The organism is Mesorhizobium sp. M0217 (genome assembly GCF_040321955.1).
GTDB lineage: Bacteria > Pseudomonadota > Alphaproteobacteria > Rhizobiales > Rhizobiaceae > Mesorhizobium.
Genome location: NZ_JAMYSN010000026.1, coordinates 1 through 57,671, shown reverse-complemented (window position 1 = coordinate 57,671; position 57,671 = coordinate 1). Strand labels below are relative to the sequence as shown.

The 57,671-nt window shown below is 58.6% G+C and carries 47 protein-coding genes and 6 pseudogenes (1 of these 53 running past the window's edge); 38 read left to right on the top strand and 15 right to left on the bottom strand.

The features are described from left to right. Positions 1–558 (bottom strand): annotated as a pseudogene (locus NKJ18_RS27555) (IS110 family RNA-guided transposase); it reaches 473 nt to the left of the window's first position. 540 nt (positions 559–1,098) lie between these two features. On the opposite strand from NKJ18_RS27555, the gene NKJ18_RS27550 reads away from it, so the two are divergent. Then, positions 1,099–1,764: a protein kinase domain-containing protein gene (locus NKJ18_RS27550; RefSeq protein ID WP_023827175.1), complete on the top strand. Its 666-nt coding sequence runs from the start codon at positions 1,099–1,101 to the stop codon at positions 1,762–1,764. 136 nt (positions 1,765–1,900) lie between these two features. Here NKJ18_RS27550 and NKJ18_RS27545 read toward each other — a convergent pair. Further along, positions 1,901–2,101: pseudogene (locus tag NKJ18_RS27545) on the bottom strand (transposase); the annotation flags it as partial. A gap of 78 nt (positions 2,102–2,179) precedes the next feature. Between NKJ18_RS27545 and NKJ18_RS27540 the strand changes: the two are divergent. Then, complete coding sequence (locus NKJ18_RS27540) at positions 2,180–2,665, top strand: HNH endonuclease (protein WP_023827177.1); 486 nt, start codon at positions 2,180–2,182, stop codon at positions 2,663–2,665. Positions 2,666–2,677: 12 nt separating this feature from the next. On the opposite strand, the gene NKJ18_RS27535 is transcribed toward NKJ18_RS27540, so the two are convergent. After that, positions 2,678–3,730, bottom strand: a complete 1,053-nt coding sequence (locus NKJ18_RS27535; protein WP_352670031.1) for a putative phage abortive infection protein — start codon at positions 3,728–3,730, stop codon at positions 2,678–2,680. 274 nt (positions 3,731–4,004) lie between these two features. Between NKJ18_RS27535 and NKJ18_RS27530 the strand changes: the two genes are divergently transcribed. The 3 genes from NKJ18_RS27530 (at position 4,005) to NKJ18_RS27520 (ending at position 8,548) form a co-directional block, all read left to right on the top strand. Next, complete coding sequence (locus tag NKJ18_RS27530) at positions 4,005–5,255, top strand: DUF3644 domain-containing protein (RefSeq protein WP_245272527.1); 1,251 nt, start codon at positions 4,005–4,007, stop codon at positions 5,253–5,255. A 915-nt stretch (positions 5,256–6,170) separates the two neighbouring features. After that, entirely contained in the window at positions 6,171–6,620 is a 450-nt protein-coding gene (locus NKJ18_RS27525) for an AbiJ-NTD4 domain-containing protein (protein WP_352760718.1), read from the top strand. 668 nt (positions 6,621–7,288) lie between these two features. Then, on the top strand, positions 7,289–8,548 hold the full coding sequence (locus NKJ18_RS27520; RefSeq protein ID WP_352760717.1) for a competence protein CoiA family protein: 1,260 nt from the start codon (positions 7,289–7,291) through the stop codon (positions 8,546–8,548). A 453-nt stretch (positions 8,549–9,001) separates the two neighbouring features. Here the strand turns inward: NKJ18_RS27520 and NKJ18_RS27515 are convergent, their stop codons facing one another. Both NKJ18_RS27515 and NKJ18_RS27510 read right to left on the bottom strand, forming a co-directional pair. Then, the gene (locus NKJ18_RS27515) at positions 9,002–9,712 is read right to left on the bottom strand and encodes a hypothetical protein (RefSeq protein ID WP_023827185.1); all 711 of its coding nucleotides are present in this window, start codon (positions 9,710–9,712) and stop codon (positions 9,002–9,004) included. Positions 9,713–9,724: 12 nt separating this feature from the next. Next, positions 9,725–10,198 carry a hypothetical protein gene (locus tag NKJ18_RS27510; protein WP_023724567.1) on the bottom strand — a complete coding sequence of 158 codons (474 nt, stop codon included), beginning with the start codon at positions 10,196–10,198 and terminating at the stop codon, positions 9,725–9,727. A 330-nt stretch (positions 10,199–10,528) separates the two neighbouring features. On the opposite strand from NKJ18_RS27510, the gene NKJ18_RS27505 reads away from it, so the two are divergent. From NKJ18_RS27505 to hyoA, 5 genes are all read left to right on the top strand, one after another. Beyond that, positions 10,529–11,710, top strand: a complete 1,182-nt coding sequence (locus NKJ18_RS27505; RefSeq protein ID WP_023827186.1) for a CBASS cGAMP synthase — start codon at positions 10,529–10,531, stop codon at positions 11,708–11,710. Further along, positions 11,710–13,368, top strand: coding sequence for a ThiF family adenylyltransferase (locus NKJ18_RS27500; protein ID WP_023827187.1), 1,659 nt, complete (start codon positions 11,710–11,712; stop codon positions 13,366–13,368). Before NKJ18_RS27505 ends, NKJ18_RS27500 begins: the two co-directional genes overlap by 1 nt. Then, positions 13,365–13,829 (top strand): Mov34/MPN/PAD-1 family protein, encoded by a 465-nt coding sequence (locus NKJ18_RS27495; RefSeq protein ID WP_050593865.1) that lies wholly within the window; start codon positions 13,365–13,367, stop codon positions 13,827–13,829. Before NKJ18_RS27500 ends, NKJ18_RS27495 begins: the two co-directional genes overlap by 4 nt. A 371-nt stretch (positions 13,830–14,200) precedes the next feature. Continuing rightward, a complete protein-coding gene (locus NKJ18_RS27490) occupies positions 14,201–15,373 on the top strand; it encodes a Fic family protein (RefSeq protein ID WP_032910265.1) in 1,173 nt (390 codons plus the stop codon). Further along, positions 15,370–19,113, top strand: coding sequence for an NACHT domain-containing antiphage protein HyoA (gene hyoA, locus NKJ18_RS27485; protein ID WP_023827189.1), 3,744 nt, complete (start codon positions 15,370–15,372; stop codon positions 19,111–19,113). The genes NKJ18_RS27490 and hyoA overlap by 4 nt, the downstream gene beginning before the upstream one ends. Before the next feature lie 311 nt (positions 19,114–19,424). On the opposite strand, the pseudogene NKJ18_RS33065 reads toward hyoA, so the two are convergent. From NKJ18_RS33065 to hemP, 6 genes and pseudogenes are all read right to left on the bottom strand, one after another. Continuing rightward, positions 19,425–19,612 (bottom strand): annotated as a pseudogene (locus tag NKJ18_RS33065) (ABC transporter permease); the annotation flags it as partial. 264 nt (positions 19,613–19,876) lie between these two features. Next, a complete protein-coding gene (locus NKJ18_RS27475; protein WP_032910252.1) occupies positions 19,877–20,491 on the bottom strand; it encodes a nitrogen fixation protein NifQ in 615 nt (204 codons plus the stop codon). A gap of 329 nt (positions 20,492–20,820) precedes the next feature. Continuing rightward, positions 20,821–21,012, bottom strand: coding sequence for a ferredoxin (locus tag NKJ18_RS27470; RefSeq protein ID WP_081725572.1), 192 nt, complete (start codon positions 21,010–21,012; stop codon positions 20,821–20,823). 39 nt (positions 21,013–21,051) lie between these two features. Then, entirely contained in the window at positions 21,052–22,269 is a 1,218-nt protein-coding gene (locus NKJ18_RS27465; RefSeq protein WP_031197232.1) for a cytochrome P450, read from the bottom strand. An 844-nt stretch (positions 22,270–23,113) separates the two neighbouring features. After that, positions 23,114–24,205: a hemin-degrading factor gene (locus tag NKJ18_RS27460; RefSeq protein WP_023672205.1), complete on the bottom strand. Its 1,092-nt coding sequence runs from the start codon at positions 24,203–24,205 to the stop codon at positions 23,114–23,116. Between the two features lie 30 nt (positions 24,206–24,235). Next, positions 24,236–24,340: a hemin uptake protein HemP gene (gene hemP / locus NKJ18_RS27455; protein ID WP_023672206.1), complete on the bottom strand. Its 105-nt coding sequence runs from the start codon at positions 24,338–24,340 to the stop codon at positions 24,236–24,238. Between the two features lie 536 nt (positions 24,341–24,876). Here hemP and NKJ18_RS27450 point away from each other — a divergent pair. The 17 genes and pseudogenes from NKJ18_RS27450 to NKJ18_RS27370 all read left to right on the top strand — a co-directional run bounded on the left by NKJ18_RS27450 (position 24,877) and on the right by NKJ18_RS27370 (position 40,266). Next, positions 24,877–25,197 carry a HesB/IscA family protein gene (locus NKJ18_RS27450; protein WP_023672207.1) on the top strand — a complete coding sequence of 107 codons (321 nt, stop codon included), beginning with the start codon at positions 24,877–24,879 and terminating at the stop codon, positions 25,195–25,197. A 55-nt stretch (positions 25,198–25,252) separates the two neighbouring features. Then, positions 25,253–25,603, top strand: coding sequence for a hypothetical protein (locus NKJ18_RS27445; RefSeq protein ID WP_155922507.1), 351 nt, complete (start codon positions 25,253–25,255; stop codon positions 25,601–25,603). 36 nt (positions 25,604–25,639) lie between these two features. After that, positions 25,640–26,806: a cysteine desulfurase NifS gene (gene nifS / locus NKJ18_RS27440; protein ID WP_023827194.1), complete on the top strand. Its 1,167-nt coding sequence runs from the start codon at positions 25,640–25,642 to the stop codon at positions 26,804–26,806. Positions 26,807–26,831: 25 nt separating this feature from the next. After that, positions 26,832–28,040: a homocitrate synthase gene (gene nifV / locus NKJ18_RS27435; RefSeq protein ID WP_023727119.1), complete on the top strand. Its 1,209-nt coding sequence runs from the start codon at positions 26,832–26,834 to the stop codon at positions 28,038–28,040. Next, positions 28,037–28,417, top strand: coding sequence for a nitrogenase stabilizing/protective protein NifW (gene nifW / locus NKJ18_RS27430; protein WP_023687348.1), 381 nt, complete (start codon positions 28,037–28,039; stop codon positions 28,415–28,417). The genes nifV and nifW overlap by 4 nt, the downstream gene beginning before the upstream one ends. Before the next feature lie 185 nt (positions 28,418–28,602). Next, positions 28,603–29,454, top strand: coding sequence for an electron transfer flavoprotein subunit beta/FixA family protein (locus tag NKJ18_RS27425; RefSeq protein ID WP_023672212.1), 852 nt, complete (start codon positions 28,603–28,605; stop codon positions 29,452–29,454). 18 nt (positions 29,455–29,472) lie between these two features. After that, positions 29,473–30,582 (top strand): electron transfer flavoprotein subunit alpha/FixB family protein, encoded by a 1,110-nt coding sequence (locus NKJ18_RS27420; RefSeq protein ID WP_023685019.1) that lies wholly within the window; start codon positions 29,473–29,475, stop codon positions 30,580–30,582. Between the two features lie 10 nt (positions 30,583–30,592). Continuing rightward, entirely contained in the window at positions 30,593–31,900 is a 1,308-nt protein-coding gene (locus tag NKJ18_RS27415) for an FAD-binding protein (RefSeq protein WP_023687350.1), read from the top strand. Positions 31,901–31,911: 11 nt separating this feature from the next. Continuing rightward, entirely contained in the window at positions 31,912–32,211 is a 300-nt protein-coding gene (locus NKJ18_RS27410) for a ferredoxin family protein (RefSeq protein WP_023687351.1), read from the top strand. A 565-nt stretch (positions 32,212–32,776) separates the two neighbouring features. Beyond that, positions 32,777–32,934: pseudogene (locus NKJ18_RS27405) on the top strand (helix-turn-helix domain-containing protein); the annotation flags it as partial. A 227-nt stretch (positions 32,935–33,161) separates the two neighbouring features. Then, positions 33,162–34,640, top strand: coding sequence for a nitrogenase cofactor biosynthesis protein NifB (nifB, locus tag NKJ18_RS27400; protein ID WP_352656557.1), 1,479 nt, complete (start codon positions 33,162–33,164; stop codon positions 34,638–34,640). 31 nt (positions 34,641–34,671) lie between these two features. After that, the gene (locus NKJ18_RS27395; RefSeq protein WP_023672218.1) at positions 34,672–34,866 is read left to right on the top strand and encodes a 4Fe-4S dicluster domain-containing protein; all 195 of its coding nucleotides are present in this window, start codon (positions 34,672–34,674) and stop codon (positions 34,864–34,866) included. 98 nt (positions 34,867–34,964) lie between these two features. After that, entirely contained in the window at positions 34,965–35,285 is a 321-nt protein-coding gene (locus NKJ18_RS27390) for a nitrogen fixation protein NifZ (RefSeq protein WP_023672219.1), read from the top strand. Then, the gene (gene nifT / locus NKJ18_RS27385; RefSeq protein ID WP_023672220.1) at positions 35,282–35,494 is read left to right on the top strand and encodes a putative nitrogen fixation protein NifT; all 213 of its coding nucleotides are present in this window, start codon (positions 35,282–35,284) and stop codon (positions 35,492–35,494) included. The genes NKJ18_RS27390 and nifT overlap by 4 nt, the downstream gene beginning before the upstream one ends. Before the next feature lie 32 nt (positions 35,495–35,526). Then, positions 35,527–36,420 (top strand): SIR2 family NAD-dependent protein deacylase, encoded by an 894-nt coding sequence (locus NKJ18_RS27380; RefSeq protein WP_031197236.1) that lies wholly within the window; start codon positions 35,527–35,529, stop codon positions 36,418–36,420. 85 nt (positions 36,421–36,505) lie between these two features. Continuing rightward, complete coding sequence (locus NKJ18_RS27375; RefSeq protein ID WP_023712675.1) at positions 36,506–38,374, top strand: ABC transporter ATP-binding protein; 1,869 nt, start codon at positions 36,506–36,508, stop codon at positions 38,372–38,374. Beyond that, entirely contained in the window at positions 38,374–40,266 is a 1,893-nt protein-coding gene (locus NKJ18_RS27370; protein WP_023727113.1) for an ABC transporter ATP-binding protein, read from the top strand. Before NKJ18_RS27375 ends, NKJ18_RS27370 begins: the two co-directional genes overlap by 1 nt. Positions 40,267–40,820: 554 nt before the next feature. On the opposite strand, the gene NKJ18_RS27365 is transcribed toward NKJ18_RS27370, so the two are convergent. The 3 genes from NKJ18_RS27365 to nifA all read right to left on the bottom strand — a co-directional run bounded on the left by NKJ18_RS27365 (position 40,821) and on the right by nifA (position 45,087). Then, on the bottom strand, positions 40,821–41,861 hold the full coding sequence (locus tag NKJ18_RS27365; protein WP_031194208.1) for an LLM class flavin-dependent oxidoreductase: 1,041 nt from the start codon (positions 41,859–41,861) through the stop codon (positions 40,821–40,823). An 88-nt stretch (positions 41,862–41,949) separates the two neighbouring features. Further along, complete coding sequence (gene hisC / locus NKJ18_RS27360) at positions 41,950–43,089, bottom strand: histidinol-phosphate transaminase (protein WP_031197237.1); 1,140 nt, start codon at positions 43,087–43,089, stop codon at positions 41,950–41,952. A 234-nt stretch (positions 43,090–43,323) separates the two neighbouring features. Beyond that, on the bottom strand, positions 43,324–45,087 hold the full coding sequence (gene nifA / locus NKJ18_RS27355) for a nif-specific transcriptional activator NifA (RefSeq protein ID WP_352760714.1): 1,764 nt from the start codon (positions 45,085–45,087) through the stop codon (positions 43,324–43,326). Between the two features lie 1,157 nt (positions 45,088–46,244). Between nifA and NKJ18_RS27350 the strand changes: the two genes are divergently transcribed. The 3 genes and pseudogenes from NKJ18_RS27350 to NKJ18_RS33060 form a co-directional block, all read left to right on the top strand. Then, on the top strand, positions 46,245–47,573 hold the full coding sequence (locus tag NKJ18_RS27350; protein ID WP_023706359.1) for a dicarboxylate/amino acid:cation symporter: 1,329 nt from the start codon (positions 46,245–46,247) through the stop codon (positions 47,571–47,573). Between the two features lie 304 nt (positions 47,574–47,877). Continuing rightward, positions 47,878–48,909 carry a LacI family DNA-binding transcriptional regulator gene (locus tag NKJ18_RS27345; RefSeq protein ID WP_023672231.1) on the top strand — a complete coding sequence of 344 codons (1,032 nt, stop codon included), beginning with the start codon at positions 47,878–47,880 and terminating at the stop codon, positions 48,907–48,909. Between the two features lie 291 nt (positions 48,910–49,200). Beyond that, positions 49,201–49,428, top strand: a pseudogene (locus NKJ18_RS33060) (IS1634 family transposase); the annotation flags it as partial. A gap of 80 nt (positions 49,429–49,508) precedes the next feature. On the opposite strand, the gene NKJ18_RS27340 reads toward NKJ18_RS33060, so the two are convergent. Beyond that, positions 49,509–50,534, bottom strand: a complete 1,026-nt coding sequence (locus NKJ18_RS27340; protein WP_023712679.1) for a LysR family transcriptional regulator — start codon at positions 50,532–50,534, stop codon at positions 49,509–49,511. A gap of 237 nt (positions 50,535–50,771) precedes the next feature. Between NKJ18_RS27340 and NKJ18_RS27335 the strand changes: the two genes are divergently transcribed. The 8 genes and pseudogenes from NKJ18_RS27335 to NKJ18_RS27300 all read left to right on the top strand — a co-directional run bounded on the left by NKJ18_RS27335 (position 50,772) and on the right by NKJ18_RS27300 (position 57,104). Then, positions 50,772–51,365, top strand: a complete 594-nt coding sequence (locus tag NKJ18_RS27335) for a NodA family N-acyltransferase (protein ID WP_023694280.1) — start codon at positions 50,772–50,774, stop codon at positions 51,363–51,365. Beyond that, positions 51,362–52,021 (top strand): chitooligosaccharide deacetylase NodB, encoded by a 660-nt coding sequence (nodB, locus tag NKJ18_RS27330; RefSeq protein ID WP_023724589.1) that lies wholly within the window; start codon positions 51,362–51,364, stop codon positions 52,019–52,021. Before NKJ18_RS27335 ends, nodB begins: the two co-directional genes overlap by 4 nt. Before the next feature lie 13 nt (positions 52,022–52,034). After that, on the top strand, positions 52,035–53,393 hold the full coding sequence (nodC, locus tag NKJ18_RS27325) for a chitooligosaccharide synthase NodC (RefSeq protein WP_023750024.1): 1,359 nt from the start codon (positions 52,035–52,037) through the stop codon (positions 53,391–53,393). A 34-nt stretch (positions 53,394–53,427) separates the two neighbouring features. Further along, positions 53,428–54,036: a nodulation methyltransferase NodS gene (gene nodS / locus NKJ18_RS27320; RefSeq protein WP_502906181.1), complete on the top strand. Its 609-nt coding sequence runs from the start codon at positions 53,428–53,430 to the stop codon at positions 54,034–54,036. 37 nt (positions 54,037–54,073) lie between these two features. Continuing rightward, a pseudogene (locus NKJ18_RS27315) lies at positions 54,074–54,307 on the top strand (carbamoyltransferase N-terminal domain-containing protein); the annotation flags it as partial. Positions 54,308–54,361: 54 nt separating this feature from the next. After that, positions 54,362–55,273, top strand: a complete 912-nt coding sequence (gene nodI / locus NKJ18_RS27310) for a nodulation factor ABC transporter ATP-binding protein NodI (RefSeq protein ID WP_023685034.1) — start codon at positions 54,362–54,364, stop codon at positions 55,271–55,273. Between the two features lie 3 nt (positions 55,274–55,276). Beyond that, a complete protein-coding gene (locus NKJ18_RS27305; protein WP_352760711.1) occupies positions 55,277–56,065 on the top strand; it encodes an ABC transporter permease in 789 nt (262 codons plus the stop codon). Positions 56,066–56,129: 64 nt separating this feature from the next. After that, positions 56,130–57,104 carry a LysR family transcriptional regulator gene (locus tag NKJ18_RS27300; protein WP_023685036.1) on the top strand — a complete coding sequence of 325 codons (975 nt, stop codon included), beginning with the start codon at positions 56,130–56,132 and terminating at the stop codon, positions 57,102–57,104. Positions 57,105–57,671: the final 567 nt, after the last annotated feature.

Here is a 57,671-nt window from a genome sequence, read left to right as displayed (position 1 = left end):
ATACCTGAAGCATTGGCGCGACGATGCGCGCCAGCTTTTCTTCGCCCTGCAGAAGGTCGCGAACGTTGCGCTCGAACACGCTGCCGGCGCCCTTGGGCACGACGAGGCAGAACGTCTTCATCAACCCACGGATCTGGTTGGATATCTGCAAACGCATGTTAAGAAGCTGGCGCAGCGCGGCGATCAGCGTGCGGATCAGCAACTGTCGAAACCTTTGACGCGAACCTCTCGGTAGAAGCCGACCTCGGCCAGATGTGCCAGGCCATCGGCATCGTTCGCATCGGTCTTGTTCGCGGCCATGTCGAGCGCGGCTTTGGCATGCCGCGCGTTGATGCAGATCACCGGCAGGCCCTCTGCCGTCAACGCATGGTAGAACCACACCGACAGCGGCCCCGTTTCGAACACGACCCGTCGGACATGCGGTGCGCGCTTGCGGATCACCGCCGCAAGCAGTTGCGGATCGGACACGCACTTGCCCCGCCAAATCCTCTTACCGTTCTGCCGGATCGATATTGCCGTCTTTTTCATGGATACGTCGATACCGATATAGTGTTCCATGGCTGTCCTCCGTTCGGTGGCTGGGCCCGGTGTCCATCGACAGCCCGTTCTTCATTCTATCGGAGGACAGCCAGCCGGCTAGATGTTCGAACATCGCCGCCACATCTCAGGTGGCCACCCCTTTCGCGATTACGTCATGTTCGTGCATGAGGCGCATTGCAGCCCGGCGGCTGTGGGCCGATTCCGGACTGTCCGGTTCCGAGTGGCCCCCACCGGATCGTTGCCATTCATCAGTTGACTTCATCGGGCCGTTCGGACCCATCCTCCATTCGGCTGAAACTTGGGCATTCTGCACCAGTCGACTAGTTTCCTACATCGTTTTCAATTTCCATGATCATCACGGTTGCCCGGCTCCACCGCCAGAGCCTCCGATGAATGAGAGGCCTGACTGGAGACACGCCAACCCTCGCAGATTCCTTGGTGATAGACCCTGAGAAACTAATATTAGCGACAGATTACAGTGAGTTCAGGGTTGCTTGGGCCCTTATTTATGCTCATGGATGAAATGTTTTTTGGGGTATCGTGCGGTGGGGGAATTAAATGGATAGCGCTCAAGCCAAAATCTTCGCTGAGAGCTTGCTGGGAAGCAATGTAGGAGGATGGACAATAGACGCCACCTTCGGCAACGGAAAATCCGCAGTTGTTTTTTCTGCAGAGAAGGATGGGGTCAAAGGGGCGATAAAGATCTTTCATCCCGAACTCATCGAGCGATACGGGCGAGATGTCCAACTCGCAAGGATTGATCGTGAAAAGAGCCTCATTGGTCAAAGCCACCCGCACCTGGTCACTATACTGGACGGTGGCGCCTGCTCAGTTACCGGGCACCTTTTTGTGGTGATGGAGCGACTCCCTTATGAAAATCTCCATGCCTCACTTTCAGCAATCGCACCGGAAAAATACGGCACCCTGATTTCACAGGTCGCCTCCGCCGCGCGGTTTCTTGAGGATCTCGGCCTCGCGCACAGAGACATCAAGCCCGAGAACATTGCCGTCACTGATGATTCAGAAAGGGCCATCCTCCTAGACCTCGGAGTGCTCCTCCCGGTGGGTCTGTCGAACTTAACCGACGCTTTCCAACGACCTTTTATTGGGACTCTTCGATACAGCTCCCCTGAATTCCTGGCGCTTGACTACAGCCTAGCTACGGATTCGCCGAATCGTAGGCATCTTGCTACCTTATCCCAAGTTAGCCCGTCTTATTCATGACGGATCTGGGTTTGTTTGCCGCTGAGCGGCGGACAGGTGGCGGCTCGGCGTCTTTTTCACCGCGGCTGTGTCTGGACTTGTGAACGCGCTGGAGGGTGGAAGCTGTGTGGTTCGGCGGGGCCCGCTGCCCCGGCGGTCATGGTCCTGCCGGTAGCAGATTGCTGGCGATCGCCCGGAACAGACTTGCCTCGGGACAGGCGGCGGCGAAGGCCAGGCGGATGCGCGAGACGGTTTCGATGACGCGGGCGCCGAGCTTGAGCAGCCTGAGCCGCAGCGTAGCGAACTCGGCGTTGCGCAGATGATGGGTCGTGGTAGCGAGGAGTTCTCGGAGAAGTAAATGGCCGCGAGACCAACTATTACCGGACGTAGCACGTAGCTTGCCCATGCGTTCGTTCATGCAATCATTCCGCGCGATGTGGACCCGATCGCCCAGGCCGAGCTGTTTGCTGCAGCCGGCATTAAAGAGAGAGAATGCGTCTATTGCGGCGCGCTGGCCACCGACAAGGACCATTTGCGCGGTTTGGTGAAGGCTGGGCGCCCTTCAGGCCATTTCCACACCACCAGCAATCTGGTGCCGTCCTGCGGGCCGTGCAACCAGTCCAAAGGCGCAGCTGACTGGAAACGTTGGATGTTGAGCCAGGCCAAAGGCTCGCCAACTCGCAAAGGCACTTCGGATATTGCGGAGCGTATTGGGCGCCTAGAGGCGTTCGAGAGGGAGGCTGGCGCGGCCGAACCCATGTCGATTGAACGGCTCCGCGAGACGGTAGGCGCTGAGCTATGGGATCAGTATTGGCAGCGGCTGGACGACATCAAACAAATGATGACTGAAGCTCAGGCGGCGTCGGTCCAGATCGAGCGTCGGTTGGCCGAGCCCATGCCTGTGGGAACCAGCCGGCAATGAGTGAGGGACGCGTCATCCATAAACCGCCTGTTGTGGCAACAGCGTCTCATCAAAGGCCGAGCCGTGCATCAGACCAGCATGAGTAGGTGAGTATAAGAGATGTTTAGGTAGGTTATCGAACATTGCGTATTGCTCAGCATATTTTCCTAGTTTTGCACCCTGTTCGGTCTGGCAGTTGTAAAACATGATCACAAGCTCGAAGTCCGAGAGCTGCGCCCTTAGCAGCTTCATGTACCGAGCACGCACATTCGCCTCATCAATGAAGCGGATGACATTGTACAGGTAGCGAAAATAGTGGCCGAGGTCCTGCTGCCACTCAATCCAGAATGCTGAATAAGCGATCCTGATGGCATCCCTATCGGTCAATCCAAGCTCTTTGTCCTGTTCGAATTTGGCTCGCAGGATTTGGCTGAAGAACTTGAAGCAGTCCCGACCCTTGATGTCTCCCAGCTTGATATCCGACCTTCGAATATCGATGGAAGTGACGATCGTGTTGTGCAAGGTGAGCATCTGGAAAAAGGTGGATTCAAAGCTCTCGCGTTTCTGCGACGACAGCTGCTTTTCGAATGCCTGTTCGGCCTTTGCGGCCTCGGCTCTCGCCTCCCTGTTGGCGTTCTGCTGAAGGATAATGGTGACCAGCAGCCCGACGAAGGTCAAGAACGTCAGAACCGGGCCAATGACGCCGCCGACGAAGTCCCCAAACCATGCAAGCGTTTCCGCTTTATCCAGTTTGGCATACCCAAAGATAAAGATCCCGGCGACGATCAGGACCGACACGACAAGAATCTTGTAAAAGCCGTGAGCGGAGTCACCGGCCTTTGGAGCGACAATCGCTTGGAACCCGTCGAACCCAGGCCACCGCTGAGTGCCGCGAGAATTTGCCCACACAAGAGCGACGAAGGCTATTATTGCCAGCCAAAAGATAACCCAGCCATTCATCGCATTTCCCTCAAACAGAGAAGTATCAGCCAAGATTGAAAGCCGCAATATTGTTTGGGGGTGTGATGGCGAACGGCTTTGGCGGCCATTGGCAATCCCCCAGAACGCAATGGACAGCGGTCGCATAACCATTGCCACAGGCGTCCCTTGGCATCGCTGGCAGCTGTTCCAGGCCAACCCGCTGAAACCGGATTACCGCGAGCTCGAGCCGATCTGCCTCGCTCTCGGTGTCACCTACGGTTATCTATTCGGCGAGCGCTATGCAGCACTTTGCTTTTCATGTATTCCGCGCGCCCTACACGCGCGGCTACTTTAACTTCCGGAAATACAGCGCTACACTGCACCTTGAACGAAATTCCGTTATTTAGCCGCTTGGGGGAGCATGATGGCCGGAGGAGGATTGACCGCTCTTGAGAAGAGCATCGTCAAGGCATTGCTGGCCAAGGGGGAGCGCAACCAGGATATTCACGCTCTCATCAACTACCAGCGCACGCCGACCGTCAATTTTGGCCGTATTTCCGGGGTCAAGAAAGACAAGAAGATTGTTCCTGCTACTGACGAGCAGATTGAGTTCTACAAAAAGCGGAAGCAGTCCTTCGACCCCGTCACCGGCCTGAATCTTTACGACGACGAGCGGTTAATAAGGGCGCGCGAGGCAATGATCCTTGCTGTCACCATCTTCAACAGCAGCACCTACAAATTCAAGACCGGCATGTTCGCCATTCTCGCGAACATCGCATGGACCTATCTTCTTCACGAGTTCCACCAGCGCAAGGATGGTTCGATCCTGAACGCAGATGGGACCACCTTTGCCCTGAGCCATATGCTTAGCAGAACAGACTGCCCGCTCTCCAAAGGCATTAAAAACAATCTCGCGACCATCAAGGCCATTCGGGACGAGGTCGAACACAAGCTATTGGGGCGTAGTGATCCGCGCTGGCTATCGCTATTCCAGGCCTGCTGCCTCAACTTCGATAAGACGATCGTTGAGCTACACGGCCGGCGGTTGAGCCTGCAGAACGAGATTTCCGTTGCCTTGCAGTTCGGCAAGCTCCAGATCGATCAGGCCGCCCAACTGCACCAGTATGACGTGCCCCAGCACATAGCCGCACTGGACGCGCTACTGACCGCGAAGCTCACCGAAGAGGAGCTGGCCGACTTGGAATATCAGTTCCGGGTCGTCTATACATTCGACAGCGCATCCAAGGGTAGTGCGCATATCCAGTTCCTCACGCCGGAATCCGAGGAGGGGAAAAGCGTCCACAACGTTCTGCAGAAGTACAAGATCTCCGATGAGCTCTATCCCTACAGGCCCGGAGAAGTGGCTGCCATGGTGAGCAAAAAAACGTCCAAACGCTTTACGCTCAGCGACCACACCGACGCTTGGAAAAGGCACAAGGTGCGTCCTGCCAAAGGCGACAAGACCAACAGGACGTACTGCATCTTTCACAAGGCTTATGATGGCTATACCTACAACGACGCATGGGTGGATCTGCTCGTTAGCGAACTCACAAAGCCGGCGAAACCCGGTGATCCAGGCAACAATGGGGATCTCTTTCCACCGAAAAAGGCTGCCGAAGCGCCGAAGGTTGCAATTGGTATCCCACCAGTGCTGACGACGCTCATGGCGCCGGGTAAAGGTCAATCCTGACCTCGGTCAGATCACTCTTGCCGTTTCGCTTCGTCGCTCGGATGTCGAGCAGGCTGCCCTCATGAAAACGCGACAGCCATCAAGGGCCTAACTTCGCGGCGGTGCGGAACCGCTTCCAAATATCCGTGGACAATCGCAATCGCCGATTGAGAAGCACATTGTAAATTGTTAAGCTAAAACAATTGTTTCGGATCGGAGCGCAACATTGCGGCAAAACCTCACAATGTGCCGAGGGCGCAAAAAATCCTAGCAAAAACAACCAACCGACCGCAGCACAATGTGCGCCCTTTTATCTTGCCGTCTTAATCGGTCGTATTTTTCGCGACTTGCTATCCATCGTCGTTCCTCCTCAAATCTAATATTCTATGCTCTATGCCACGATCTCGTACTCTTGCGTCGAGCTCTGATGCGCCGTGCAGTCTTCCGCGCTCTGCGACGGGTAGTTGCGCTGCTAATTCGCAGCGCCGAAACCGTCGCGGCGCACTTTTCCATCGGACTGACGGAGCATCGTCACAGGCAATCCGGCGCGGTCCGGCCGTCTCGCGATCGCACTGCCGCAGGCAGCACAACGTGCGCTCCGTCGTTCCTGTCTGCATCTTGTCCCATTCGCCGGAGCGGATCTCCTAGATCAGTCGGCGTCCGAGAAAAATGCGGCCGACATGAGTTCGAACTGCACTCGCACCGCTCAGCGGCGCTACAATACATTTGAGATGCTTGACGAGGCTAGCTGATGAATGCTCGTTTTGACCGCAGCCAGATCGTCGGACTTGGGGCGTGTCGTTGGCCACCAACGGGATTATGATCATCGCTTCGGATGGCGACCGGGAGACGCTAAGGTTGCGGCGCCGCCCACCTAACGACGGATTCAACGAATGAATCGACCATCTTCTGAACGCTTTGGCTACAGCGGTCCTGATGCTGAAATCACACTCCGCGAGGATGCCCCAGAGAGTCTTCGCTTCGCAATCGTTCAGATCACACACAACACAGGGAGCAGTTGGAAGGTGGATTCGTGAGCAGGTTTGTGCGGTGCTCTTTGAAGTTCCAGACGACAACAATTGGTCCGATGCGAATGTCCGTCGTGAAGTCGTTGGCCTGATCGCCGATTGCCAATGGTTCAAGGTGTATGACATCGCTGAGACCCTTTGGCGCGGGCTTAGTGACGACCCAGAAAATCAGGATCGATATCGGGAGGAGCTCAACCGGTTCTTCCGCGAAAAAGGCATTGGCTGGCAGCTGGAGGAGCACAAAGGCCTTACGTTCCGAGGCAGCGAGGGCTTTTCGGCCGTTACAGCGAAGGCGCTGCAAGTGCTCAAGCAAAGTGACAGAGCGACAGCCGCCAACGAAATTAGAGAAGCAGGGTGATCTTTCACGCCGCCCAATTCCAGATCGCACGGGCGCAATCCAACATGCAGTTGCCGCCCTCGAAGCAACCGCACGCCATCTCACTGGGCAGCCGAACAAGAACCTCGGACAGCTCGTCGACGCACTCGATTTGCCCAAGCCACTTGACCAAGCTCTGGACAAGCTCTGGGGGTTCGCTTCACAGTACGGACGTCATCTCCGGGAAGGAGAGATGCCGGACGACGACCAGGCTGAGTTGGTTGTGAGCATCGCCTGTGCCGTTTGCATTTTCCTGGTCAGTCGTAAGCCGGAATAGCAGCGGAGGGACGCTCCCTAGTGAACTGGACTGCCATCGATTTGGGTTCGTGCTGTTGGATATCGACGAGAGAGGCCTCCAGCCGGAAATGGGGCAAGTGCATTTCGATGGAAGAGTGTGGGCACGGTCCTCCGTAGGTGATCACTAGCCAACCTTTGCCGTAGTTTGACGTGACCGACAAACAATTCGATGCCGCTTCGGTTGATATATGACAGTTCGTTCAGGCCATGGACCTCTGCGCACTAAGTTCGGCTCGGATCGCGCCGAGCTTGTGTATGGGCAGCAGTCTGACGGCAGTTTGGTGCACATCTCGATGGCCGTCCACGGGCTCAGGTGCGACTGCGTCTGCCCCGGAAGGTGCGGCAGTCGCCTCGTGGCCAGGACATTGGCAGAGACGCCACATTTCGCGCACCATCATCGCGATGCCTGTGGCGGAGGGCCTGAAACTGCCCTGCACAAGCTAGCCAAGCAGATCATCAAGGAACGCCTGCTCTTGTTCGTCCCAAGGCGGATCGCGAACCACGGGAGCGTTGAACAGGTCCTTCCAGGTCGAGAAAAAATACAACTCGAGTCGGCGACTCTCGAATTCCGTGACCCGCAGCAGATAGTCCCCGATCTCTATGTCACCCTCGGCGGACGAAAGCTGTTTGTAGAAATTGCGGTGACCCACCCCTGCGGCGAAGAAAAGATTCGACGCATCCGCCAACACGGCGTTGCGGCGATAGAAATCGACCTTTCGCACATACCTAGGGATGCCGCGCTAGAGGTGGTTGCCGACGCCGTAATCCGCTCGGCCCCCAGGAAATGGCTGTTTAACGAGGCGATCGACCGCGCTGTTGTGGAGCTCCAAAAAGAAGCTACCGCAGCAATGGGGGCCGCTGCGAACAAACTGACGGCCGACGCTCGACAGAAAGCCCGCGCCTACAACATCGCTCTGGACTCAATGCCGGAACCTCTACCCATATCGACCATCGATGTCTTGCGTGGAATCGGCCTGGACAAACACATCGGGTTAGAGGTTGCCGGGTATGGCTGCTTCACCACGCATCCCAGCCTTGAGGCGGCCATCGAGGCGCTAGACAATCGCTTTGCTGCGCCATGGAAGGCTGTGGAATTCTATCTGAAATATCTTACCGGAGTCGGCGTCGCGCTGGATTGGACGCACGGTTTCGCAATTTCGCCGGCTGTGGCCTCATCTTGGTTCGATCAAGTCATGGAAGAGATGAGCAGGTCTTCCGCCCGAACGGGGATCGAAGAAACGGTACGATGGCTTCTTGACCAGCTGCCTGACGAAGAACGCGGCGGTATGACGGTCGAGGATTGGCTGAACATGATCAACCCGGAGACAGCTGAACCGTACGCCGCCCTGCTGGCAAGCACCGCACGATGCAACCAGTTGAAGCTGAGTTGCGCGCCATCGTTGGCCTTTTCAACGGCACTCGCACTGACGTACGTGAACTTTTGGGCCTTCCGATTGCAAACGAATGCGATCGTCGCCTGGCTGTTGTTGCCACGAAGGAGGCGGAGAAGAAGGCCAGAGCTGCCGTGCAAGCTGAGACAATCAAAATCAATCGGCAGAAAGAGCTTGCGGAGTACGCCGAAACGGTACTCAACGACCCCGGCGCATGGCTGAACGCGTCACATCCTGATCTTGACGGTCGCTCGCCTTCGGAGGCCGCCTATCATGGCTATCACGCCGCCGGGAAGGCGCGTGAAATCCTTTCCGCGATTGAACGCCGCCAACGGGCTGACCGTGACAACCTAGCCGAAGCAAATTTGTGGCGTCAGAAATTGCGGAAAGCGGTTGAACAGCGATTGAGCAAGGATGAGGCCGAAGCGTTCCTGAGCGACAGAGATGAGGATTACAATCGCTCGACAGCCACCATCTTCTGCCGAGACGAGGCAAGCTTTCGATCGGTCCTCCGTAAGCTAGAAATCTGGATCAACGCGTTCGTCTCTAGGCGCCACCACCCATTTTGAGATCTGCAGGCTTGTACAGCCCTTGAGACCAAGGGTTTGAGAAACAGGCCAGAAAGGGCTGGCGGACACACGCACCACCCAGTCCGGCCTTAAGCTACGCGGATTTTTAGCCTAAGAACCGCGCGAAAAAGCCAGGTCTTGGCACGCGGCGCATGACAATAGTGCCGGCCGTACTCAATGCGGCTTCGGCCTTTCGGTTGGTCCAGTAGTGACCAGAGAGCTCGCCGGTCCTTGCGATGAACTCGACAATGCCGGCCCCGTAATGCTGTCTCACGTCAGTCGGTTCAAGACTGGTGTTATCCAACTGTTCATAGACGTAGCTCAGCTCTGGCCGATCTGGCTTTGCCCAGCGTGGACGAACGAAGCGAGTGCGGCTCACTTTTTTTGTTCCGTCCGGCGTAATTTCGATCGAAATGTCGAACAGGCTCGATTCTATCGTGACAGTCGCCTTGGTAACCAATTCATCGGCTTGTGTCAGTCCCGTGGCGAGAGCATCGAAGGAAGGAGCTTCGCGCTTAGCGGCCAAGTACAAGCGCTGCACCTTGGGCCAGTTGGACCGAATTTCGGCACGCCATTCCCCGTCAAGCCATGGAAACCACCAGTATTTCGCAAAAGTTATCCAGTGCAGAACGCGCAAAATTGGTCGGATACTAAGCAGCACGATCGCGCAACTGATGAATAGTGCAATTTTGGAAGTCCATTCAAAAAGATCTCGGGGACTTGCCGCATAGCCAAAATGGAGAATTCCCACGCAGAACGCCACGATTACCAGCACGAGCGTACTCAGAATCAGACTGCGACTCATTGCGAAGATCATTGCAAAGCCCCCTCACTCCCGGCCGCGATCGCGTGCAGCACGGTAGAACTCCTCTTTACCTCGATGGAACACGGCCAAGCCGAAGTCACGACTCGAAATGCCGGTGGCCAGCACCCCGGGGAGCGTCGATCCAAACAACGCTGCGAGATAACGCCCACCGAAGCGTTTCTTTCTGTCAATGCGTGCCGCAGGAACGATAGGTGGCGAAAAATATTGAGCAACCCTGGTCACTTCGAGGTTTGGCTTAAGAACATGAAAGCCATCATGAAGTTCATGCCAAGGATGCGAGATCGCCGCCAACGCTGTTGCAGTTTCGGCATCATCGGTGAGATTGCTTGTCGGGCGCAGCGAAATGATCGGCAAGTATTCAGGAGATTCCGCCACTATCAACCCAATTCCGGAGAAATCTGACCCTGCGCGAACGTCGACTTCCTCAAGAAGGCTCACCAGTTGCTTGATCAATTTTTTGGGTGCGGCCGACGTCATGGTGCTGAACTGCGCGCTTTTGGAATCGAATGCAAACCGTTACAACATTGTGTTTGTGCGAGCTGATCTGCCCAATTTTTTGGTTACCTGAAGCTGGGGTGGTCCAGAGGCGCATGGTAGAAATCCATTCGACTTTCAGACCAAGCCTGTCCTGGCGCGCCATCCTGGACCCGATCGGATCTGAAAGTGGCGCAAGGTCTAGCACAAACAGCCAAAACGGCAAAAAATCAAGCCTTCGTCAGACTCCTGTAGATATCGCGCCTATACTCCTTGAAACCCCTGCGTGCCTCGCCCATGTTCAGATCAAAGTAAGAATCGGCCAGGTGGGGAATGACTCTAGCAAATGCGCACGCGCTTTTTTACGGCCTCAAAGCCGAGCCGAGCTATCTGGCGAACCTAGATGTAAGCGACGATGAACGCGCACAACTGATGGAAGCGCGCAGTGAAATTCGCGCGACATTGAAGGCCGCGGCATCACAAATCCAACTGACCGACAACTACTGGCAGGATTCGTATCGTCAGAAAGTCAACTGGCGGCAACGACCCGAAATCCAAGTCAAGTTCATGACCCAAGGCAGCTTCGCCTACCGGACGCTCAACGAGCCCGCGCAAAAGCCCAAGCAAGAAATCGACCTTGACGACGGCATGTACGTGCCCGTCCAGTTCATCGCCAACGGCGAACCCGCACTTGCCGCGAAAGGCTTGTTCGAGTTTGTGGATTCAGTGCTGATACCGCTTTGCGACGCGCGAGGCTGGGTCCGTGATACGACCAAAGCTTGTTGTGCAAGGGTGAAATTGTGGCCGGGTGCTCACATCGACATTCCGATCTATTCAATCCCACAGGACCGCTTCAATCAACTTCGTGAAAGTCTCGCAAAGGCGCATATAGCCGTAGCAACACGCGGTTCCGTTAAAGGTGGCTGGAAACTACCTTCAGATAAGATCATGTTGGCTCAACGAGACGGGAGTTGGGTTCAGTCCGACCCGCAGATGATACACGATTGGGTCGACGGCCGATCGGAGAGATACGGGCCGCCGTTTCGACGTCTTTGCCGTTTCTTCAAGGGCTGGCGCGACTACACTTGGGAGAAGTCGGTGCTCTCCTCGATCTGCCTGATGCGTGCAATCGACATGGCTCTCTCGGAACTCCCGGGCCTTCCGAGAGGCGATCGCGACGATGAGTTGATACTGGAGATTGCGAAGCGCCTGCCCGGTATATTCGACGGAACGATCGTCAACCCGGTTCTGTGGCATCTTTGCATCAATGACTGGAGCGACCAAGATCGCAACGAGATCGTAAGAGGCGCGGTCGCGCTTCGAGGTGAAATGGAAGCCGCCCTCGAACGCACGGGCGACGCAGAACAGGTTGTGCTGAAACTGCGGAACCGTTTCGGCACGCGCATCCCTTATCGGCCCGACGCGATTAAAATGGCGCCAAAAATTTCAGCGATCCAAAAGGCGGCGGCCGCGGTTGTCCCCGCACCGCGTATTATTGCTTCGACTTCGGGCTAATGAATTCAAGGGACGCACTGGCTATCGTCGATGCGACCTTGCGCAATGCCGGCTTCGCTCCTGCCGGTGTAGGGCCAGCCGATTATGACGGCCAGATAAGAGTGCATGGCAGGCCCGTCGATGTTTCCATATCGATCCCCGATATGCGCTTTGCAACTCGCCCTCGGATCACACTCAAAGATCGCACTCAGATTCCGGTCGAAACTCTCGCGCATGTCGAAGAGGAGACCGGGATTTGCTATGCCTCCGGGGCTGGGCTTCCTTTAGATCTATATCAGCCTGGCGAGGCGATTTTGCGAGTGCTCGAAGAAGCGAGCAGGACACTGGAGCTTTCCTACCGAGGGAAAGGCCCCGCCGAGTTGATAGACGAATACCAATCTTACTGGAAGTCAGACCTGACAGTGCGCTGCATGCTTCCGCGAGATGAGGTTGCAGATGGCAGGCGTGCAACTCTCTTTCTTGCCAAGCGTGAAGGCAAGGTGGAATTTCTATGCATCTCAAGTGAAGAGAAACTACGCGGCTACGAGTCAGCATTTCCCCGTGCAGTTGAGTTCTGGCGAACGGAAAAGCTCGTTGGGCCTATAGGTATCATGATGGCGCCGCGGACGCTCGCAGACCTCAAGAAGTGGCTGGTAGGACATCCTGATCTGCACCGCGATTGGCGAAGGCTTGTGCAGTTCCTATGTGCGGACAACTGTCTCTTTATCTCCGCGCCAAACGCTCTGCTTGGCATTTCCGTCAATTTTCCGCAAGACCTCAAGCATGCAGTGTCGAAAGGTAATATACGTCAACAGGCGCTGCTTGGTATCGCAGAAACGCTAGCCACCAAAATCACTCTGGACAGATATTCGGGTCAATGGTCGAGTCTGACTGACGTGACAAATCGAAACAATCAAAGCGAAAATACCCTGCAGCAAAAATCGATAGCCCTCATTGGCTGCGGCACGATCGGTAGCAATCTTGCTCGCATGCTCGTCCAGATAGGCGCGGGCAGTTGCAAGCCTTTTAGCCTCTTCGACAACGAAGTTTTGGCCCAAGGCAACATCGGGAGACATTTGCTTGGCTTTACCGAGATCGGAAAACCAAAAGCCTCAGCTGTCGCGGCCGAGCTAGAGCGGTTTCACCCGCAGGTGCATGTAGCTGCCTACGAGCAAGATGCGCTCGAACATTTGGACGTGCTGGGTAAACATGATCTGATAATCGATGCGACAGGGTCCTGGAACGTACAGTCGGCCATCAACGAATGGTATCTAGATAACTCCGCCATTCAGACTAGCGCACTTCTTCACTCTTGGGTGTTTATGAACGGCGCGGGCGTGCAGAGCTTTCTCAATTTAAGAGACGAGTTCAGTTGCTTCCGGTGTTTGAAGCCCGTCTTCGATGGACCTTGGCGCTTTCCGGTCGGAGACGAGAAGGACGAACTGAATTTGCAGCCTGCGACTTGTGGGGACGGCTCATTCATCCCCTTCACGATCGACGCGCCGATGATGGCAGCCAGTCTGACAACGCGTGCGGCGCTCGATTGGGCTAACGGCCATCCGGGTCCGCGGCTCAGGTCCGCTGTGGTCGATCTGCGCCGCGGGCGGGTGCAAGGACCACGTTTTCCGAGACCTTCTGAATTCTGCCCCGCATGTGCGTCGAGACGAACGTCAGCATGACGCAGGTACTGGTGCCGAAATCGGTCTTGGATAAAATTCGCGAACACGAAAATAACTGGCCGAGACTAAGCGAACGCGGCGGTCTTCTCCTCGGCTACCGCAAAAACGATGCAATTCAGATCGACAGCGCTACCTTCCCGGGGCGGTGGGACTATGCCACTCCAACCCTCTTCCGGAGATCTGAGCAAGGTCACAAGCTTCGGGCCCTTCGAGAGTGGGTGCGCTCGGGGCAGACGATCGATTGGGTTGGCGAATGGCATACACACCCAGGCGGAGTAGCCGAACCGTCCTTTGTCGATCGGCGCAGTTGGCGGCGCATCGCGGGTCATACAAAAAGACTGATGGCTTTTCTGATCTTCAACGACACTCAAATGTATGCTGGTTTGCAATCGCCGCACGTGAGTCGCGTTAAGAAGCTGACGCTCGACGAGGAAAACGACGTAGCGAAACTCTTTACCTAAACGTTTGGCGTAAAATCAACTTGCCGCTTGACCGCCAAGCTCCGCTACTTTGAAGCATGCGTTCTTCATTCGTCAGTTAGCTTGAAAGCTTCAGAAAGTTTGGCTTGAGAAAGTCGCTGCTGCCAGCCTTAGTTGCCTCTGAAACGCGAGGTTTACGGGATCTCGCTCGCATAGGAGGACGCGGGATGCGCGTGTTGGTGCGCTGAAAAGGGCGATTTGCGAAACTCCTCTCAGCCCATGCAGTGGTCCACGGAGCTAACCGGAAATATAACCGGCATGGATAGCGGTATGATTCGCATCTTTTCCCATGAAATCCGGCATATACAAGCGGCATGAAATGCGGCATAATTTCCGGCATGGGCACTAGCGCGATGGAACCGATGCTACCCGAAGAGGGTGTGCGCGATCTTGAGGACACGACAGCGCAGTTGCTGTTGGATGCCGGCCGCCTTGCCGGCCGCATGCACCCGATCGTGCGGGAGACTGTTGGTGCGCTCGTGCGCTCGATGAATTGCTACTATTCAAACCTGATCGAGGGCCACGATACTCATCCGCGCGACATCGACCGTGCGCTAGCAAATGACTTTTCGAGTGAACCCAAGCAGCGCGAACTCCAGCAGGAGGCTGTTGCGCATATCTACGTGCAGCAGTTGATCGATGAGCAAAAGGATCCGGAGATCTGGCCGGCGACTGCAACCTACGCTCGCTGGCTGCATGAGCGATTTTGTGAGCGGCTGCCAGAAGAGTTCCTTTGGGTCGAGAATCCTGACACGGGCGAACGGCTCCGAGTGGTGCCTGGCCAGTTAAGAACCCGCGATGTCCGTGTTGGGCGTCACGAACCTCCGCTTCACGGTGACCTGCCACGATTCCTCGCCCGGTTCGATCAGGCTTATACGGCCCCAACTCTATCGCGCCTACGTCAGGTCCAGTCTGTTGGCGCTGTCCATCATCGCTTCCTTTGGATCCATCCCTTTCTCGACGGCAATGGGCGTGTTGCGCGACTGATGTCACACGCACTCCTGAAAAGGCTTGGCATTGGCACAAGTCTTTGGTCGGTCGCGCGCGGCCTTGCGCGTGAAGAGACCCGTTACAAACAGTTGCTGATGGCGGCCGATGGTCCTCGGGAAGGCGACCGCGACGGGCGCGGGAACTTGACACAGCGCGGTTTGGTCGCCTTCTCACGATTCTTTCTTGAACGCGCGCTCGATCAGATCGCCTTCATGGGCGAGTTGCTTGAGCCCGACGTGTTACTGCGCCGGATGGAACTGCATATCGAGGAAGAAGTCCGTGCCAAGCGGCTGCCACGAGGTAGTTTCGTGGTACTCCGAGAGGCAGCGCTCAATGGCGAGGTCGAGCGCGGCCGGGTGCCGTCTCTCACTGGCTACGAGGAACGCGCGGCGCGGATCATCAGTTCGGCGCTGATCGATCGGGGCATGCTGACATCGTCGAGCAGTCGGGCACCGCTTCGGTTGGGTTTTCCGGCCAATATAGCCGAGCGCTGGTTTCCGAGGCTTTATCCGCTCGATGCAGGGTCAGGGCCGTGAGCGGCGCCGTCCCCCTTATCCGACGGTTCACGCCGATCTCCCGCCAATATCAGGACGCAGATGTCGATCTTGAAAACATCTGGACGATCCTCGATCGGGGTAAGCGCCTTGAATGGGGATCGCTTCGCGACGCTTATCGATGCGTGATCCTTGCCGATGCCGGCGCGGGCAAGACGTTTGAGCTTAAGGCGGAGGCGGAGCGTCTTGCGGCACGTGGCCGCAATGCCTTCTTCATCAGGATCGAGGATATCGACGAGGCGTTTGGGGCCGCGTTCGAGGTCGGCAAGCCGGAGGCTTTCGAGGCGTGGCTAGCGGGAACCGGCGAAGCTTGGTTCTTCCTCGATTCCGTGGACGAGGTCAGGCTCGAGGCGCCGCGCGCGTTCGAGACGGCCATTCGCGCCTTTGCCAGCCGTATCCACGATGCACGGCAGCGCGCGCATGTCTATATTTCGAGCCGGCCATACGCTTGGCGATCTAGGATCGACGGTGCGTTGATAGAAGAACTGCTGCCCTATGAGCCGCCCGTACGCGAGGCGACCGGCGATGAGGCCGAGCCCGAGGTGTCAGCGGCCAAGAACGATGCCAAGCCGGGCCTTGAACTCTTTCGACTTGCTCCACTTGACCCCGACGATATCCGCATCTTTGCCGGCCATCGGGGAGTGAGCGATGCCGACGCGTTGATCGAGGCGCTCGAACGCACCGATCTATTCGTCATCGCCCAGCTTCCGTTCGATCTGGAAGACATCCTCGCCGTCTGGGGGGAGACCGGCTCGCTTGACAGTCGCCTGGCGGTACTCGAACGCGGTCTCCGGCGCAGACTTGCGCCTTCAGCCGGCAGGCTCGTCACACTATCGTTAGAAAAGGCGGTGGAAGGCGCCCGCCGCATCGCGATTGCAACGACACTCACCGGCGAGGCCAACATTCAGATGCCCGGGGCCTCTGGCGGGGGGATCGATGCCGTCGCAGTTCTGCATGACTGGACGATCGCCGAGATCCTTGAGCTGCTCGGCCGGGGAGTGTTCACCGACGCGATTTACAAAATGGTGCGCTTCCGCCATCGCGAGAGCCGCGAACTGCTGGCGGCGCAGGAGTTGGCCGGCGCGCTGGCGAACCCCGAGCTTCGCGCCAAGATTGAGGCTTTGCTATTCCGCGAAGTCTACGGGGAAGCCGTGGTCGTGCCGCGCACGCGTCCGCTGCTACCATGGCTCATCCTCTTCGATGAGCGCGTACGAGATCGGGCTCTCGCTTTGCAACCGGAGATCATCACCGAAGGCGGCGATCCAGCCCGCCTGCCGATCGAGGTTCGGAAGCGCATCTTGCGCGATCTTGTCGAGCGCATAGCCACTGGAGACTCACGCGGTGGCGACAACAGCGCGATTGCCAGGATCGCACAACCCGACCTTACCGATGAGACGTTGGCGTTGCTCGGCGCCTATGGTGACAATGATGACGTCATCTTCTTCCTCGGCCGGTTGGTGTGGCAGGGTGCTATGGCGGTCGCCGCCGAACGACTGTCCCCAGTCGCGCGTGATCCTGACCGTGGCATCTACGCGCGTATTGTTTCGACCCGTGCGGTCTCGACGATCGGCGGTGCTGACGCTGGCAGGGAGTTATGGTCTGCGCTGAATGCATCCGGTGTAGTGCTGCCGCGCCGGCTTTTGGGCGAACTTGTCGATGGGGCGCCACCAGATCTCGCTTCGGTCGACCTTTTGCTCGCGTCACTAGAAACGGTCGAGTCGCACGAACGATTCGAGACCACAGGCCTTAGTCAGGCTATTCGCAGTCTGATCGATCGGCTACCGCTAACCAGCGACACTGCCCCGGAGCGGCCATTAGTTCGACTCATCGAGGGATTGGCCGATTTCCTCGCGCGCGAACCGCATATCCAACGACGCGAATGCAAGATCTCGGAAACCCTCCGCTGGCTGATGGCGCCGGCAATGCATGCCGTCGAACGCCTAATCGTCAGCCGCTCGCAAGCCTGCTTCGACCCCGCCCCGCTGGCGGTACTGAGCCAGGCGCCTGCCCTGCGACATTGGGGCGCCAGCGAAGAACACGAGCATCGGACCAAGCTTAACAAGTTAGTCCCGCGGTGGACGGCACTGAATGATGCACTGTTCTGGCACACGGTCGCGATGGTACGCGAAGCACGTGAGGACACTGACAAGCCGGTGGACGACGACTGGACCGTCAGTTGGATGGGTCACTTCTGGGCATTTGACGAACCAAGCTTCTCGCGCACGCTTGGTTGGACCAGAACGCGAGACTTAGCTGATGATCGTTCGCTGGCATTGTCCCGGACGTTTCGTACCTATGCGCAGAACCGGCGTCCTCGTAGTTGGCGCCGGCTTCTGTGGCGGTCGGTTGGCGGCGATCCTATTCTGGAATCCAAACTCAAGACCTTAATGCGCCCGATGGCGTCGCCAGAGCGGAGGCGGTGGCGCGCCAATGAGCGCAAATGGGCACAACGTCGCCGCAGGCGCGACGAGAATGAGGCGGCCGGCCGGGCGGCGCTCGTCGCACGACTCAAGGCAAATCCCGACCTCGTGCGCGAGCCGGCTGGCCTAGAACCCGGACAGATGAGTTGGGACCAAGCTCATCTGCTGCAGAGTGTTGAGGGCGATGGGATGCGAATCAGCCGCGGCGCTGGTAGCAAATGGCAGATGCTCATTCCCGAATTCGGCGAGGCGGTCGCCGTGGCTTTTCGCGATGGTGCTCAGCTACATTGGCGCGCCTATCGCCCAACCCTGCGCTCAGAAAATGGCGGTAGCAACTCCATTCCCTATGCGTTGATCTTCGCAATGGCAGGGCTCGAGATCGAGTCCGGCGATGATGGGAGGGGCCTGACCCAGCTCGGCAACGACGATGCGTTGCATGCCCTGCATTACGTCTTCTCCGAGTTGAATGGTTTTCCGCACTGGCTTGAACCGCTCTACCGTGCCCATCCTGAAGCCGGTTTCGATCTGATTTGGGGCGAGACGCGCTGGGAACTGGCCAATAGCGGTGCCAAGCCGATGCATTACATGCTCCACGACCTGGTCTACCACGCGCCTTGGCTACACGCGGCCTTGGCACCGTCGATCCATGATTGGCTGTCCGAGCATGGTGCCGCGAATGGCGATTGCCTGCGCCATGGATGCACGATCATGATCAGCGGTGGACTTTCGACCGCCTCTCTCGCCGCCCTCGCCCGTCGTCGTGTTGAGGACGCGACTACTCCCGCGAACCAGTTTGCCAGTTGGCTCGCCATGTGGGTGGATTGCGCTCCCGACGCAGCGATCCCGGTCCTCGACGCTCATCTCGAATCGCTCTCGTCGCCCGACGACGCACGCTTTGCCGAGGAGTTCGTCGTCTCTCTCGTAGGCGGCAGTTATCAGTCGGGCTTGTCGACTAGCGCCTGGAAAAGTCCTCAATTTCTCAAAGCGCTCTATGTGCTGATGCACCAACATATCCGATCGAGGGAAGACCTCGATCGTGCGAACGGCCGCGTCTATTCGCCCACGACGCGCGATGATGCCCAAGATGCCCGTAACAGTTTGTTCAATCTCCTTTCGGCGATCCCAGGCGAAGCAACCTATCGGGAGATTTTGACCCTTGCCGAGGATCATCCCGAGCCGAGTTACCGCGTACATATGCGCCGCCGGGCTTATGCCCGAGCGGTGGAGGATAGTGACCGGGAGTGGTCGCTCACCGACGCGCTGATCCTGAGTGGGCAGATGAGGCGCAAAGCAGCCAATTAAACGTAAAATATTCGGGGCTAGTATTGACCCGCGCTACCGGGCTTGGGTGCAACTCAGAAAGGTCGAAGAGAGTGCGCGAACATACGCGATTCTGCCGGTGCGGCCGTCTGAGTCCCTTTGATACCAGCGCCGGGACTCGGTTGAAGCAAAACCAGATCTAAACCGCATAAACTCACCGCGAATGGTCCGTTAGCAGACGATCTCTACAACAGCGCTGTATTGGCGGTAGCCCTCTCCCGACTCGAACCCCCGAATAAGCGGTTCGATCATGCTTGCATCACTGTATGTCCAGGGCCGTCAACTTCCTTCATGAGCGCGCGAAATTCAGCTGGAGGCGCAAGGCAGAAAGTTCGAAAAGCTTCCAGGAACCCCAGCGCGCGCGCCGCCGGAAACTGGCCGAGAATGATGGCGGAGCCGCAGCAACGAAATTGATGGCGACGCCGGAGACAATCTGGCCACCCCAATGGGTGATCGAGGCGAAACTGTGCACCAGCGCGAACAATGACGGCGGTGAACCGCGGCCGCCCAGGCGCCGCAACCGCCAGGCAGGCGAGCAGCAACGGCCCGGAGAACACCAGTTGCTCGGCGGCGATGGTGCGGGCCGCATCCCGCACCGCCATCATGACGGCGCCCGCCGAAGTGAGCATGGCGACTAATCGGACAGCAGGCACAGCATTCAATCCCCGAAGGCGTCAGTCTACGTTCGTAAGAGACATATGGCGCGGCGCGAGCGCTGCGGCTGTACGACAGACGAAAGCGGTTCTCAATCCGAGGCGATGCCGTTCTTGATCCGTGTGAGGCGGCTTTCGCCTTCCTCCGGGCCGAAGCAGCTTTCGACATCATTGCATTCCCGGCAACTGGGCGCGCTGCACAGCGAAAAGCCTTCGGCCTCGCAGAGCTTGCGATAAAAGTATTTTTTCCATTTCATGTTTTGGGTGTTGCCGGCCGCCAGCGTCGGAAAATGCGAGGCGAGCAGGCGGCCGAGGTCGCTTCGACTAAAAAGGCCAAGGTCTTGCCAGAGGTGGTCATTGCGCATGGCACGCCGGGCGATGATCTTGGCGAAGCGGGCGCTTGCCTTGTCGTCGGGCCGGGCATGCGCCAGCAGCAGTCCGCGCAGAAGTTCTTCTTCCAGATCCGGCTCAGGCTCGCTCCCCTCTTCCAAGGCAAACGCGTTGATAGGAAAAGCAGGGAAACAGCGGGACAGGACATCGCGCAACTCGGCGCGCGAAAGTCCGGTTGCCTCCGTCGCCGTCGCCTCGCCGGCCTCGATCTCCTCGAGCGCACGTGAAAGCACACAGGCAAGCACATGCTGGTCGAACCTTCTCTCCAGCTGCGGCCATTGGCCGGTGCTGAGCCGGGCATAATGTTGGGCAAATATGGTGCGTTCTCCTGGTTTCGCCCTATCAAATCATGCAGAGAGCCGGCCTGCCGCAACATGGGTCGGGCAGTTCTTCGGTACGGCACTCCGGGTCGCCTCGCGTCGAGTAGTTCGGCAATTCTCGTCTGGTCCATCGTCTCTGACGCAAATTCTGTGATTCGAAGAGGTTCGCGAACCCCTGCCCTGCCGTTTGCGCCTCACGGGAACACTGGCGCCGGAAATGCCCCGCAGAGTTGGACGTGGACCGTGCAGGACAACGCCGCGTGCTGAGTGCGGCCACATGGTTCAAGCCGCCAGACTCACGGTTGAATGCCGTCTCATCCAGAGCGTCAGCGAGTGAGTTCCAGCGCACGTTCAGGACAGGATCGCGCGCCTCGTGATGCAGGCAGTTCCTCCCCTTCCGCAACTTCAATGTCACCAGGCAGGATGTAACCGTCATTATCGAGTTTAAAGATGTCCGGCGCTTGCGCCGCGCATCGCGCGTGGCCCTGGCATTTGGCCTTTTGGACGATGATGCGCATGGCGCTGCCTCCATTGTCTGTGCCCGGCTCGGGGCGGGCCTAAGACCAGTCCAGGACCAAATTTTCGATCCCGAACACATGGCCGCCAGAAGTTATCGGCGCCGTACCCTGCTTGATCCTGAAAGCCGGGATGCGCGCCAGCCACTCCTCCAGGCCAATGACAATCTCCCGCCGGGCAAGGTGTGAGCCAAGGCAACGGTGGGGACCATAGCCAAACGCTGCGTGGCGGTTGTCCTCCCGCTCCAAATCAATCGTGTTGGGGCATTCGAATTCCGCCGGGTCACGATTGGCAATCATCGTGGCGCAGGAAACATAGTCCCCCTTCCGGATCGGCGCGCCTTCGAAGTCGATATCTTTCGTGGCCACGCGGATCAACTGAATGGGCGGATAGGCCCGCAGCAATTCTTCGGTTGCGAGCGGGATGCGGTCCGGTTCGCTCCGCAGCAATTGCTGATCTTTGAGGTTGCGTGCGAGGTACGCCAAGTCAAAGCCTATAGCTGCTGCGACCGTGTCGAGCCCAGCGACGAAGACAAGCACGCCGATGCCGCGGACTTGGGTGTCAGTCAGCCGGCGGCCCTCGACCTGTGCCTGCACTATAAAGGTCATGAAATCGTCAACCGCCTCATCGCGGCGCATGGCTGCAAGTTCGTCGATGAATGCCACGATCGTCCGGGCAGCCACAGGTCGTTCCTTATCGTCGCCGTGGAGCAGATCTTTCCCCCAGCCGACGAATGTATCGAGTCGGTCATCAGGCAACCCCAGAAAGCGAAGAAAGGTGCTCACCGCGAAAGGAAAGGCAAAATCCTTCATCACGTCGCAGCTTGTGCGCGACGCGGCGATCCTTTCGATCAGCTCGACCGCCCGTTCGCGGACAGCCGGTTCCAAAGCCAACACCCGCTTTGGCGAAAGCAGCGGATTAAGCAGTGAGCGAAAGACGCCATGGGCCGGTGGATCGAGCTCAAGCGGGATCGTCGGCCAGTTCTCACCCAGTATGGAGGAGAAGATGCTGCGATGGCTGGAAAAAGTCTCTGCGTCCTGCAGCACCTTCCGCTGGTCCGCGGCTCGGGTGATGACCCAGGTACCCCGGCCATCTTGCGTGTTGTAGCGGGAGTAAAAGATCGGAGGCCCGTCATGTACGCAAGCGACAGCTGCGTGTGGATCCCCGTTGGGTGTTGGTGGCATCCCTGGCGATGTAAACAGGCTGAAGTCCCTCACCATTTCGGGCGGGACATGATCTGGAACGGGGTTGGTCGCCATTTTGTTTTCTCTACATTGGCGTTCATGGCTCAATTGAGATTGCACCGCTGTTCATAAAGTCGATTTCCAGCATGGGCACGTCTCTTGTCGGGCGCCTTCTAGATTCTGTCGCCTGATACAGCCCACCTGCACCAGCGCGGATGAGATGGGTTGCGAAGTCGATCAGAGGGGCATCTCCGCCGCGCTCCGGTCATGAAGCAAAGCGGCCGCTTCCCCGTTAGGGTTGAGAGACTGGTCAATCACCTCTGCCCTGCTGATCAAATTGTCGAAGCAAGTCGCGTGCCGGATAGGGTAGCCATGGCGGTGCACCAAGCAATGCCAGCCTGCGCTGGGTCTGCCGCTGATGATCACCTGTCCATCATTCTTATGACAACGTCCGACAACCGACATCCGTGGTCGGTTTTGTCGAGCCCGCGACATCGGGCTGTTCGGCTTGGCTGTTGCTGCACAGCCTGCCGGTCGACGAGCGAGTAGATCGCTCGCACGGCCCGGATTGAGCAATGACGCGATCCAGCGCAAGGATCGGGTGCGGTCCGAGAAGACCCGACGGCGCTTGCGCGAGACGATCGGAAATATTAAAAAGGTCAAGCCGCGCTTCGGTTCGGCGCTGATGGCGTATGCGTTTTATCGCTCGCAGGCGCTGCAAGGCTTTTCCGGCAGACGGCGATGCACTCGTGCGCACCGGTGCCGACCGGCGACCAGCTTGACTGTATAGATGCGGTCCATTCCGGCGTGCATCACCTGACCATGCGCATGCGCTACGACGGCATCTTTTCCGCTCATGGACCTAGATTTGCTCGCGAGCCGCTGTCGGAACGTGGTGCTGAGTCCTATCGCTGCCAATTCAATCCGAGGACCTGTCGGCAGTCAACACACCCCTGGAGGTCGGACCGGGAACGCGTGGCAGACTCTCGGCCAGAAACCGCCAGTCGCTGCCCTCGCGTTCGCCTTCCTTGCGCGTGCCGAAGAACTGGATGATCATCTTGCCGTCCGCGCCATAGGCTTCAATGGACGTAACGTGACCATCCCTCGTCGGCTTGCGCACGGCCCAGACCTCGCGGATGCGATGGGTCCTAAGATGCAGATGGAAGGTCTCTTCGAGCACATTGATCCGCGGCCCGATCTGCTTGACCGACCTGATCGGGCCGGAATGGATCTGAATGCAACCACGATTGCCGACAAAGCACATGATCGGCATCTCGTCTTCGGCCGCCTGTTGGAACAGGGCGCCAATGGCATCATTGTCGAGTAGCCAGGCGTCATCCTCGTCGGCCATACGCATCGCCTGGCAGCGGCTGAGCTTCAGTGTCTTCAACATATGGTAGAACTGATGCACGTCGCTTAGCCGGCCCCAGTGCTCGCGTAGGTCGTCGACCGTGGTGGCGTGGTCTGGACTCACTGCGTTATCGCGCGCCCCGCTCGCCTCGAGCGATATGATCGGCTCCTGGTCGGGGGATACAAGCTCTGCCGTCAGATCCTGATAGGCCTGCAGGTTCGAGGCGGGCGTGAGATGAGCTTTGTGCATCGCCTCGCCGGTGGCATCAAAGAATTGCAGGCTGCGACGGATCTCGGCCCCCTCGCGCTTCTCGACGGCGAAGCCATACGCCCACGCTTTCGGGAAGATGCGCAGGTCGATCTCGTCGCCGAGCAGTATGGCATGCTGGTTGCCGGTGACCACTTTGCCGTAGACGCCAATCTTTTGGTGCACGGCACTTTCGTTGCTGGTGACCGCCATCACCTCGCCGACCGCTTCGAGGCCGGTCAGCAGATCATCGACGCGCGGCTCGATGCGCACCGCGCCGTGACCACAATGCGCCGCGACCAACTCGGCTTCCGAAATGCCCAATCGAGCGGCGAGATCATGCTCCCGGATCTTCGGATTGTCTTTGCACGCCCGCCGGATTTCGTCGGGCGACGGTTTCTCGCGTTGGTCCATGCGTACCCCTGTTTCTACGACGTGTGAGGATCATCTGCCCTGCCCGGGAACCTTCAGCCGATAAGGCGCGCCGAAATGCTCGATCCTGATCTGCTGCTGGCCCATGAACAAGGTGTCGCTGGACAGCGTGCGCACGGCGTCGCACCGATGCGAAAACCGGCGAGCAGCCACATGCCGATGGCATCCCATCGAGCCGGTCGGCGGCTACTGGGCGGTGGTGAGCCAGTATGGATGTTGTCGCAATCGGCCAAGCGGGCATTCGGATGCCACGAGCGGCGCTGCTTTGCCAACAACGCGTATCTGACCACGGTCCTGACATGTTACTCCCTTGCTTCGCCCCATCCATCGCGATGGCACCCACGGCATGGTTGTGGATCGGCATGCTCTTGCCGTCTCGCCAAACGGAGCTTCAAAAACCGTGCCAATTGCGCCGAGGCAAGCTCAGAAGAAGTTCTGTCCTTGGTGATGTGAGTTCACCCAAGAACTCAGGCCAACATCCCTCGTGCCGGACCTGACAAACCCGACAGCACGTGTCGATTGGCCGACACCTTATCAGCAATCAAGAGGCACCAGTGCGAGAGATGCCGCGCTGTGTTGAAACGTTTTTTGGCTTTGGCACGGTGCATGCAACGTGATGGGCAAGCAGGTCGCGGACTGAGGAGAATGGAGCCATGATTACGCTCACCGACAACGCTGTTGCCGCCTTCAAGACTGCTCTTTGCCGTGCCAGCGAGCCGGCGGAAGGCTTTCGCATTATGGTCGAGGCCGGCGGCTGCGCAGGCTTCAAATACTTAATGGGCCTGGAGAGCGTGTCGCGCGAGGGCGACGCGATCACTGACACAGATGGGGTCAAGCTGTTCGTGGACGCGGGCTCCCAACCCCATGTAGCCGGCATGACCGTCGACTTCCTCACCGGGCTCCAATCTTCCGGTTTTGTCTTCGATAACCCCAATGCGCGCGAAAAGTGCGGCTGCGGCAAGTCCTTCAGTTAAACGCCCGAAGCGTCTGTGCGGCCGACAGAGTGATTTTGCGGCAGAGGAGACTTATATGGCCGGCACAACAGATGTCCCCGTCCTAAAAAACAAGACAAGGTCAAAGCCGATCTCGGGACCGCCATTCGCTCCCAGTAGGATTCAAAGAACGTCGCCTCCCGAAGCAGCTCGGTTCCTGGTGGCACCCGAGCTGCTTGCGGACAAATCGCGCCGCTGCGCCAAATTCGGCTCATCGGTAGCGTTATCGCGTTCGGGCGTCCGTACCTGCGGGCTGACCTACGGCCACTGCGAACATGTCCATATCGACGGAGATCCGGTTTACGTCAAACACTCCGGGCGCCTGCGCGCGCTGCCAGTTCAAATGATCATCAACGGCATGCGCCAGAGGCTCAACGAGTCGGTCTAGCGCTCGCGTCATTCTGTTTAACTGAGGATCGCACCTATGAAGCCTGTCTACCTCGACAACAACGCAACCACACGGGTCGATCCTGAGGTCGTGCAAGCGATGTTGCCGTTCTTTAGGGATCAATTCGGCAACCCTTCGTCGGCACACGCTCTTGGCGCCTCAGTCAGTGCGGCGGTGAGAAAGGCGCGGAGGCAGTTGCAAGCGCTGATCGGCGCGCAGTTCGAGGATGAGATCACTTTCACCTCGGGTGGGACAGAAAGCGACAATGCAGCGCTTCTTTCAGCGCTCGAGGCGGCGCCCAACCGAACCGAGATCGTGACGTCCGCGGTCGAGCATCCCGCCGTGCTGACGCTCTGCGCGCATCTTGAGAAGACCCGCCGCCTCAAGGTGCACAGGATCCCGGTGGATTGCCGTGGTCGGCTCGATCTCGACGCCTATATGGCCGCCCTCACCCCACAGGTTGCAATCGTATCAATAATGTGGGCGAACAACGAGACTGGTGTGATCTTCCCCGTGGCAAGGCTTTCCGAGTTGGCCAAGGAAGTGGGCGCCCTATTCCATACCGATGCTGTGCAGGCGGTCGGCAAGCTTCCGATGGACCTGAAGTCGACCGCAATCGACATGCTGTCGCTCTCCGGCCACAAGCTGCACGGGCCGAAAGGGATCGGTGCGCTTTTCGTAAAACGTGGCGTCGATTTCCATTCGCTGATCAAGGGGGGTCACCAAGAACACAACCGGCGTGCTGGCACCGAGAATACGCCCGGCATAGCCGGGCTCGGCACGGCGGCCGAACTCGCCTTGAAATTCATGGACGACGAGACCACACGGGTAAAGTCGCTCCGCGATCGCCTGGAGGGCGGGATCCTCCAGCGCATCCCAAGCACCTGTGTCACTGGTGATCCCTTGCAACGGTTGCCCAACACCGCAAACATCTCCTTCGAACATGTCGAAAGTGATGGAATTCCACTTCTCCTCAGCCGCATTGGCATCGCGTGTTCCTCTGGCTCGGCCTGCACCTCCGGCTCTCTGGAACCAAGCCATGTCCTAAGCGCGATGAAAACGCCACACGCGGCAGTCCGCTTCTCCTTGGCGCGGGACAACAGCGAAGAGGACATCGACCGGGTACTCGAGGTCATGCCGGGAATCGTGGGGAAGCTGCGCAGCTTTTCCGGTTCTGGGCCGGGTAGTCCGGTCTATGCGTGAGCCGCAGAAGAACAGGCTGCCTGTCATGACCGGTCATGTCTCCCTCAACGATACGACCTTGCGCGATGGCGAGCAGGCGCCGGGCGTCGCCTTCACCACGACGGAAAAGCTGGAGATCGCTGAGTCTCTTGCGGCGGCTGGCGTGACAGAGATCGAGATCGGCACGCCGGTCATGGGCGTCGACGAGATGGAAACAATTCGCGCCGTGGTAGCGCGGCGTCTTCCGGTTCGGCTCATGGCCTGGTGCCGGATGACGTCGTTGGATCTCGATGCAGCGATCGAGAGCGGCGTCCAAGCGGTCAATTTGTCGCTGCCTGCGTCGGACATCCAACTTGCCGCCAAGCTCGGCCTCGACAAGGCGGGAGCGCTCCAGGTCATCGATCATATGGTCAGGCGCGCCGCCGATGCCGGCTTCTTCGTCGCGGTGGGCTGCGAGGATGCCTCGCGGGCCAATCGGGATCATCTCGCCCGCGTCATCGAGACGGCCGCTCGCGCCGGCGCAAGCCGCGTGAGGCTGGCCGACACAGTCGGTGTTCTCGACCCGTTTTCGACCTTCGAACTTGTCGCCCAGCTCGTGGTGCAGTCTCCAATCGACCTTGAATTTCATGCGCACAACGATCTCGGACTTGCTGGCGCCAACACGCTGGCGGCGATCCGCGCAGGCGCGCGCCATGCCTCCGTCACCGTCCTGGGGCTCGGCGAGCGTGCGGGCAATGCCGCGCTGGAGGAGGTGGCCGCCGCAATGGCAGTCTTCGACGGCGCAGACACCGGCATTGAGCTGACCGCATTGCCCGGCCTCGCCGCCCAGGTGGCTTGGGCCGCCCGCCGGCAGACCGCAGCCACTAAGCCGGTCGTCGGCGCCGATGTATTCACCCACGAATCCGGCATTCACGTCGCAGGGCTGCTGAAGGACTCGCGTACTTATCAGGGGCTCGATCCGACTCTCGTGGGCCGCTGCCGGCGGATCGTCATCGGCAAGCATTCCGGCGCCACTGCGATTGCCCATGTGCTGAGCGAAAGCGGTCGCGATCTCGACCCGGATCTGGCAGCCGCGATGGTGGCCCGCGTCCGACGCGAGGCGGCCGAGACCAAATCGACCGTCACTGCAACTCGACTGGTCGAGCTCTACGATGGAATGTGCAGCGAGGCATCCCTCATCGAGCTGTGCGGGTCCAAGTCAGCCGTGCGCGAGCGCACAGAGGCCACAGTTTTGCGACCAGGAAGAATGCAATGAATTGTTCCGCTGACAGCCGCCCCATGGATGTCACCGACATCCTCGCACGACTGAAGCGCTTGTCGGCTGCAGAGGAATTCTTCTCAGTCCTAGGCGTCGCCTATGACCCGAAGGTACTGAATGTCTCGCGGCTCCATATCATGAAGCGTGTGGGCCAATACCTCGCCGAAGAAGATTTCTCCGGTCTGCCCGACCAGGTGATTGCCGCGAGGGTGCGCGCGACGCTCGAACGAGCTTACGAGGACTTTGCGATTTCCTCGCCGCTCACGCATCGGATTTTCAAGGTGCTCAAGGACCACGATCCGAACAAACCTGCCGCGCCGGGTCACACCTTTGTTCCGTTCGACTCGGTACTGAAGCGGTTCGGACGGGAATGACCGGCGACAAGGGTGCGACGCGACAATGTCGAGCAGCCGCCAAATGCGGTCATCACCACAGCGCCGTCAGAAGCAACCAGCCGAAGTTGTAGGAAAGGGGGAGCGCAAGAGACTTGGCACGAATAATGCGGACAAAGGAGATAACCGCAATGCCGGACCCGGACAGGAGCCTAGAGAAACCGCCAATGCACATCGTAATCTGCATCAAGCAGGTGCCGGACTCGGCACAGATAAGGGTCCATCCGGTCACGAACACGATCATGCGCCAGGGTGTTCCGACCATCATCAACCCTTACGACCTGTTCGCCCTCGAAGAAGCGCTCAGACTGCGCGACGCACATGGCGGCGAAGTCACTGTGCTCACCATGGGTCCGCCCATGGCAGAGGACGCGCTGCGCAAGGCGCTCGGTTACGGCGCCGACCGAGCGGTGCTCTTGACCGACCGCTATTTTGCCGGCTCCGACACGCTGGCAACCTCGTTCGCCCTTTCCCAGGCAATCGCGAAGATTGGCGAGACGTTCGGCACGCCAGACCTCGTCTTCACCGGCAAGCAGACGATCGATGGCGACACCGCCCAGGTCGGGCCCGGCATCGCCAAGCGCCTCGGACTCCTGCAACTGACCTATGTCGCGAAGATCCCTTCTGTCGACCTTGCTGCACGCGAGATCAAGGTCGAGCGCCGTTCCGAAGGCGGCACACAGATGCTGAAGAGCAGGCTCCCTTGCCTCATCACCATGCTGGAAGGCACAAACGAGATCCGCCGGGGCTCGATCCAGGACGCCTTGTGCGCCGCGCGCAGCCAGGTCTTGAAATGGAGCGCGGCCGACGCCGGCATTGAGGATCTCACCAAATGCGGCCTGCGCGGTTCACCGACGGTCGTCAAACGTGTTTTCGCCCCTCCTGCTCGAGCTGAAAAGGCGGCACAAATCGACACCGCCGAGAAGGCCTTGCGCGATGTCGCTGACGAACTCATCACCGCAATCTTCACCCGCCAGCCGGCGCTGGAACATGAGCTCGCCTTTAACGGCGGCGCGTGACGGCAAGGAGCAAAAACGATGTCGACCGCGAATGGAGAAACCCCTCGCCCTGCCGCCGGCCGCGCCGGCATAAAGAAGGAGTTGCCCGCCCATTTCAAGGACTACCGGCACGTTTGGGTTTTCATCGAGCTCGAACGTGGCGAGGTCCATCCGGTATCGTTCGAACTGCTCGGCGAAGGCCGCAACTTAGCAGACAAGCTTCAGGTCCAGCTTGCAGGTGTCGTGCTTGGACCGCCGGGAGAGGCCGTGGGGAACGCCGTTGCCGAAGCATTCGCGTATGGCGCTGACCTTGTCTACATCGCCGAGGCGCCCCTGCTCGCCGACTATCGGAATGAACCTTTCACCAAGGCGTTGACGGATCTGGTCGATACCCACAAACCCGAAATCCTTCTTCTCGGTGCCACCACACTGGGCAGGGATCTTGCCGGCTCCGTGGCGACGACCTTGCAGACGGGGCTCACGGCCGACTGCACCGAACTCGATGTAGATACCGACAGTTCGCTCGCCGCCACGCGTCCGACTTTCGGCGGTTCCTTGTTGTGCACGATCTATACGCTCAATTTCCGCCCGCAGATGGCGACCGTGCGGCCGAGGGTCATGCCCATGCCGCAGCGGACGGATAAACCGGTCGGGCGTGTCATCCGGCACAAGCTTTCGCTTGCCGAGGACGAGATCGCTACCAAAGTCCTCGGCTTCCTGCCGGACAATCAGTCGGCGAAGGCAAACCTTGCCTATGCCGACGTCGTGGTTGCGGGAGGCCTTGGTCTTGGCGCGGCGGAGAACCTGCAGCTTGTGAAGAACCTCGCACGAGCAATCGGCGCCGAGCACGGCTGTTCGCGTCCGTTAGTCCAGAAGAGCTGGATGCCAGCTGATCGGCAGATCGGCCAAACTGGCAAGACGATCCGGCCGAAGCTTTACATAGCGGCCGGGATTTCCGGCGCCGTCCAGCATCGGGTTGGCGTGGAGGGGGCGGATCTCATCGTGGCCATCAACACCGACCCGAACGCGCCGATTTTCGATTTCGCTCACCTCGGAATCGTCACCGACGCGATCCGCTTCCTGCCCGCACTGACGGAAGCCTTCACCCGGCGGCTGTCGCCCCACAGTCGCGATAAGCTTTCGAGCTAAGGGGATGGACATGATCGAGGAAAACTTCGACGCCATTGTTGTTGGGGCAGGCATGTCCGGAAACGCAGCTGCTTACACCATGGCCAGCCATGGCCTGAAGGTGCTGCAGTTGGAGCGGGGTGAATACCCGGGCTCCAAGAATGTCCAGGGTGCCATCATGTACGCGAACATGCTGGAGAAGATCATCCCGGATTTCCGGGATGATGCGCCTCTCGAGCGGCATTTGGTTGAACAGCGGCTTTGGGTGATGGACGACACATCCCATACCGGGATTCACTATAGGTCGGACGACTTCAATGAGGCGAAGCCCAACCGATACACGATCATCCGTGCCCAGTTCGATAAATGGTTTTCGCGTAAGGTGCGCGCGGCCGGCGCGACCGTTCTGTGCGAGACGACCGTGACGGAACTCATCCGTGATGCCAAGGACAGGGTGATCGGCGTCCGCACAGACCGGGCGGGCGGGGCCATCTACGCGGACGTGGTCGTTCTCGCAGAAGGTGTCTGCGGACTGCTTGGCACTCGAGCCGGCCTGCGCGAGATGCCAAAGCCGCAAACCGTGGCCCTCGCCGTCAAGGAAATGCATTTCTTGCCCGAAGAGGTCATTGAGCAGCGGTTTGGCGTAAAGGGCGATGAGGGCTGCGTGATCGAGGCGGTGGGCACGACCTCCCGCAGCATGGCCGGGCTCGGCTTCCTCTATACCAACAAGGAGTCCATCTCACTGGGCATTGGCTGCCTCGTCTCCGATTTTGCCGCGATGGTCGAGAGCCCCTACGTTCTCCTTGATGCCTTGAAGAGCCATCCTTCGATCCGGCCGCTGATCGCCGGCTCGGAAGTGAAAGAATATTCCGCACACCTCATTCCCGAAGGCGGCTACAAGGCTATTCCGCAGCTCTTTGGCGATGGTTGGGTCGTGGTCGGCGATGCCGCGCAACTGAACAACGCGATTCACCGCGAGGGTTCGAACCTCGCCATGACCTCCGGCCGCATTGCGGCTGAGGCAATCGTCGAGGTCAAGAGCCGCAACGGTCCGATGAACAAACGGAATCTCGCCCTTTACAAAGCCATGCTGGACAAGTCCTTCGTGGTCAAGGACCTGAGGAAATACAAAGACATGCCGGCCTTGCTCCACACCAATTCCAGCAATTATTTCACGACTTATCCGCGGTTGATGTCGCAAGCTGCGCAGAACTTCATGCGTGTCGACGGCACGCCGAAGATCGAGAAGGAAAAGGCGACCACGGCGGCCTTCATCAAGGCGCGCTCGCGCTGGGGGCTGGTCAGCGACGCGGTCCGCCTTGCATTGGCGTGGCGCTGAGGGGAGACGATATGACCAGCGCAGCGACGAAGTCACGTGTCGAGGACAAGCTTTACCAGAACCGCTACTTGGTGGATTCCGGCCGCCCGCACATCAAAGTGCGACCGCACCAGAAGCCGAGCGCGAATTTGCTCGCGCTGACCCACGTCTGCCCGGCGAAATGTTATGAGTTGAACGACAAGGGTCAAGTGGAGATCACTGCCGACGGCTGCATGGAGTGCGGCACCTGCCGGATTTTGTGCGAGACGAGTGGTGAGATCGAGTGGAACTATCCACGCGGCGGTTTCGGAATCCTCTTTAAATTCGGATGACCGGCGCACGCACACTTAAGGCGGCGATCATCCAGTACAGCTGAGTCTCGGCCATGCCATTTTTTGCTTTAATAGCCAATAAATGAAGAGACATTGCATGAATACGCAATTCAGCCTCAGATAAAAAATTCAGGTTCACTCTGGACGACAACCGCTGAAGTCGTCTCTATGAGCCACCGGGCCGCAGATCGGGTCGACGAGGCCCTGAACCGCCCATCCAGCATGCCCTAAGCAGATACCCGCTCAGGGACTCTACGATATGTGAAGGTGCCGACCGCCCCGAGCGAGCTGGAGATTACGCTCGCCATACGCTGGCCAATTGTCGTGAACGTCCTGCCCGCTTTCTGCAGACGGGTAATTGAGCGATCGTCGTCCTGGACGCTGAAGGAGAGCCGCAGATTGCCGGCACTGCCTGCAATACCCACGCACCTCAATCAGGCACTCGCCGCCTCATATCACAGGCCGTAACAGATCAAGCGAATTGCAGCTGCCGGCCAGTCGCATCGGCGCCTCCGCATCAAGGTATCTCCTCTTACGGCCGCATCCGAACCATGCCGCTTGTCGCCCGCATCTGACGGAACGCAACCGGCTGATCGACGCGATTGACAAGGCCGGTTGGGTTCTGCCTGGGCGGCTCGTATCCTCGGCCTCACGCCATGGCAAATCGGCTACGCCCTGCGCCGGCATGGTATCAGGGTGAAGAAATTCCAGACGTCGCGATGACGTCAAGCGCAAGCAGCCCGGAGTGGTCTCGCTCACACTCTGCGCGCCCGAGGCTGCTAGCCTCGCGACCCTATTTGCTTGTCCACTGTCGTAAGCCCGACAAAGGTGTGTCGGAGCAATCCGAAGGAATCTGACACGAGAAGCCTATTCGTGAACCGAAACAGCTCTTTGGGCTGGCATAGCTCTTGCGCTTTGAACTGCGACATCACGCAGCAACGGAGCCGTTCATGTCTGCACCGGCAATTTCGCTTGAGAGCCTCAGCACGACATTCGGTGACCAGTTGCTTGGCACCATGAAACTTGGGGGCTGCGCGTCTTCGTCCTGCGGCTCGTCGACAAAGCCCGACGACACGGATCCGGCTGTCTGGGAGAAGATCAAGGATCACCCCTGCTTTTCAGAAGAGGCGCATCACTATTTCGCGCGTATGCACGTCGCGGTCGCGCCGGGCTGCAACATCCAGTGCAACTACTGCAATCGCAAATATGACTGCGCCAACGAAAGCCGGCCTGGGGTGGCCTCTGAAAAGCTGACGCCCGATCAGGCGCTACGCAAGGTGATCGCGGTCGCCAATGAGGTGCCGCAGCTTTCCGTGCTCGGCATCGCCGGACCGGGCGACGCCTGCTACGACTGGAAGAAGACGAAGGCGACCTTCGCCAGGGTCGCCAGGGAAATCCCAGACATCAAGTTTTGCATATCCACGAATGGGCTGGCGCTGCCCGACCATGTCGATGAGCTTGCTGACATGAATGTCGATCACGTGACGATCACGATCAACATGGTCGACCCTGAGGTCGGTGCAAAGATCTATCCTTGGATCTTTCACGATCATCGCCGCTACGTCGGCATTGAAGCCACCCGGATCCTGCACCAGCGGCAGATGTTGGGCCTGGAGATGCTGACCGCGCGGGGCATCCTCACCAAAATCAACTCGGTGGTGATCCCGGGCGTGAATGATGAGCATCTGATCGAGGTGAATAGATGGATTAAGGAGCGAGGCGCGTTCCTGCACAACCTTATGCCGCTGATTTCGGACCCGGCCCACGGCACGCACTACGGTCTGAGCGGGCAGCGCGGCCCAAACGCAATGGAGATGAAGGCTCTTCAGGATCGTGTCGAAAACGGCGCCCAGTTGATGCGCCACTGCCGGCAGTGCCGGGCAGATGCCGTGGGCCTGCTCGGAGAAGATCGTGGCCAGGAATTCACAGTCGACCGGATTCCCGGCGAGGTCACCTACGATGCCAGCAAACGCAAGGCCTATCGGGAGCTGGTCGCGGAGGAGCGCCGTGATCACGTCGAGGCTAGGAGAGAAGCGATCGGATTGGTCAAGGCAGCGAGCCCCGGCAAGTCCCTTCTCTTCGCGGTGGCGACCAAGGGCGGCGGCCGCGTCAATGAGCATTTCGGCCATGCGAAGGAATTCCAGGTTTATCAAGCCTCGCTGAAAGGGATCAGCTTCGTCGGGCATCGGAAGGTGGACAAGTATTGCCTTGGCGGCTGGGGCGCAGAAGCCGCCCTCGATGGCGTCATCGCAGCGCTTCAAGGCATAGATATCGTGCTGTGCGCCAAGATTGGAAATTGCCCGCAGGATCAGCTCGCGGAGGCTGGAATCAGAGCCACCGACGCCTGTGCCCATGACTATATCGAGACAGCAATCAGCGCGATTTACATCGCCGCATCTGGGATCCCCACACTCGCGGCGACGGCCTGAGCTGTCTCATTCATTCGGACCAGGAGTTAAAATGGCTTTCAAGATCATCGCATCCCAATGCACCCAATGCGGCGCCTGCGAATTCGAATGTCCTTCCGGCGCGATCAAGTTCAAAGGCGAGAGCTACGTGATCGAGTCACAGAAGTGCACCGAATGCGAGGGGGTCTTCGATGCGCAGCAATGTGCCTCGGTATGTCCGGTGCCGAAGACCTGCGTTCCTGCGTAACGGACATTGGACTGCCGACATGGTTGGGGGCTGCCTACGCAGGACGCCTGGAACGCCTTGTTCGCAATCTCAGCCGCAAGAGAAATCAGGGAACGGACATGTCGCTCGGACGCGAAGAGGAGATCGAAATCCGCAGGCCTCCACGATTCATGCCGGGAGAGCGGGTACGTGCCACTCGCCACATAAAGAATGACGGCACCTATCCTGGCAGGGAGATCGGCGAAAATCTCGTGCGGAAGGGGGACGAGGGATATGTGCGCGACATTGGCACCTTTCTCCAGCAGTTCTTCATCTATGCGGTCGAGTGGATCGACCGTGGCACCGTAGTCGGTATGCGAGCGCGTGAACTGATGAGCCTCGACGAGGCCGAGGCGCCCTGCAGTGCTGAAAGCAATACCAATGAAGGGACGGCCAGATGAAAGTCATGATCCGCAGGACCGATGCTGGTTTGTCAGCGTATGTCCCCAAAAAGGACCTCGAAGAGCCGATCATCAAACTCGAGAAGGAAGAGTTGTGGGGCGGAACGGTCACGCTCAGGAACGGGTGGCGGCTCCTCCTACCCGATCTCCCACATGATACGCGTCTGCCGATCACCGTCGAGGCAAGGAAGATTTCCGAAGAGGGCTGATGCTGCCCCTAGGTGCGTCGCGAGGAAACGAGATGAACACGATCCTGACATGGGGCCACCTCGTCATTGTGCGGGACAGTTTTGCTGAAAAGCTGCTTGACCTGGCGAAGGAAGCGCTCGCCGCCGATGAGGTGATCCCCTATCTCGGTCCGGGTCTTCTTGAGTTGAACTGTGTGGAACCGCCTGTGCCGCATACCCCGGAGGTTGTTGCCGCGGCACTCAATGCACGGGCTCCAGCCCCTTCCAGGATCCGCACCAATATGTGGTCGGTTGCACAGTTCATCGAACAGCGCCGGCATCGCCGGACGCTTCAAGCTTGGATGACCGACATATTCGCAGCGCCGGTGGGGCCGACCCCCTTCCACGCCTGGCTCGCAAGGCTGCCACTCTCCCTCATCATCGACAGCTGGTATGACAGCGCGATGCGCACGGCTCTGGTAGAGACCGGCCGAACGGACGTCGTTGAGATACAAGGCGTCACGCGCGCGAATGAAATCGGCAACATTTGGACGAAAACCTACGATTTGTCCGGGAGGGAGCTCGACCCCCGATTGGGGGCCAAGACGGTTCTCTATTCACCTCACGGGAGTATTACGCCCGCGCAAAACTTTCTCGTCGCAGATTCCGACTACGTCGAAGTCCTGTCCGAAATTGATATCCAGACACCGATCCCAGACGCTGTGAAGGAACGGCGCATCACCCGTGGATTTTTCTTCGTTGGCTGCCGCTTCAACGATCAGATGCTGCGCACCTACGCCAGACAGATCATGAAGCGCTCCCGCGGTCCCTATTGCACCGTAATGGACGCGGAAACCCTGACCAGAAACGAAGCGCGTTTTCTTGCGGCAAGCGGAATCACGGTGATCGACATGCCACTAAGTCAAGCGGCGGCTCGGCTTGTGGGAACGGGCACGGCTGCAGGTTGAGGACGGGATTAACAATGGCGGATGCCTTTGATGATGTCTGCTTCGGCTTTCCTCGAAGGCGCAAAATGCAGTCGGGAATACACCCGTGAACAGTGAAGCTGTCAGCGGCGCAACGAACGCACTGAATTCGTTGGCCCATGTTGAAGCGGCGCGCTGGGGCCGGGATTTGAGTACGCTGTTGCGCATCACGCGTATGAATCTGCGCCATCCGTGGCAGGTCGCCCTCGCTATGGGCTCGACGATCATGGCGGCAATCCTCCAGTTGCTCATTCCCCAGCTTCTCGGCCGGGCTGTCGACCAGACCCAGACAGCTATCGGGGGCGGTGTCGCGGGGGCTGCGGCAGGACAAGCACTCTGGGCCCCGGCTCTCCTGCTGCTCGCCGTCAGCGCGCTACGCGGCGTTTTCACGATGGCGCAGAACTATTTTGCCGAAGCCGTCGGGCATCATGTCGCGTACGAATTGCGGCTCGCCTACTACGACAAGATCCAGCGTCTAAGCTTTTCCTTTCACGACCGGGCCCATTCAGGCGATCTGATAACCGCCGGAATGCTCGATCTCGAAGGCGTGCGGATGTATTTTTCCACCGGGCTCATGCGGGTGCTCCTGCTGACGATGCTGATCGGGATTGGCGCTTACATGATGATCTCGACCGATCCCGTGCTCGGCTTGGCCGCGCTCAGCTTCGTGCCTTTTGTCGCTTGGCGCTCATCGACCACACAGCTTAGGCTGCGCGCCACCTGGCTCGACCTCTATGAGCGCCTTTCGGTACTAAGCCGCGTGATGAAGGAAAATCTCGCAGGTATCCGTGTGGTCCGCGCTTTTGCGGCTCAATCCTATGAGATGCTGAAGTTCGACGGCGCTTCCAAGAACGCGCTCGACCTCGCCAACGATCTCGTTGACATCTACGTACCCAACACGTCGGCGATGACCTTGTCCTACTTTTTCGCAATGGGATTGGTGCTTGGGATCGGTGGCAACAAGCTCGTCGCTGGCGAGATCAGCGTCGGAACCATGGCGACCTTCCTGACCTTCATGACCATGCTGCAAATGCCAGTCCGCCAGATCGGTCTCATGGTCAATGCGTTTGCCCGCGCTTCTAGCTGCGGTTCGCGGCTTTTCGGTCTCCTCGATCAGGAGATCACCATCAGGGATGCTCTCGAGGCCAGACCGCTTGAGATAAGTGACGGCACTCTGCGCTTCCACAATGTCTCATTTGCCTACCCCAACGCCGAAAACCGCGCCATTCTGAAGAACCTCAGCTTTGAGGCCCGGAGAGGCGAGACGATCGCGATCGTCGGTCCGCCGGGTTCCGGCAAATCGACGATGGCTCATCTGGTCCCCCGCTTTTACGACGTGACCGGTGGCGCCATCACGTTGGACGGCCAGGACATACGCAATGTCACCCTCGAGAGCCTTCGCAAGGCGGTCGCGGTTGTACAGCAGGATGCGTTCCTATTCACCACAACGATCGAGAACAACATCGCTTATGGCGATCCCTGGGCGAAGAGACAGCGAATTGAACGCGCTGGAGAATTCGCCCAGCTCCACGACTACATCCTCGGGCTCCCGGCAGGGTATGAGACGGTCGTGGGCGAACGCGGCGTTTCTCTCTCTGGCGGCCAGCGCCAGCGTCTCACGATTGCTCGCACCATGATGCTGCGCCCCTCCGTCATCATTTTCGACGACTCGATGGCCGCGATCGATGCCGGCACCGAGCTGCGCATTCGCGCGGCGATGCGGCGCTTCGCAAAGGATCGGGTGACGATCATCATCGCGCACCGGCTGAGTGCGCTTAAGCATGCCGATCAAATCCTTTTTGTCGATAACGGCGAAATCGTAGAACGCGGCACGCATGAAGAGCTTCTGGCGAAGCGGGGACGCTACAGGGCCCTTTACGATCTCCAGACGTGCCCGGGTGATAGCATTATTAGCCAGGATGGGGGCGCCCGCTGATGGACCAGGGCCGCGGCGAACTCGAAGCCGAACCTGACGACGGGAGACGCCCTCCGCGCGCGGTCGTCGGCTCGCACCGGATCGAGGAGGAGATGTTCGGCCGGGCTTTCGACAAGAGCATCCTCCGTCGCATCTGGGGCTTCGTCCATCCCTACCGGGCAAAGGTAGTTGTCACGATTGTCGCGATGCTGATCTTCACCGGGACGCAGCTTCTCATCCCCTTGATCATCCGCTACGCGATCGACCTCGGCATGAACCCCGCAAGGCCCGATCGCTCAGCCCAGCTTGCGGCCGTCGGCGCGTTCCTTTCGGCGATTTTGGTCAATTTCGCCGCCGGCTACATGCAGGAAGCCTTGGATGGGAAAATGGCCGAAACTGTCCTGTTCGACATCCGCCGCGCCATGTTTGGCCATCTGCAAAAGGTTTCGCTCTCTTTCATGGACAAGACCGAGGTCGGACGCCTGATGTCGCGCCTGCAAGGCGACGTTAACTCCATACAGGAGTTCCTGGAAACCTCGGTATATTCCCTAGGCGATGTTGCGCTTCTCTTCGGCATCGTTTTCGTAATGCTGTGGCTCGACTTTCGCCTCGGCCTCCTGACGCTATCGGTTCTGCCGATCCTGGTGATCGTCCGCATTGTCTGGTTGCCGCGTGCCCGCGACGCCTTCATGGCTGCACACGAAACCAATTCCGTCGTCAATGGCGCGCTGGCCGAAGCCATTCACGGCGTGCGGACCATACAGTCAATGGACCGCCAGCAGGTGAATTTCAGTCTTTTTGACGATCGGGCCCATGCCAACCTCAGGACCCACCTGATCGCTGCCAGATATGCACTGGTCATGGTGCCCATCGTCGATGGCATCACCGGCCTCGCCTTGGCCGCCGTTATTGTGGTCGGCGGCTCGATGGTCATGAATAGCCGTATAGATGTGGGCGTGTTGGTAGCCTACCTATTTTACATCCAGCGCTTCTTTGACCCGATCCGCTCACTCACCCTGCAATATTCGGTCATGCAGCGCGCCATGGCCTCAGGCAAGCGCCTGACGGATGTGCTCGACGTCAAGATCGATGTTAAGGACAAACCCAATGCCGAGGTGCTTTCGCCCGAAATGGACGGCTCGGTCGAGTTTAGGGACGTCACCTTCGGCTACGATCCGAACCGTTCGGTTCTGAAAAATGTCTCGTTCAAGGTCAATCCGGGCGAGACGGTCGCACTAGTCGGACCGAGCGGTTCTGGCAAATCGAGTGCGATGGCCCTGGTCCACCGCTTCTATGATGTTCAGCAGGGTCAGGTGCTGGTCGGCGGACATGATGTACGCGACCTCACCCAGGAATCGCTCGGCCGCCAGGTCGCCATGGTGCTGCAGGAGCCATTCCTGTTCACCGGGACGGTCTTCGAGAACATTCGATACCAGAAGACGGAAGCCACGCGCGACAAGGTGATCGAGGCGGCCAAGGCTGTCGGCGCGCATGACTTCGTCATGAGCCTCGCCGACGGGTATGAGACCCAACTTGGCGAACGCGGCGACAACTTATCTCTCGGCCAGCGCCAGCTTATCAGTTTCGCCCGCGCCCTCGTCGCTGACGCCAAGATCCTCGTGCTCGACGAAGCTACCGCCAATATCGACAGCTACACGGAATTGCAGATTCAGAAGGCTCTGATCAAGCTGCTTGAAGGGCGGACTGGCCTCGTCATCGCCCACCGTCTCGCCACGGTCCGGGGGGCCGACCGCATCATCGTGCTTCAGAATGGCCAAGTTATTGCGACTGGCAACCACGATGAGTTAATAGCCATGGGCGGCCTGTATTCCAAACTCTACTATCTCAACTACGCCTCCTTCGACGACCTTCCCGAACACGATACCACCGTCCAAGCTGGCTCTCAGACCTGACATCTTGGCGGCCTTGTGGTAGTGGCGTTGACTTTCGGGCGTGTCGGCAGACCACTCAGGCCACCGCATCCGGCCAGCAGCCAGCACTCAAGAACGAGCACTCCTCGCAATTCGTGAAGACCGGCTGCGAACGATTTCCTCCAGCATCGTATCCGACCGCGGTGCACCACCATCATCGGGCGAGCTCGCTGGAGGTGTTGGCTGGGCGTCGCAAAGCCGCTCGCGAGCGCGCCCTCAATAGCGCCGTAGCGAGTGACGGCTTTGCCACCGACGGGCCGCTGATGAAGCTGGATTAGTGGGCGCCGCACCGACGCCGCCCCGGGCGAGAAGAACCTCCTGCGGCTGGCTATGGGCAACGACTAGCGCCAGCGCGACGAGCAGACGCGTGCCGGCATCGTGACGCGCTCGGCTACCCTCTCCTTAGGATCGTGCATGTTCACACGATGGCCCAGACGCCAGCCAACGCACAAGCTGGTATTCTGTGCCGCCTGCTCGTCGTCAGTTTGGCCTCCTCCCGATTGCCCGCCCCACCACGTGCAAGCTCGAGCACATGGTCAGCCAAGTCGAGCCATGATTTCGGACTGAATGGTCCTCGCGGTGTAAAGGGAAGCATCTAGCGGCAGATTTCCAAATGCCATTTGACAAAGCAGGTAGTTGGCACCTGCCTCTTCCAACTGATCTAGCAGAGCTTTTCGCACAGACTCTGCTGATCCTACCACGCACAATTCACTCTCGACTGCCGCATCGAAGGTTAGCGGCAAGTTTGGTGGAGTGGGGATAGCGTTAAGCTCGTAAAGGAATTGGAAGCTCTTGAGCCAGCGTGCGTAAGCAGGTGCCGCGAGCGAATAGGCATGTGTGTCACAACGCCCAATCACGACCATGCGGAGCAATCCGACAAATCTCCCTTGATCCCCCCCGCCTGCGTTGTCCTCTCGATAGGCGCGGAACGCATCAGTAGTTTTGCGAACAGAAGAGGAAGGTCCTACACACGCGATATTTGTTCCATTCGCAGCGGCCCAAGCTGTGGACTCGGGTCGATTGGCAGCGACCCATGTGGGCGGATGTGGACGCTGATGAGGTCTCAGCGTCAAAGGAACGTCATTGAGATCAAAATGGCGGCCTTGATAGCATAGCGTGCCGACCTCCCTCGAATTCACAAGTATTTGCATAAGAATTTCGCTGGCTTCGGCATAACGGCCCGGCACCGCGTCCGCACCAATCCCGAAGTAGCCCAATTCGGTCGGGAGAGCACCGCGCCCTATGCCCAGTTCGAGCCTGCCACCGCTCAACTGGTCCAGCATACAGATCTCTTCGAACGCACGCAGCGGATGATAAAGCGCAAGCAGCATCACCAAGGGTCCGAGACGCAAGCGCCGGGTGCGCTGGGCGACGCTCGATAAGAACAGATTCGGCGATGGGCCTCTCCCATGGGGAGTACAGTGGTGTTCTGCGAGATGATAGGCATAGAACCCTAGCTGATCGCACGCCTCTGCTAATATCAGGCGATCTTCGTACTGCCGGCCTATATCGCGGCCATCCTCATCCAAATGATCGAAGATGCCGAAAGCCAGGTTTGAAGGAAAGACGTTTGTCACTCTTTAAGTCCCCGATTTTAAAAGCAGGCTGTTTTCTTGCTGGGATCACCAGCAAGTCGGAAGAGATGTGTGTGATCGCCGATTAGCGTCAGCGTAACGAAGAAGCAGAGCCTGACGCTTCCCTGCCTCTGGAGCTTGGCACCGTTAAGCTTCCAGCAATGTCGCCAGCGGCAGCAAGAAATTCATCCATCTGCTCTTTTGTGCCGATGCTGACGCGGATACAGTGTTCCAAGCCTTTGTCCGGAAAAAACGCGACAAGTATCTTTTGCCTCTCCAATGCTGCTTGCCACCATGAGCCGTCCTGTCCCGCGGGCACACGGGCCAGCAAGAAATTTGCGCGGGAGGGTGTTACGGAAAATCCGAGTTGCGATAGTGCAACTGTCACTCGCTCTCGTTCATCCTTGATGTGCTTGTGGTTGTCTGCGTAGGCGCCGCGATGTTCAAGCACGCTGATACCAACGGCATGCCCGATCACGTTCATGTTGAAGACGTTCTGGATGTTTCGCAGCCTTCCAATAATTTCAGGGTGACCGAAACCGAAACCGACGCGAATGCCGGCGGCGGCATAGCTTTTCGAGAATGACCTCAAGACCAGAAGGTTCGAATACCGGTTGATGAGGCGCAGTCCGTGATCGGGTGCAAAGTCGACGTAGGCCTCATCGAGGACAATCAAGCGGTCCGATTGTGCTACGAGGCGTTCGATATCGCTTATCGGGAGGAATGTTCCGGTCGGATTGTTTGGATTGGCCAACATAATAAACTTGGCGTCTTTTGCCGGACCAGAAAGCAATTGCTCCATTGGCAGGGAATGAGCTTGACATCCGATTTCGAGGAACTCAGCGCCCTCGAGCATGGCAAGTTTGCGGTTGAACGAAAACCCTGGCGACATCATCGCAACCTTGTCGCCGGGTGCGAGGAAAGCTCTGTAGATCAGTCCGAGCAGTTCAGACGACCCGTTGCCAGCGATGACCTGATCCCTGGAAACGCCATAGGCGCTGGACGCTGCTTCCCTCAGTCTGAAGTTATCGTCATCCGGATATAGATACTGGCGCTTGAGGGCCGCCACTGCACTTTGCATTATGATTGGCGGCAACGGAAACGGGTTCTCATTCGTATTCAGCTTGATAAAATTTGCGTCCGGCGCTGGTCCGTTGGACGGCAGAGCATCCAACTGTCGTGTCACTTGCGAAAGAGCCGAAAGCACAGTTTGCAGTTTTGCGTCGGACATATTTAACTCCGTTTCAGTCACACAGGGGCATCCGCATGAGCTCGCAACGAGAGCAACATGGCGGACGGGATTGGACGATGGCAGGGTTGCCTTTCACACAATGGTCGCAGCGCCGGCTGACATGGGAATTCAGCCAGCTGTCCTCGGTCGAATCGAGTTGACGCGCACGCGGATCTGCATCGCTGCGCGGCGCCAAGGCGCTAAGCTGCTCAGCTCATGCCCAGGGTCATGCTTTCAAAGACGCTTGATCTCGACGCCGTATTTCCTCAGCACGTAGCCAATCTGGCGCGGGGTCAGCCCAAGCAAGCGCGCTGCCTTTGCCTGCACCCAGCCACATCTTTCCATGGCAGCAATGACGCGCTCTATATCGGGCGTCCTCGCGCCAATTGGGTGGGATGCGCCGGCAAGTGGGTTAGTCGCGGCCGAACTGGCGGCCGCGTCCGGCGGCGTGGCCAAATTCGCTGACTCCGACAGGATCGGCGGTGGTTGCAGCGCGGCCTTGCCCGATCTGCACTTCCACAGCGCCTCGGCAAAGCATTGGCCTTGGGAGCAGGCAAAGTCGTTTCTCCCGATTGACAGTCCCTCGGCCAGGATCGCTGTCCGGTGCACGCAATTTTCAAGCTCGCGAATGTTGCCGGGAAACTCACATTTCATCAGCACTTCAATCGCACGCGGATCGAAGGTGAGCGTACAGCCGTTCTCGTCGTTGAACTTCTTGAGAAACTCAGCTGCGAGGAGCGGAATATCGCTGCGCCTTTGGCGCAATGCTGGTACCAGCAAGGGAACCACGTTGATGCGGTAGTATAGGTCGGCGCGGAACTCATTCCTTGCAACCGCCTCTTCCAGGTTCCTGTTCGTGGCGGCAATCACGCGAACATCGACCTTGATGGTCTGATTGCTGCCGACGCGCTCAAACTCCTGCTCCTGCAGCACGCGCAGTAGCTTTGCCTGGAACGAGGCCGAGATCTCGCCGATCTCATCCAGAAACAACGTCCCCTTGTCAGCGAGCTCAAAACGCCCCTTGCGGGAATTGAATGCGCTTGTGAAGGCACCCTTCTCATGACCGAACAATTCGGATTCCAGGACTGTCTCTGGGAGCGCTGCACAATTGAGTTTAACGAAGGGCCGCTTGGCGCGCGGCGACAACTCGTGAATTGCCTTGGCAGCCAGCTCCTTCCCGGTACCGGACTCACCTCGCAACAGAACTGTGGTTTTTGCCTTCGCTACGACCGCGATCTTCTCCAGCAGGGCGCTTATAGCCGGACTGTCACCAATCATCCCCTCGACGTGGACCTTTTTGCGCCGGGGTGCAGGGTGCTTAACATCAGAAAATTTCGTTTGCAGCCGATGTTCCAGCTCCGGCGTTCGCTCGCGGTCGACCGCGGAGAAGCGATGCAACTTGACTGTCTGTCCCACCATGTTGGCAATCATGGTAAGCAGCCGGACATCATCGTCGAGCCGATAGCTTGACCTGCTTTCCAAAACCCGGTCCAAAGTCAGCGCGCCTATGGCGTTCCCATCAACACGAATGGGAACGCCGATGAACGACACGGTGTCGGAGGCCCCAAGCACCTCGATATCAGCGGCAGTGAAGGTCGGATGCATCACTATGTCGTCGGCGACAAGCGGCGTGTCGGTCGTCACAATCTGGTCGATGGCGTTGCGCGGCAGGCGCGAGCGGGAGGGCTCATTGCCGTTCGTGCCGCAGCCGCTGGCCACTGTGATGTCCAGTCCGCCCTCGGCATCGCAGAGAGCGATGATGCCGTGCCGCATCTGCACAAACGAGTGCAGGAGATCGACTACCTTGGCCAACTTGAGTTCGAGCCGGGCGGCATCGGCGAGTACTTTCGATATTTCGAAGATGCCGGTTAGCGCGCGCTCGTGCAATGCCACATTCGCAGGATTCGTGTCGGGCTTTGGACAACCCTTTATCGCATTCGGCAGCGATATGCCGCAGTCGCGGGCATTCTGTTCTGACTTGCTAATGTTGTGGTGCATGTGATCCTCGATCTCGCGCCATCAAATCTAGGCTGGCGGCATGTGCGCCCGCGACGTCGCGGGCACGGGCGAAAATGCTCCGACGTGAACTCGTGCCGCCGCCGTGTGGTCGAGTGCAAAGCGGGTCTAGCCCTGACGCATCGCTTGGCTACTCCCTCACGAGGCTTGGCCATGTTATTGGCTTGCCCCGGGCAAACACACGTTGTTTTCAAAAGACTGGAGCGAGGCGGCATAGTCAATCGAGCTTTCTTTCATCTGTGAAAGGAAACCTCGCGGCTTATGATAGGATTCATCAGTTCTATCTTTGCGTTGAAGCAGAAATACCTGGGCCGGCCATGCCTTGCCCGAGCGGCTGACCGCGCGGTGTGTAAATGCGGGGCCGTGCCATTCACCAGCGCCCGCGAAGGAGGGGCGGGAGCGATAATAACAGCCAACGGCACTGGTCCGTTGCCGCAAGCGCCATCTTTCTCGAGTTGATCAGGCGGCGGCGATGTCGCGTGTGAAGGCGCGAAGCTGGCGTCGAGTACGACTTCGTAGGCGGTGCTCGCAACTTCTGAATCGCATCGTCGTGGTCAGCACCATCACCGGCCTGGGGCCGAAATCGGCACACTCAATGAGCGTATCGAAAAGTCTGAACAGATTACGATGCGACCGCTTGAAAACGGCTGCCCGTGCTGCGGGCGTTGATTTGCAAAATGGGTCGTCCAAAAGGCCGTCCGAATTTATTCTGTGATTGCAGTGGCTGCATGGTCGTAGGCTGTCTAGAAACGAGCGCTTCCGAAAAGGGGTAAGTTAGCCTGTCATCTGGACGGCCTTGAACAGGCGACTTATTGGTACCCGCTGGCGCCAACGATGGGGCCCGGTCCAAAGCCGGCTAACGAGGAACCCACCACGCTCTGTGCAGCAAAACCGCTAGCCAGAGGGATCGACCGGCAGCACTCTGCCACAGACCATCAAGGGCGTTGGGACCGCGGCCTTGCCCGCTGGTCTGACACCGCATTCCTCCATCATTGGCGAGCCCACATCAGTTCAGGTGATCGGATTCATCTGGCATGGGTATTGCGGCGGCGTTGGTGCAGCGTTCGACCGGAGCGCCGCGATAGGGAGAAGCCCGGGAGAAGTCACGCCACCTCGATCCGGTCAGGGAGAGAGAAACAGTGTCAGCTGCACAAGTCCGCGGCGCGAGTCCCGCGCCCCGCAAACCCTTCTACACCAAGCTCTACGCCCAGGTGCTTGCCGCCATCGCGCTCGGCGTCGCAATTGGCTATTTTTATCCGGAGACCGGCGAGAGCCTGAAGCCGCTGGGTGATGCCTTCATCAAGCTGGTCAAGATGATCATCGCGCCTGTCATCTTCCTGACAATTGCGACCGGCATTGCCGGCATGAACGATCTTCATAAGGTCGGCCGGGTCGCCGGCAAGGCAATGGTTTATTTCCTCACCTTCTCAACGCTCGCGCTGATCGTCGGCCTCATCGTCGCCAATGTCGTCCAGCCTGGCGACGGCCTGAACATCGATCCGGCCTCGCTCGATGTCCAGGCCGTGAATACCTATGCCGCAAAAGCCAAAGCGCAGTCGGTCACCGGCTTCCTGATGAACATTATCCCGCCAACGATCGTCGGTGCCTTCGCGGAAGGCGACATCCTGCAGGTGCTGTTCTTCTCGGTTCTGTTCGGCATGGCGCTTGCGATGGCCGGAGAGACGGGCAAGCCTGTCGTTTCCTTCCTCCAGGCGCTCATTGTGCCTGTCTTCAAGCTCGTCGGAATTCTGATGAAGGCCGCGCCGATCGGCGCTTTTGGCGCGATGGCCTTCACCATCGGCAGATATGGCATCGGTTCGGTAGTCAACCTCGCGATGCTGGTCGCGACGTTCTATTTCACCGCCTTCCTCTTCGTGTTCGGGGTTCTCGGCGCAGTCTGCCGTTACAACGGCTTTTCGATTTGTTCTCTCATTCGTTACATCAAGGAAGAGCTGCTGCTTGTCCTCGCAACGTCCTCCTCGGAGGCGGCGCTCCCGTCGCTGATGGAGAAAATGGAAAAGGCGGGCGCCAGGCGTTCGGTTGTGGGTCTCGTCATCCCGGCCGGATATTCGTTCAATCTGGACGGCACGAATATCTACATGACGCTAGCGGCTCTCTTCATCGCACAGGCGACGAACACGGATCTGTCCATCGGCGATCAGGTGCTGCTGCTGCTCGTAGCAATGCTTTCCTCCAAGGGCGCTGCAGGTGTGACAGGTGCGGGCTTCATCACCCTGGCGGCTACGCTCGCGGTAGTTCCGAGTGTTCCCGTTGCTGGGATGGCACTGATACTCGGCATCGACCGATTCATGTCCGAATGCCGGGCGCTGACGAATTGCGTCGGCAACGCAGTGGCATCCCTCGTCGTCGCACGCTGGGAAGGAGAGTTGGACCGAGCACAGATGAAAGCTGCCTTCAGCGGTCATCAGCTTACCGAGGCATCAAACCGGCTACCCTCCTGCAAGTAAGGTGGGCGGCCCACGACCTGTGAAGTCGCTTAGCTGGTCACATAACTGAACGACCGACCCGCAGCCTCTAAACGGCTCCTCACGGACCATGTATCAGAAGCGCTAAATGTGTGAGTGCAAATCGTCACCGCCCTTTAAGCGAATGAGCCTTTCAGTATACCCGGCCGGTTTACGTCTGCAATGATGTTCGTCCAACACGCTGTGCCCATTCGTATGGGGACGTCTTCACTTTGCCACCCGAAACCGAAACGCGTTAGGCGGACAGAGAGCCGGCCCGCGTCAAAAACCAATCAGAATAGGACCTATGACCAAGCGCCCCACAATTGCCGATCTCGCCCGCGAAGCCCGAGTCAGCGTAGCAACGATCGATCGGGTTCTGAACGCCCGCCATCCGGTGCGCGAGGAGACCGCGCGGCGGGTCCACGACGCCGCCCAGGCGATCGGCTATCATGCTGCCGGGCTAATCAAGCAGCGGTTGCGGCGAGACCTACCGCACTACCGTCTGGGCTTCATCTTGAGAAAACCGGCCCAGCATTTCTACCAAGATTTTGCGCGCGAGGTCGAAGCATCGGTCAATTTGGCCCAGTCCTTCCACGGCATTCCGCTCGTCGAATTCGCCCCGTCACATATGCCGAGCGACCTGATCGCGCCGCTCAAGGAGTTGGGCGCACGCTGCCATGCAATCGCGATGGTGGCACCGGACCACCCGAAAATCACAGCAGCGGTTGAGGACCTCAAGGCCAAGGGCATTCCGGTTTTCTCGCTGCTTTCCGACTTCGCCGCCGGCGTGCGACAGGGGTATATCGGCCTCAACAACCGCAAGGTGGGGCGCACGGCCGCTTGGATGGTGTCCAAGGTCGCAAAACGGCCCGGCAAAGTGGCGGTGTTTGTCGGCAGCCATCGTTTCCAGGGGCACGAGCTCCGTGACGTCGGCTTTCGCTCCTATTGCCGTGAGAACGCGCCCACGTTCGAGGTGCTGGATCCGGTCATGAACCTCGAGAAGCGGCAGATCACCTACGAGGCAACGCTTGATCTCATGCAGCGGGAGCCCGAGCTCGTCGGCTTCTATGTCGCCGGCGGCGGCATGGAGGGCGCGATCTCCGCGCTCCGAGAAGAGGGCAAAAGTCGGGATCTCGTCGCGATCGTGAATGAAATCACACCTGAGTCTCGGGCAGCGCTTGCAGATAACATCGTCACGATGGCGGTCGCCACGCCAATGCGCCGGCTTTGCCAGGAGCTGATAACGCTGATGACACGGGCTATCGAGACCGGCACCGCTGAAACACCCGGACAGACATTTCTGCCGTTCGACATCCATCTGCCGGAAAATATATGAAGGCGGAAGCGCGAGGTAGATTGCCTAGATCCGCAGGGTCAACCTCCACCGGCTTCACTTGCCAACATGCCCCACGTTCTCGTGCAGGGGGTGTGGTCAATGATCCCGCACGGCAAGAGCCGAGCGAGGCCAGCACAGTCCATTTGGGGTCGACCTCGTCGACCGCCATCTCCTCGCCTGGCTGCACGTGAAAAGCCGCGGCACAGCCGGCAAGGTAGGAATTTAACCGGGCTAACCATCTTCTGGGACTTCGCACGCAAATCGAGGCGGCAGTCAATTCAGTAGCAGCCCGGGCGTGTGTTCTGCTCGTTCCGGCCCCTCGCACTTAGCAAGGAACTGCGCCGCTCTGCCGGGCCAAAGGCCCGACGCCCGAAGGGCAACCGCTCCTACGCGATCGCGTCCGCCTCCAGAAGCCGCCATCGAAAAGAATGCTCGCGTCGTCACCACCTACGGCCAAAGCGGGCAATCAAGGCAGCTGGCATCACTCTGCCACACATCCTCGACGAGCAACTCGCCTGAGATCAGCCCCAGAACGTAGGTAACACGCGCCGCGCCGGCGCTTGTCGAACATGCTGATCAGCCTGTCTTACAGGCGGTGATTAAGTGGGGCTCAACATCTTCCGGGACTTCGCACGCGATTTCGAGGTGGCAGTCGGTACCAAGAAACGAAAGGTCGGATCGGCGTGCCCGAGACGCTCAATGATTTCAGGCAAAGGCGCCAGGCGAGATGCCTCCTGCAACATCATTTCCCGCATCCACATGCTTGCCGGATCACTATTGTGAAGCTCAGGCCATTGGACGGCTTCCGTGAATGCAGGAGGAGGAAGTGGCGGCGGAAGTTGGACAATCCGCAGGGGTGTTGTTTTTGCGAAATGCTGCGCCAGCCGTAAGGGCATAGTCCCGATGCGGCTGGTGCCTGACAGGACGGGCGGGATCAGGCTAAAGCCCTGTACGACAACTTCGATACGTCTCTCGAAACCGTGCTCGAGCAAATACCATTCCTCCATGGTGGGCTGCCGGGTGTGCCTGAATTTGAGCACAACATGCCCCATGCACAAGTATCGCTCGAATGTAAGTGGCTCCGACAGCTGCTTGTTCGTGCCGCAGCCTACGCCTACGAGCTTATCTTCGAACAGGGCTGCGCGAGGATGTTTCGACATGAACACTTCCGGCATAATCAGAAAATCAACGTCGCCGCGCCGGAGAAGCTCCTCGGGGTCGTCGCAAATAGGCAGACATTCAAAGCGAACGGCGGGAGCTTCCCGCGCAGCGCGCTCTACTATCTTCCTAAAAAATACGAGCGTGATGTAATCGGAAAGCATGATTCGGAAGAGACGATCCGATTGGGCCGGGTTGAAGGCGTCGGGGGAAATAATCGATAGCTGGATGTGCAGCAATGCGTCCCGGACTGCTGGGGCGAGCCCGTCGGCGCGCGGCGTCAAAATGAGCTCGCGGCCGTTCATCGTAAATAGCTCATCGTTGAAATAGGCGCGTAGCCGAGCAACGGCGGCGCTCATGGCCGGCTGGCTCAGGTTGATACTGCGAGCCGCGGCAGTGACTTTACGCTCCCTCATCAGAGCGTCCAGCACAACGAGGAGATTTAGATCCAGCCCTTTAAAACGCATGTCATGTTCTATCCAACGTGTGGATGCGTATCATTCAAACAATCAATTTTACGAATTTACGAGCCATGCATTAGAGGAACGGAAAGTGAGCGACGTCAAGCTCAAATCGACGACACGGGCCGGAACTCGAGAGAGTGTCTGGCTCACCTTCGCCAACGACAACGGCTGAGTGCAGCCAACAACGCCGCTTTGGTCGAGTAATGCGGCCGCAAAAACCAATATGAAGAGAGGTCCTGAATGCGCCATCAGGTGCAGTGGAAGTTGTGCTGGGAAAACGAGTTGCAGCTCTCCGATCACGTTAAGCTCGCCGAGTTCTTTCGTGATACGTACGGGCCGACTGGGGCGTCCAACGCAGAACCGTTCGAAGGTAGTCGAAGCTGGGCCGGAGCCAGGCCTGAACTCCGCGTAATCGCCTATGATTCAAGCGGTGTAGCGGCTCACATGGGCATACTGCGCCGTTTCATCAAGGTCGACGCGGTCGACCTGTTGGTGGCTGAACTGGGCCTGTACGGGGTACGTCCGGACCTTGAGGGTCTGGGAATCGCCCATTCAATCCATGTCATGCTTCCAATACTGCAGGAGCTTGGCGTTCCATTCGCTTTCGGAACGGTCAGGGACGCGCTGCGGAATCATGTTGAGAGGTTTGGACGGCGATACAGCCCTATGGCCGTTTTGTCGGGAATTCGCGTGCGCTCCACCCGACCAGAGGCCCGCCTCGACCTGCCGCCCACACGCATCGATGACGCACTCACAATTGTTCTGCCAGTTGGACGGCCGATCAGCGAATGGCCCACGGGCACGATGATAGATCGGAACGGACCAGAGCTATGAGCCGGTCCGATTGCTTGTACGAAGTGCGCCGTGAGTGCTCTGACGGCACCGGCCGTCGAAGCGTTTATCTGACCTTTGACGACGGTCCCAATCCACTTTTCACACCGGAGATTCTCGACGTGCTGGCAGAGCAGCGGGTGCCGGCGACTTTCTTCGTCATCGGCGCCTACGCCTTAGAGCACCCATATCTAATCCAACGGATGATCGCAGAAGGGCACGAGGTAGGCAACCACACGATGTCTCATCCGGATCTGTACCAATGCGGTTTCGGCGAAGTGCAACGTGAGGTCTTTGAAGCGAACGACGCCATCATGAGAGCGTGCCCGCAGGCCTCGGTCCGCTTTGTTCGCGCGCCCTACGGCGCCTGGAGCGAAGAAGTCTGCACAGCATCACAGATCGCCGGGCTGGCGGCCCTTCATTGGTCCGTCGACCCTCGAGATTGGTCTCGCCCTGGAGTCGAGGCGATTCTCGATAAAGTGCTCGCCTCCGTCCGGCCGGGCGCAATTGTACTCTTGCACGACGGATGCCCTCCCGGCGAGTTGAGCCAGGGCGCTCACGCCGGCATGCGCGACCAGACGGTCACGGCGCTGTCCCGGCTGATTCCAGCACTGCGTGAGCGCGGATTTGTAATCCGCTCACTTCCTCAACATCACTGAACAACGAGATCCCATGACTCTTCTTGGTACAACCAGCACTGTGGCCATTTCGCTTTATGCACTGCTCTCGACTGCCTATAAGAGCATGCAAGGGCTTTATGCTATGCCGACAAAGGATTCGTCGGCGTTGGAGGTTCTCGCCGGCTCCGACAAACTGCCCAGCGTCGATGTCATCGTCCCCTGCTTCAACGAGGATCCGCGCACGCTTTCAGAGTGCCTGGCTTCCATTGCAGACCAAGAATACGCCGGAAGACTTCGGGTCTATTTGGTTGATGACGGTTCTGGAAATCGCGAAGCCTTAGGAACTGTCCACGAAGACTACGCGCGCGACCCCAGGTTCGACATCATTTTGCTTCCCGAGAATGTTGGAAAGCGCAAGGCGCAGATCGCCGCGATACGACGCTCATCAGGGGATCTGGTGCTTAACGTTGATTCAGACACGGTACTCGCGCCCGACGTCATTTCCAAGCTTGTACCGAAGATGCGAGATTCAGCGGTCGGCGCAGTCATGGGTCAGTTGACGGCCAGTAACCGAACCGAGAGTTGGCTGACCAGGCTGATAGACATGGAGTACTGGCTGGCTTGCAACGAGGAGCGCGCGGCACAGGCTCGCTTCGGTGCCGTTATGTGCTGTTGCGGCCCATGTGCCATGTACCGCCGGTCTGCGCTCCTTTTGTTACTGGACCAGTACGAGTCGCAATTTTTTCGGGGCAAGCCAAGCGACTTCGGTGAGGATCGCCATCTTACTATCCTGATGCTGAAAGCAGGCTTTCGAACCGAATACGTTCCGAGCGCCATCGCGGCCACAGTCGTTCCGAACAGACTCGGACCGTATCTGCGCCAACAACTCCGTTGGGCACGAAGCACATTCCGGGACACGCTGCTTGGGCTGCGCTTGCTGCCTAGCCTAAATAGCTATCTCACGTTGGACGTGGTCGGACAGAATCTCGGCGCGCTACTCCTCGCCCTATCGGTATTAACGGGCCTCGCACATTTCGCACTGACAGGCACTGTGCCTTGGTGGACAGGACTGATGATTGTGTCCATGACCATGCTCCGATGCAGCGTGGTAGCATTTCGTGCTCGACAATTTCGATTTCTTGGCTTTTCGCTGCACACGTTCATCAACGTCTTTCTCTTGCTTCCGTTGAAGGCCTACGCGCTGTGTACCTTGAGCAATAGCGATTGGCTGTCGCGAAGCTCTGCTGTCGCTACATCGAACACTGGGGGAAAACAGGCCCCCACCCAAGCTCCGATCACTGGTTCCAGCAGGGCAGAACTCTCGCCCCATTCGGCTCCGCTTCGCAGGCTCAATCTTGCGCGGGATTCTTCGGAATTAGTCCTGTCTGACAACATTTGCGGCGACGACTGACCGCAAATACCTAACGGACGAGAGGTGCACGAGTTTGACCCAGAACGTGAATCATCAGTTGCTTGATCGGGAATTGGCCGCCGACGATCCGTGGCGCCTCGACGGCAATCCATTCGAGCGGAAGCGCCACACGCAAATCCTCCAGCTGGCGCTTGCCCAAGGCTCCATTACAAATGCCCTCGAAGTCGGGTGCGCTGCCGGCGCATTCACGGAAAAACTAGTCCCCTACTGCCAAGGGCTCACCGTCATCGATGTCGTGGCGCAAGCGATTGCTCGAGCACGTCAACGGATAAAGGAGCCGTCGCGCATCAACTGGATAGTCTGCGATGTTCAACAGTTTTCGACCGACGAGTTGTTTGACGTGATCGTTGTGGCGGAGGTCCTCTACTACCTCGGAGACATAGCCGAGATGCGCGCGGCCGTCAAAAACCTGGTGCGGGTGCTTGCGCCAGGCGGGCATCTGATCTTCGGATCGGCAAGGGATGCTAATTGCCGTCGCTGGGGTCACGCCGCTGGTGCTGAGCCGGTCATCGCCATGCTGAACGAAACGTTGATCGAGGTAGAGCGGCTTGAGTGTCGGGGCGAGTCCGTCAACGAAGACTGCTTGCTCGTCCGTTTCCGGAACCCGATTTCCGCTTCCTGATGAATCTCGAATCTATCGCCGTTAACGTGGAGACACTATGCGCATCTGTGGTACCAAGCTGACCCATGATGGGGCGATCGCCCTGGTCGAGGATGGACGGCTCGTCTTCTGCGATGACCAGGAAAAGCGGCACAACGATCCGCGTTACCAATCCATCGATAATCTCGACGCAATTGTCGCCGCTTTAGCTGAGCAGCGGCTAGATCCTTGTGATGTCGATCAGTTCGTTATCGACGGCGGGGATGGCGAAGACGAGTCACAGTTTCAGGTCGGCAGGGAACCAAGCAACCGCCAGTTTTGTCGTCCCTCTCGGTAAAATGAACCCATGTCCATGATAGCGATCGACCTTACTGACGTAAGCAAAACTTATGACAAGCTCGTTGTCGACAGGCTGTCGTTCCGCGTTGCGGCGGGGGAATGCTTCGGGCTCTTGGGACCGAACGGCGCGGGCAAAAGCACGATTGCGCGTATGGTCCTCGGCATGACATCGCCTGATGCGGGGAAGATTACTGTGCTCGGCGCTCCAGTGCCGGCGCGCGCGCGTTTGGCGCGTATGCGCATCGGCGTGGTCCCGCAGTTCGACAATCTTGATGCCGCGTTCACTGTACGCGAGAACCTGCTGGTGTTCGGGCGCTACTTCCGGATGAGCAGACGCCAGATCGATGCGGTCATACCATCGCTGCTTGAGTTCGCCCGCCTCGAGAACAAAGCGGATGCGCGCGTCGCCGAACTGTCCGGCGGCATGAAGCGGCGCCTGACGCTCGCGCGTGCGCTCATCAATGACCCGCACTTGCTGGTGATGGACGAGCCGACCACCGGCCTCGATCCGCAGGCCCGCCACCTGATCTGGGATCGGCTGCGATCGCTGCTGGCGCGGGGCAAGACTATTCTTTTGACTACCCATTTCATGGAAGAGGCCGAGCGGCTGTGCGATCGGCTGTGCGTTATGGAGGAGGGGCGCAAGATCGCCGAAGGTCGCCCGTCCGAACTCATTGACGAGCAGATCGGCTGTGACGTGGTCGAGGTCTACGGCGGCAATCCGCATGAACTGGGTGCGCTGATCCGGCCGTACGCACAGCGCATCGAGGTGAGCGGTGAGACGCTTTTTTGCTATGCACCCGATCCGGAGCAGGTGCTGGCGCAGCTACGCGGGCGCACGGGTCTACGCCTTCTGCAGCGTCCCCCCAATCTCGAGGATGTGTTTTTGCGGTTAACCGGGCGCGAGATGGAGGACTGAACAATGGGCGAACGTTATGCGGCGGGCATGCCCGCCAATGCGTGGAATTGGGTCGCGGTTTGGCGCCGCAACTATCTTGGATGGAAGAAAATCGGGCTTGCATCGGTTCTCGGCAACCTCGCCGATCCGATGATCTATCTGTTCGGTCTCGGCTTTGGCATCGGAACAATGATAGGTCCTGTTGAGGGCACTTCGTACATTGCGTTTCTCGCGGCTGGCATGGTTGCCACAAGCGTGATGGCATCGGCGACCGCTGAAACGGTCTACGGGAGTTTCGGCCGCATGGGCGACCAGCGCACCTGGGAAGGAATGCTATGCACTCAGCTGACGCTCGGCGATATCTTATTCGGCGAATTGGCGTGGGCAGCCACGAAGGCCCTCATGGCGGGCACAGCAATCACTATTGTTGCCACCACGCTCGGCTACGCATCGTGGCCATCCATCCTCTGCTTGCTGCCAGTCATCGCTCTCAATGGCCTCGCCTTCGCGAGTCTAGCGATGGTCGTCACGGCGCTTGCGCCCAGTTATGAATATTTCATATTTTATAATACGCTTGTTATTACACCCATGCTGTTCCTTTGCGGCGCGATGTTTCCGATCAACCAATTGCCCGGCGCTTTTCAGTATGCTGCCTCCTTATTACCGCTCGCACATGCAATCGACCTCATTCGTCCAGCGATGCTTGGCCGTCCGATTGACAAAATGGGCCTGCATATCGGCGCGCTTTGCATATACACAGTTTTGCCCTTCTTCTTTTCGATTGCTCTTTTTCGTCGAAGGCTGATGCGTTGACGCTACTCACCATTCGAATTGAATGTTTGGTCGCAACCCATTCACACGCCGCCTAGATCAAGACATGCGTTTTAAGGGACTCGATCTGAATCTCCTCGTTGTGTTGGACGCTCTGGTCAGGGAACGTAAAGTCACCGCGGCGGCCCGCAGTATTAACCTGAGCCAGCCGGCAATGAGCGCCGCCGTTGCTCGGTTACGCGCCTATTTCAGCGATGAGCTATTTACGATGAGCGGCCGCGAGCTCATTTTGACACCTCGCGCTGAGGGGCTCGCCCCAGCAGTCAGGGAGGCATTGCTGCACATCCAGCTATCGATTATTTCCTGGGACGCCTTCAACCCAGCCCAATCGGATCGTCGCTTCCGGATTATCCTTTCCGATTACATCACGCTCGTATTTTTTAAGAAGATCGTAGAACGTGCTGCGCGGGAAGCTCCCGCCGTCCGCTTTGAATGTCTCCCTATTTCCGACGACCCCGAGGAGCTTCTCCGGCGCGGCGACGTTGATTTTCTGATCATGCCGGAAGTATTCATGTCGAAACATCCTCGCGCAGCCCTGTTCGAAGATATGCTCGTGTGCGTAGGCTGCGGCACGAACAAGCAGCTGTCAGAGCCACTTACATTGGAGCGATACTTATCGATGGGGCAGGTTGTGTTCAAATTCGGGGACACCCGGCAGCTCTCCATGGAGGAATGGTATTTGCTCGAGCACGGTTTCGAGAGACGTATCGAAGTTGTCGTACACGGCTTTAGCCTGATCCCGCCCGTTGTATCAGGCACCAGCCGCATCGGGACCATGCCCTTACGGCTGGCGCAGCATTTCGCAAAAACAACACCCCTGCGGATTGTCAAACTTCCGCCGCCACTTCCTCCCGCATTCACGGAGGCCGTTCAATGGCCTGCGCTCCACAATAGTGATCCGGCAAGCCTGTGGATGCGGGAAATGATGTTGCAGGAGGGATCTCGTATGATTCCTCTGCCTAAGAGCACCGGACGTCTCAGTTGTCCCCAAATTGAGAAACTGCCCCCCCCTCGACTATGAGAGGAGGCATGGATGGCGATCCCCCGCCGCCTGCGACCCCGCAACTGCTCAGCAGAAGGGCGAAGCGAACGAGAGTGAATCCATTTCGTAAATGTGTGCCTATCCAAGCAATCGATTTCTGCAATTGTCCGATGACGAATATGAACGCGCCTGAAGGTGTGGAGCGGAAGCCTGTTCGGGCCCTTGCGGCCGACCACGATGAATCCCTTCCAAACCTTCAGCCGGACGGTGTTGTTGACCCGCTCCATTAAATGCCAGGACCAAACATATTCGGCGGGAGCACTGATCCTGAACCAGCGAGCGGATGCAGTCGGTTGCCGGTCGGGGAGCAATATAGGGAGCTGGGTCGCCAGCCTCCGGAGACTTACGTGACAACCATTCCTTAAAGGATTCAGCTTTGAGACCCTTCCCTCTGACTTCCGCGATTTGGGGCATTGTGTTGATCAGCGGCGTGGTCAACGTGCTTGCGCTCATCTCGCCGCTGTTCATGCTTCAGGTCTATGACCGCGTTCTGGCAAGTGGCAGCGTATCCACGCTGGTGGGGCTCGTCGTGCTCGCTGCGGGGCT

Excerpts from the sequence above, each read along its gene's own strand:
- NKJ18_RS27550 (WP_023827175.1), top strand. The coding sequence starts at position 1,099 with ATGGATAGCGCTCAAGCCAAAATCTTCGCTGAGAGCTTGCTGGGAAGC.
- NKJ18_RS27535 (WP_352670031.1), bottom strand. The coding sequence starts at position 3,730 with ATGCGACCGCTGTCCATTGCGTTCTGGGGGATTGCCAATGGCCGCCAA.
- NKJ18_RS27525 (WP_352760718.1), top strand. The coding sequence starts at position 6,171 with ATGCTGAAATCACACTCCGCGAGGATGCCCCAGAGAGTCTTCGCTTCG.
- NKJ18_RS27515 (WP_023827185.1), bottom strand. The coding sequence starts at position 9,712 with ATGATCTTCGCAATGAGTCGCAGTCTGATTCTGAGTACGCTCGTGCTG.
- NKJ18_RS27510 (WP_023724567.1), bottom strand. The coding sequence starts at position 10,198 with ATGACGTCGGCCGCACCCAAAAAATTGATCAAGCAACTGGTGAGCCTT.
- NKJ18_RS27505 (WP_023827186.1), top strand. The coding sequence starts at position 10,529 with ATGACTCTAGCAAATGCGCACGCGCTTTTTTACGGCCTCAAAGCCGAG.
- NKJ18_RS27500 (WP_023827187.1), top strand. The coding sequence starts at position 11,710 with ATGAATTCAAGGGACGCACTGGCTATCGTCGATGCGACCTTGCGCAAT.
- NKJ18_RS27495 (WP_050593865.1), top strand. The coding sequence starts at position 13,365 with ATGACGCAGGTACTGGTGCCGAAATCGGTCTTGGATAAAATTCGCGAA.
- NKJ18_RS27490 (WP_032910265.1), top strand. The coding sequence starts at position 14,201 with ATGGAACCGATGCTACCCGAAGAGGGTGTGCGCGATCTTGAGGACACG.
- NKJ18_RS27470 (WP_081725572.1), bottom strand. The coding sequence starts at position 21,012 with ATGCGCATCATCGTCCAAAAGGCCAAATGCCAGGGCCACGCGCGATGC.
- NKJ18_RS27465 (WP_031197232.1), bottom strand. The coding sequence starts at position 22,269 with ATGGCGACCAACCCCGTTCCAGATCATGTCCCGCCCGAAATGGTGAGG.
- NKJ18_RS27460 (WP_023672205.1), bottom strand. The coding sequence starts at position 24,205 with ATGGACCAACGCGAGAAACCGTCGCCCGACGAAATCCGGCGGGCGTGC.
- NKJ18_RS27450 (WP_023672207.1), top strand. The coding sequence starts at position 24,877 with ATGATTACGCTCACCGACAACGCTGTTGCCGCCTTCAAGACTGCTCTT.
- NKJ18_RS27445 (WP_155922507.1), top strand. The coding sequence starts at position 25,253 with ATGGCCGGCACAACAGATGTCCCCGTCCTAAAAAACAAGACAAGGTCA.
- nifS (WP_023827194.1), top strand. The coding sequence starts at position 25,640 with ATGAAGCCTGTCTACCTCGACAACAACGCAACCACACGGGTCGATCCT.
- nifV (WP_023727119.1), top strand. The coding sequence starts at position 26,832 with ATGACCGGTCATGTCTCCCTCAACGATACGACCTTGCGCGATGGCGAG.
- nifW (WP_023687348.1), top strand. The coding sequence starts at position 28,037 with ATGAATTGTTCCGCTGACAGCCGCCCCATGGATGTCACCGACATCCTC.
- NKJ18_RS27425 (WP_023672212.1), top strand. The coding sequence starts at position 28,603 with ATGCACATCGTAATCTGCATCAAGCAGGTGCCGGACTCGGCACAGATA.
- NKJ18_RS27420 (WP_023685019.1), top strand. The coding sequence starts at position 29,473 with ATGTCGACCGCGAATGGAGAAACCCCTCGCCCTGCCGCCGGCCGCGCC.
- NKJ18_RS27415 (WP_023687350.1), top strand. The coding sequence starts at position 30,593 with ATGATCGAGGAAAACTTCGACGCCATTGTTGTTGGGGCAGGCATGTCC.
- NKJ18_RS27410 (WP_023687351.1), top strand. The coding sequence starts at position 31,912 with ATGACCAGCGCAGCGACGAAGTCACGTGTCGAGGACAAGCTTTACCAG.
- nifB (WP_352656557.1), top strand. The coding sequence starts at position 33,162 with ATGTCTGCACCGGCAATTTCGCTTGAGAGCCTCAGCACGACATTCGGT.
- NKJ18_RS27395 (WP_023672218.1), top strand. The coding sequence starts at position 34,672 with ATGGCTTTCAAGATCATCGCATCCCAATGCACCCAATGCGGCGCCTGC.
- NKJ18_RS27390 (WP_023672219.1), top strand. The coding sequence starts at position 34,965 with ATGTCGCTCGGACGCGAAGAGGAGATCGAAATCCGCAGGCCTCCACGA.
- nifT (WP_023672220.1), top strand. The coding sequence starts at position 35,282 with ATGAAAGTCATGATCCGCAGGACCGATGCTGGTTTGTCAGCGTATGTC.
- NKJ18_RS27380 (WP_031197236.1), top strand. The coding sequence starts at position 35,527 with ATGAACACGATCCTGACATGGGGCCACCTCGTCATTGTGCGGGACAGT.
- NKJ18_RS27370 (WP_023727113.1), top strand. The coding sequence starts at position 38,374 with ATGGACCAGGGCCGCGGCGAACTCGAAGCCGAACCTGACGACGGGAGA.
- hisC (WP_031197237.1), bottom strand. The coding sequence starts at position 43,089 with ATGTCCGACGCAAAACTGCAAACTGTGCTTTCGGCTCTTTCGCAAGTG.
- nifA (WP_352760714.1), bottom strand. The coding sequence starts at position 45,087 with ATGCACCACAACATTAGCAAGTCAGAACAGAATGCCCGCGACTGCGGC.
- NKJ18_RS27345 (WP_023672231.1), top strand. The coding sequence starts at position 47,878 with ATGACCAAGCGCCCCACAATTGCCGATCTCGCCCGCGAAGCCCGAGTC.
- NKJ18_RS27340 (WP_023712679.1), bottom strand. The coding sequence starts at position 50,534 with ATGCGTTTTAAAGGGCTGGATCTAAATCTCCTCGTTGTGCTGGACGCT.
- NKJ18_RS27335 (WP_023694280.1), top strand. The coding sequence starts at position 50,772 with ATGCGCCATCAGGTGCAGTGGAAGTTGTGCTGGGAAAACGAGTTGCAG.
- nodB (WP_023724589.1), top strand. The coding sequence starts at position 51,362 with ATGAGCCGGTCCGATTGCTTGTACGAAGTGCGCCGTGAGTGCTCTGAC.
- nodC (WP_023750024.1), top strand. The coding sequence starts at position 52,035 with ATGACTCTTCTTGGTACAACCAGCACTGTGGCCATTTCGCTTTATGCA.
- nodI (WP_023685034.1), top strand. The coding sequence starts at position 54,362 with ATGTCCATGATAGCGATCGACCTTACTGACGTAAGCAAAACTTATGAC.
- NKJ18_RS27305 (WP_352760711.1), top strand. The coding sequence starts at position 55,277 with ATGGGCGAACGTTATGCGGCGGGCATGCCCGCCAATGCGTGGAATTGG.
- NKJ18_RS27300 (WP_023685036.1), top strand. The coding sequence starts at position 56,130 with ATGCGTTTTAAGGGACTCGATCTGAATCTCCTCGTTGTGTTGGACGCT.